Source organism: Flavobacterium sp. GW821-FHT11G01 (genome assembly GCF_058808175.1).
On record NZ_JBXARK010000007.1, the window covers coordinates 115,344 to 173,014 of the forward strand.

Annotated in this window: 42 protein-coding genes (2 of these 42 cut by a window edge); 11 read left to right on the forward strand and 31 right to left on the reverse strand. The window is 34.0% G+C overall.

Translation table 11 applies throughout. The features are described from left to right. Positions 1 to 825 carry the start of a glycoside hydrolase family 3 protein gene (locus AC1RRN_RS13990; RefSeq protein WP_492967878.1) on the reverse strand. It extends 1,329 nt beyond the left edge of the window, so the window shows 825 of its 2,154 coding nt (coding positions 1–825); its start codon is at positions 823 to 825; its stop codon lies beyond the left edge, outside the window. Between the two features lie 457 nt (positions 826 to 1,282). Between AC1RRN_RS13990 and AC1RRN_RS13995 the strand changes: the two genes are divergently transcribed. Together AC1RRN_RS13995 and AC1RRN_RS14000 are read left to right on the forward strand one after the other, a co-directional pair. Then, the gene (locus tag AC1RRN_RS13995) at positions 1,283 to 2,956 is read left to right on the forward strand and encodes a GLPGLI family protein (RefSeq protein WP_492967879.1); all 1,674 of its coding nucleotides are present in this window, start codon (positions 1,283 to 1,285) and stop codon (positions 2,954 to 2,956) included. A 110-nt stretch (positions 2,957 to 3,066) separates the two neighbouring features. Beyond that, positions 3,067 to 4,035 carry a M20/M25/M40 family metallo-hydrolase gene (locus AC1RRN_RS14000; protein ID WP_492967880.1) on the forward strand — a complete coding sequence of 323 codons (969 nt, stop codon included), beginning with the start codon at positions 3,067 to 3,069 and terminating at the stop codon, positions 4,033 to 4,035. 255 nt (positions 4,036 to 4,290) lie between these two features. On the opposite strand, the gene AC1RRN_RS14005 is transcribed toward AC1RRN_RS14000, so the two are convergent. The 8 genes from AC1RRN_RS14005 to AC1RRN_RS14040 all read right to left on the reverse strand — a co-directional run bounded on the left by AC1RRN_RS14005 (position 4,291) and on the right by AC1RRN_RS14040 (position 18,188). Beyond that, entirely contained in the window at positions 4,291 to 5,856 is a 1,566-nt protein-coding gene (locus tag AC1RRN_RS14005) for a SusD/RagB family nutrient-binding outer membrane lipoprotein (RefSeq protein WP_492967881.1), read from the reverse strand. Between the two features lie 31 nt (positions 5,857 to 5,887). Further along, on the reverse strand, positions 5,888 to 9,223 hold the full coding sequence (locus tag AC1RRN_RS14010; RefSeq protein ID WP_492967882.1) for a SusC/RagA family TonB-linked outer membrane protein: 3,336 nt from the start codon (positions 9,221 to 9,223) through the stop codon (positions 5,888 to 5,890). A 278-nt stretch (positions 9,224 to 9,501) separates the two neighbouring features. Next, positions 9,502 to 10,518: a LacI family DNA-binding transcriptional regulator gene (locus AC1RRN_RS14015; protein ID WP_492967883.1), complete on the reverse strand. Its 1,017-nt coding sequence runs from the start codon at positions 10,516 to 10,518 to the stop codon at positions 9,502 to 9,504. Positions 10,519 to 11,021: 503 nt separating this feature from the next. Further along, on the reverse strand, positions 11,022 to 13,691 hold the full coding sequence (locus AC1RRN_RS14020; protein WP_492967884.1) for a glycoside hydrolase family 3 C-terminal domain-containing protein: 2,670 nt from the start codon (positions 13,689 to 13,691) through the stop codon (positions 11,022 to 11,024). A gap of 58 nt (positions 13,692 to 13,749) precedes the next feature. After that, positions 13,750 to 15,087, reverse strand: a complete 1,338-nt coding sequence (locus AC1RRN_RS14025; RefSeq protein ID WP_492967885.1) for an alpha-L-fucosidase — start codon at positions 15,085 to 15,087, stop codon at positions 13,750 to 13,752. 565 nt (positions 15,088 to 15,652) lie between these two features. Next, complete coding sequence (locus AC1RRN_RS14030; RefSeq protein ID WP_492967886.1) at positions 15,653 to 16,432, reverse strand: L-fucose dehydrogenase; 780 nt, start codon at positions 16,430 to 16,432, stop codon at positions 15,653 to 15,655. A 74-nt stretch (positions 16,433 to 16,506) separates the two neighbouring features. Continuing rightward, positions 16,507 to 16,854, reverse strand: coding sequence for an L-rhamnose mutarotase (locus AC1RRN_RS14035; protein WP_492967887.1), 348 nt, complete (start codon positions 16,852 to 16,854; stop codon positions 16,507 to 16,509). A 467-nt stretch (positions 16,855 to 17,321) separates the two neighbouring features. Continuing rightward, on the reverse strand, positions 17,322 to 18,188 hold the full coding sequence (locus AC1RRN_RS14040) for an AraC family transcriptional regulator (RefSeq protein ID WP_492967888.1): 867 nt from the start codon (positions 18,186 to 18,188) through the stop codon (positions 17,322 to 17,324). Positions 18,189 to 18,457: 269 nt separating this feature from the next. Between AC1RRN_RS14040 and AC1RRN_RS14045 the strand changes: the two genes are divergently transcribed. From AC1RRN_RS14045 to AC1RRN_RS14060, 4 genes are all read left to right on the forward strand, one after another. Further along, a complete protein-coding gene (locus tag AC1RRN_RS14045) occupies positions 18,458 to 20,914 on the forward strand; it encodes a prolyl oligopeptidase family serine peptidase (protein WP_492967889.1) in 2,457 nt (818 codons plus the stop codon). A gap of 132 nt (positions 20,915 to 21,046) precedes the next feature. Continuing rightward, positions 21,047 to 22,051, forward strand: coding sequence for an isoaspartyl peptidase/L-asparaginase family protein (locus AC1RRN_RS14050; protein WP_492967890.1), 1,005 nt, complete (start codon positions 21,047 to 21,049; stop codon positions 22,049 to 22,051). Between the two features lie 31 nt (positions 22,052 to 22,082). Further along, positions 22,083 to 23,531: an alpha-L-fucosidase gene (locus AC1RRN_RS14055; protein ID WP_492967891.1), complete on the forward strand. Its 1,449-nt coding sequence runs from the start codon at positions 22,083 to 22,085 to the stop codon at positions 23,529 to 23,531. Positions 23,532 to 23,546: 15 nt separating this feature from the next. Then, on the forward strand, positions 23,547 to 25,670 hold the full coding sequence (locus tag AC1RRN_RS14060) for an alpha-L-fucosidase (RefSeq protein ID WP_492967892.1): 2,124 nt from the start codon (positions 23,547 to 23,549) through the stop codon (positions 25,668 to 25,670). A gap of 122 nt (positions 25,671 to 25,792) precedes the next feature. Here AC1RRN_RS14060 and AC1RRN_RS14065 read toward each other — a convergent pair whose 3' ends face one another. The 8 genes from AC1RRN_RS14065 to AC1RRN_RS14100 all read right to left on the reverse strand — a co-directional run bounded on the left by AC1RRN_RS14065 (position 25,793) and on the right by AC1RRN_RS14100 (position 39,418). Beyond that, entirely contained in the window at positions 25,793 to 26,083 is a 291-nt protein-coding gene (locus AC1RRN_RS14065) for a hypothetical protein (protein WP_492967893.1), read from the reverse strand. A gap of 82 nt (positions 26,084 to 26,165) precedes the next feature. Further along, on the reverse strand, positions 26,166 to 28,400 hold the full coding sequence (locus AC1RRN_RS14070) for a GH92 family glycosyl hydrolase (protein ID WP_492967894.1): 2,235 nt from the start codon (positions 28,398 to 28,400) through the stop codon (positions 26,166 to 26,168). Positions 28,401 to 28,433: 33 nt separating this feature from the next. After that, positions 28,434 to 30,755 carry a beta-N-acetylhexosaminidase gene (locus tag AC1RRN_RS14075; RefSeq protein WP_492967895.1) on the reverse strand — a complete coding sequence of 774 codons (2,322 nt, stop codon included), beginning with the start codon at positions 30,753 to 30,755 and terminating at the stop codon, positions 28,434 to 28,436. Positions 30,756 to 30,759: 4 nt separating this feature from the next. Then, on the reverse strand, positions 30,760 to 33,900 hold the full coding sequence (gene lacZ / locus AC1RRN_RS14080) for a beta-galactosidase, LacZ type (protein WP_492967896.1): 3,141 nt from the start codon (positions 33,898 to 33,900) through the stop codon (positions 30,760 to 30,762). Between the two features lie 216 nt (positions 33,901 to 34,116). Beyond that, positions 34,117 to 35,199: a putative glycoside hydrolase gene (locus AC1RRN_RS14085; RefSeq protein WP_492967897.1), complete on the reverse strand. Its 1,083-nt coding sequence runs from the start codon at positions 35,197 to 35,199 to the stop codon at positions 34,117 to 34,119. A gap of 6 nt (positions 35,200 to 35,205) precedes the next feature. Further along, positions 35,206 to 36,273 carry a carbohydrate-binding family 9-like protein gene (locus tag AC1RRN_RS14090; protein WP_492967898.1) on the reverse strand — a complete coding sequence of 356 codons (1,068 nt, stop codon included), beginning with the start codon at positions 36,271 to 36,273 and terminating at the stop codon, positions 35,206 to 35,208. A gap of 7 nt (positions 36,274 to 36,280) precedes the next feature. Next, the gene (locus tag AC1RRN_RS14095) at positions 36,281 to 37,246 is read right to left on the reverse strand and encodes a glycoside hydrolase family 130 protein (RefSeq protein ID WP_492967899.1); all 966 of its coding nucleotides are present in this window, start codon (positions 37,244 to 37,246) and stop codon (positions 36,281 to 36,283) included. Positions 37,247 to 37,540: 294 nt separating this feature from the next. Then, positions 37,541 to 39,418, reverse strand: a complete 1,878-nt coding sequence (locus AC1RRN_RS14100; protein WP_492967900.1) for a sodium:solute symporter family protein — start codon at positions 39,416 to 39,418, stop codon at positions 37,541 to 37,543. Between the two features lie 418 nt (positions 39,419 to 39,836). Between AC1RRN_RS14100 and AC1RRN_RS14105 the strand changes: the two genes are divergently transcribed. Then, the gene (locus AC1RRN_RS14105) at positions 39,837 to 40,895 is read left to right on the forward strand and encodes a sensor histidine kinase (RefSeq protein WP_492967902.1); all 1,059 of its coding nucleotides are present in this window, start codon (positions 39,837 to 39,839) and stop codon (positions 40,893 to 40,895) included. A 61-nt stretch (positions 40,896 to 40,956) separates the two neighbouring features. Continuing rightward, complete coding sequence (locus tag AC1RRN_RS14110) at positions 40,957 to 41,670, forward strand: LytR/AlgR family response regulator transcription factor (RefSeq protein WP_492967903.1); 714 nt, start codon at positions 40,957 to 40,959, stop codon at positions 41,668 to 41,670. Between the two features lie 199 nt (positions 41,671 to 41,869). Here AC1RRN_RS14110 and nagB read toward each other — a convergent pair whose 3' ends face one another. The 13 genes from nagB to AC1RRN_RS14175 form a co-directional block, all read right to left on the reverse strand. Beyond that, a complete protein-coding gene (gene nagB / locus AC1RRN_RS14115) occupies positions 41,870 to 43,783 on the reverse strand; it encodes a glucosamine-6-phosphate deaminase (protein ID WP_492967904.1) in 1,914 nt (637 codons plus the stop codon). 246 nt (positions 43,784 to 44,029) lie between these two features. After that, the gene (locus tag AC1RRN_RS14120; RefSeq protein ID WP_492967905.1) at positions 44,030 to 46,444 is read right to left on the reverse strand and encodes a TonB-dependent siderophore receptor; all 2,415 of its coding nucleotides are present in this window, start codon (positions 46,442 to 46,444) and stop codon (positions 44,030 to 44,032) included. 305 nt (positions 46,445 to 46,749) lie between these two features. Further along, positions 46,750 to 47,517, reverse strand: coding sequence for a methyltransferase domain-containing protein (locus AC1RRN_RS14125; RefSeq protein ID WP_492967906.1), 768 nt, complete (start codon positions 47,515 to 47,517; stop codon positions 46,750 to 46,752). A 45-nt stretch (positions 47,518 to 47,562) separates the two neighbouring features. Next, the gene (locus AC1RRN_RS14130) at positions 47,563 to 48,765 is read right to left on the reverse strand and encodes an MFS transporter (RefSeq protein ID WP_492967907.1); all 1,203 of its coding nucleotides are present in this window, start codon (positions 48,763 to 48,765) and stop codon (positions 47,563 to 47,565) included. Positions 48,766 to 48,827: 62 nt separating this feature from the next. Next, complete coding sequence (locus AC1RRN_RS14135; protein ID WP_492967908.1) at positions 48,828 to 49,409, reverse strand: TetR/AcrR family transcriptional regulator; 582 nt, start codon at positions 49,407 to 49,409, stop codon at positions 48,828 to 48,830. Positions 49,410 to 49,494: 85 nt separating this feature from the next. Continuing rightward, the gene (locus AC1RRN_RS14140; RefSeq protein ID WP_492967909.1) at positions 49,495 to 50,580 is read right to left on the reverse strand and encodes an NAD(P)H-dependent flavin oxidoreductase; all 1,086 of its coding nucleotides are present in this window, start codon (positions 50,578 to 50,580) and stop codon (positions 49,495 to 49,497) included. A 22-nt stretch (positions 50,581 to 50,602) separates the two neighbouring features. After that, positions 50,603 to 51,085 (reverse strand): nuclear transport factor 2 family protein, encoded by a 483-nt coding sequence (locus AC1RRN_RS14145; RefSeq protein ID WP_492967910.1) that lies wholly within the window; start codon positions 51,083 to 51,085, stop codon positions 50,603 to 50,605. A gap of 79 nt (positions 51,086 to 51,164) precedes the next feature. Continuing rightward, the gene (locus tag AC1RRN_RS14150) at positions 51,165 to 51,623 is read right to left on the reverse strand and encodes a cupin domain-containing protein (protein WP_492967911.1); all 459 of its coding nucleotides are present in this window, start codon (positions 51,621 to 51,623) and stop codon (positions 51,165 to 51,167) included. Positions 51,624 to 51,737: 114 nt separating this feature from the next. Continuing rightward, positions 51,738 to 52,496 (reverse strand): type 1 glutamine amidotransferase domain-containing protein, encoded by a 759-nt coding sequence (locus AC1RRN_RS14155; protein WP_492967912.1) that lies wholly within the window; start codon positions 52,494 to 52,496, stop codon positions 51,738 to 51,740. Positions 52,497 to 52,566: 70 nt separating this feature from the next. Further along, entirely contained in the window at positions 52,567 to 53,301 is a 735-nt protein-coding gene (locus tag AC1RRN_RS14160; protein ID WP_492967913.1) for an SDR family NAD(P)-dependent oxidoreductase, read from the reverse strand. 5 nt (positions 53,302 to 53,306) lie between these two features. Continuing rightward, positions 53,307 to 53,525: a tautomerase family protein gene (locus AC1RRN_RS14165; protein WP_029269944.1), complete on the reverse strand. Its 219-nt coding sequence runs from the start codon at positions 53,523 to 53,525 to the stop codon at positions 53,307 to 53,309. A gap of 4 nt (positions 53,526 to 53,529) precedes the next feature. Then, entirely contained in the window at positions 53,530 to 54,084 is a 555-nt protein-coding gene (locus AC1RRN_RS14170; protein ID WP_492967914.1) for a YceI family protein, read from the reverse strand. A 251-nt stretch (positions 54,085 to 54,335) separates the two neighbouring features. Beyond that, the gene (locus AC1RRN_RS14175; RefSeq protein WP_492967915.1) at positions 54,336 to 54,908 is read right to left on the reverse strand and encodes a Crp/Fnr family transcriptional regulator; all 573 of its coding nucleotides are present in this window, start codon (positions 54,906 to 54,908) and stop codon (positions 54,336 to 54,338) included. Between the two features lie 171 nt (positions 54,909 to 55,079). Between AC1RRN_RS14175 and AC1RRN_RS14180 the strand changes: the two genes are divergently transcribed. From AC1RRN_RS14180 to AC1RRN_RS14190, 3 genes are all read left to right on the forward strand, one after another. Then, a complete protein-coding gene (locus AC1RRN_RS14180) occupies positions 55,080 to 55,475 on the forward strand; it encodes a DoxX family protein (protein ID WP_492967916.1) in 396 nt (131 codons plus the stop codon). 154 nt (positions 55,476 to 55,629) lie between these two features. Then, positions 55,630 to 56,523 (forward strand): oxidoreductase, encoded by an 894-nt coding sequence (locus AC1RRN_RS14185; RefSeq protein WP_492967917.1) that lies wholly within the window; start codon positions 55,630 to 55,632, stop codon positions 56,521 to 56,523. 58 nt (positions 56,524 to 56,581) lie between these two features. Further along, positions 56,582 to 57,394, forward strand: a complete 813-nt coding sequence (locus AC1RRN_RS14190; RefSeq protein ID WP_492967918.1) for a helix-turn-helix domain-containing protein — start codon at positions 56,582 to 56,584, stop codon at positions 57,392 to 57,394. Between the two features lie 159 nt (positions 57,395 to 57,553). Here AC1RRN_RS14190 and AC1RRN_RS14195 read toward each other — a convergent pair whose 3' ends face one another. Beyond that, positions 57,554 to 57,671: the 3' portion of a helix-turn-helix domain-containing protein gene (locus AC1RRN_RS14195; RefSeq protein ID WP_492967919.1), read on the reverse strand. 731 nt of this gene lie beyond the right edge of the window; 118 of the gene's 849 nt are visible here — the last part of the coding sequence; the start codon falls outside the window, past its right edge; it ends in the stop codon at positions 57,554 to 57,556.

Consider the following 57,671-nt stretch of genomic DNA (forward strand, 5'->3'; position numbering starts at 1 on the left):
GTTTGGTAACGTTTTATGCCCTTCATAAATATCTTGTAATGCCCAACAATCGGTTACTACATGTCCGCCGAATTTCCATTCTTTTCTTAAAATATCCTGCAATAATGTTTTACCGGTACAACAAGGTTCAGAATTTACTCGGTTATAAGCACACATTACTGTTTCGACTTTTGCGTCAACCAGTTTTTTGAAAGCGTACAAATACGTTTCTCTCAAATCTTTTTCGTCTACAATTACATTTATTGAATGTCGTGTTTTTTCGGGTCCACTATGCACGGCGAAATGTTTGGCACAAGCCGCTGTTTTCATATATTTAGGATCTGTTCCCTGCAATCCTTTAATGTACGCGGTTCCCATTTTTCCTGTCAGAAAAGGATCTTCACCATAGGTTTCCTGTCCTCTTCCCCAGCGTGGATCCCTGAAAATATTGATATTTGGCGACCAAAAATTCAGTCCCATATATTGTAAACGACGGTCTTTGGCTACAGCCATATTATTCTTGGCTCTGGCCTCAGTCGAAATTGAATTTGCTACTTCATTTAATAATTCATCATTAAAAGAAGCCGCCATACCGATTGCTTGCGGAAAAACCGTTGCCTTACCCGCTCTCGCTACTCCATGCAAAGATTCATTCCACCAATTGTATTGCGGAATATCCAATCTTTTCACTGCTTTGCTTTCAAATCCTAATAAAGAAATTTTCTCTTCGGTTGTCAATTGTTTCAGTAAATCTTCGACTCTTTTATCAATTGACAGATTCTGATTTTTATAAGGAAATGCTTTTTGCTGGCCTTGTAGTATACTCACACCAAAACAAAAAATCATTATTAACCTGTAGTTTTTTAAACAATTCATTATTGTATTTTATTATATTAATACTAAAAGGGCGGTAACATTTTAAAAATAAACACTTTATACAATACATCAAAAAAGTACTCTAATATATTTTCTACTAAATTTATATTCTTTTAGAAATTGAAAGATATAATGGCTTCTGATTATATATTAATTCAATATTATCTTTGTTTAATCAGGATTTACCTTTCGATAAAACAAAACAGCGTTATTTCTTATTACAATTCAAAAATTTTTATCTTAGCTTTTTATAAAAATCAACCCAGACCATAATCTCTATTTTCTAATCCTATATCATTATAACACAATGGAATCAGAATTTTAATATCATTTTATTAAATCGATTTAGTAAAATAACGAAACCTCTTTTAATTTACCAAAATAACCTTCTGTTTTTATTCAAAAAACTGAGAAACAAAACCATAACATGAAGAAAATTTTATTTACATTTTTTACCTTTTGCCTAATCACTTTATCTTTTGCCCAAAAAACGCCTAAAGCAATTAAAGTTACCTATCAAAGAAGTTATAACGGAAAAGTAATTCCTAATCAGGATGCCTTGTTTCTCTATGCTTCAAAAGACTTGAGTTTGATCACAACAGATAAAATCTTACAGCAAAAAGCAGATTTTCCGTTTGAGCAAACTTTCGTTGATTTTAATACTAGGACCATTTCGCAATTAGCACAACTCAAAACCAATAAATTGATTCTTACGCATGACAATGAGGCTTTGGGAAAACAAAAAATTGAATTCACAACTGAAACCAAAAAGATTCTAAATTTCAACTGCAAAAAAGCGATAACGATAGTAAACTCGAATAAAATTGAAATTTGGTACACCAATGACTTGGGAATAAAAGGCGGACCAAGTGTACTGGGACAGGATTTGGGTTTGGTTTTGGAAACGAACAGAAATGGCAATAGTATTGTTACAGCTACCAAAATTGAGAATTTAAAAGCAGTTCCGGCCATTCTTTCCATACCAAAAGTTCAGGAAGCAGACCAATTGACTTACAAAGATTTGTTATGGAAAAGTCGTTTTGTGAATATTCCTGTTTTTAACAAAGAACAAATTCATTTTACAGGCGATGCAAAATCGAATGACAGCATTTTTAGATACGCTAGCGGAACAGTAATTGTGAGAAAAGTAAAATTTCCTGAAATTAAAAAAGGAAGTTCTGTTTATGTTGATGTAACACAGCAATCTAATGGCGATGCATACGACAGAACCGGTTCGGTTTTTATGATTCCAATGGATAAAAAAAGTTCTTTTCTGGACGGATTAAAAAATGGAGTAAATACATTACCAATTTATGAAAACGGAAATGGTAAAAAGTATCAAGGCGTTGTGGCAACTAACGAATATACACCTTTACTGGAAATGATGCGTTTCTTTACTCCTTTTGGGGTGAAGCATTTTAACTATTTGCAATTAAAAAATAAGGTTTGGCAGGATAGTGTTTTTTATCGCCAGGACATTTCACTTTTACAACCTAAATTGAGCAATCAGGAAGTGTATATCGGAATGTTTATTGGGAATTACGATGCGGGCGGACACAAAGCAAGTTTAAACATTACGATTCACCAAGGTGAAGATAATAATCCTAAAGGCGATTTTATTTTACCTCTCTTCAATACAGTCAATGTAATGGAAATGGCAGGGCAGGAATACGCAACTATGTTTGATAATAAAAAAGGACTGGAAATGACTTTTGAAGTACCGGAAGGTTATAAAAATTTCAAATTGAGTTACACCACAACAGGTCACGGAGGTTGGGAAAATGGCGATGAATTTTTACAGAAAAAGAATACTATTCTTATCGACGGAAAAGAAGTGTTTGGATTCACACCCTGGCGCACTGATTGTGGCTCGTACCGCTTGAGCAATCCGGCATCCGGAAATTTTGGCAATGGATTATCATCATCTGACGAAAGTCGTTCTAACTGGTGCCCGGGAACAACTACAAATCCAAATTTGATTGATTTAGGAAATCTTTCGGCAGGAAAACATACGATTTGTGTTTCTATTCCGCTTGGAAAACCGGAAGGAACCAGCAGCAGTGCATGGAATGTTTCCGGGTTTTTGATTGGAGAAAGGTAATTGATAATTAAATTTAGATAATATCGACTTACTAAGTAAACGTAAGTCTTTTTATTTTTAAGTTTCTAAGAAAACGTAATTAGTAAATCTTATAAATTAATGCCCTAAACATGTTTAAAAAAATTCTTTTTCTTTCTGTTGTTGCTTTTATTGCCACCGAAAAAGGAAGTGCCCAATCTACATTTTCAGCTGAAAAATTCCTGAAACACGACACTTATTTGGCTTCTGATAAATTAGAAGGGCGCCTTGCCGGAACCAAAGGCAACAATGAGGCTGCAGCTTACATCAAAAAATATTTTAAAAAATTTGGACTGAAAAAGTTCAATAACGATTATTATCAACCGTTCAAAATATTCATAAAACCCGATATTAATAAAATGAAATCGGATAGTGTATCGACTCAAAATGTTGTCGGATACATAGAAGGTTCTGATGAAAATCTAAAAAAGGAATTCATCGTAATTGGAGCGCATTATGACCATTGGGGTTGGGGCGGAAAAGGTTCAGGCAGCAAGAAAAAAGATACGATTGCAATTCATAACGGAGCCGATGATAATGCTTCAGGTGTTTCGGCTCTTTTATCTATTTTAGAAGAATTACATCATAATAAAATTGCTACCAAAAGAAGTATTATTTTCATTTCTTTCAGTGCTGAAGAAGAAGGTTTATTAGGTTCGAAGTATTTTGTTAATCATCTTCCGGTAGATAAAAATGCTGTAAAGGTGATGATCAACATGGATATGGTTGGTCGCCTTAATGATAAAAAGGAATTATATATGGGAGGTGCCGGTACTTTTCCGGATGGAGTTGAATTGATGAAAAAATTAGGTGAAGGCAGCGGACTAAATCCGATTGTTTTTGCAGGAGATGTTGGCGGTTCTGATCACGTTACTTTTTATAAAAATGACATCTCAGCAGTTGGATTACATACAGGCGGACATCCGCAATACCATACACCAGAAGACGATACTGCTTTGATTAATAGCGAAGGAGCTGTTTTAGTTTGTCGATACATTTACAATGCGTTGACTGCAATTGCTAATTATGATCAACCGTTAACTTTTATTAAGCAAAATTAAATATCACCTTTCTCGAAGATTTAATTAGATCAAAATATATCTTCTAAAAATAAAAATCGGAAAAGTTACAGTAAAATAAACTGCAACTTCTCCGATTTTTTTATGCAATCCAGTAACAAATCAGTATCAACTTTGCGTCCTATAGCTATTGTCATTTGTTATTTTCATTGCTATTTACAAAGAAACCCCATCGTTCGGGATGATCCGGACTCTGGGGTTTCTTACTAAAAAACAAAATATTAATTTAAAAGGAGCTTACTTTACATCCCAGAAAATTTTAGTACTTAAGTTATCTTTATCCTTAACTGTGTTGTAGTTTGTTGTATTATAAACTCTTTCAGAATTTGGATACGTCCAACGTGTTGGAGGCGTTTTTCTGATACTGCTTGTTTCATCTTCCATAAAAGTTAATGCCGGAAGTTTCAATCTTCTTTGTTCAGCCCAAGACTCATCAGCCTGCATTACATTATAATGAATGTATTTTTGAAAAGCAATTAGTTTTAATTGATCGGCAGCTGTTGTAGCACCTGCAAAGTTAATTTTAGCAATGTAAGCATCAATTTCAGCAGCTGTTGGTTCAGTAGTTGGTTTCCAAGTTAAAACATCAGCTTTATCGCCTAATCGTACATAATATTCAACAGATTGTCTGATCGCTTTTTCAAAATGTGTTTTTGCTGTAGTAGCATTTCCATTTCTTGAATAATACTCAGCAAGAATTAAGTTTACTTCGGCAGCATTTATTAATGTTCCCGGTAACCAGTCATTTTTACTAATTACAGATCTATTGTAAATTGCTATTTGAGTATTAGCTATTAATTGATCCTGAACTCCTGATGTTAATAATGGATCAAGTCCTACATATGCAGTTGCACTTGCTCCTTTTTCAAACAACCAAGGCTGACGAGGATCACTGTTTGCATTCATGTGGTCAATCATAGGTTTTGGGGCAATGTTGTTGTTTCCTGTTTCTAAAGCATCAAAGAAACCTGAAGTATCTAAATCAGTATCTTGAGTATACACTTTGAATGCAATATTCTCTGCATTTTCGTCAACAATTTTTGCTTCAGCAATGATTTGAGCCATTTCTGTATTTGCTCTTGCTGACATAGCAGGAACTGCAGAAACTCTGTTTAACAATTTCAAACGCAAAGAATTGCAATAGTTTCTCCACATTACCAGGTCTCCTTTATTGATCAGATCCTGATTTTTGAACTCTACTTCTACCTTAGCAGGTAAAGTAATGGTATTCAATTCCGTAGAAAATGCTTTCAATTCATCTAACATCTTCACATAAAGCTCCGTTTGATTATCGTATTTAGCAGCTGCGGCGTCATAATTACCACCTGTCATACTAATTTTACCCGCTTCAGAGAAAGGAATATCTCCAAAATTATCAATCATTTTTGAAGTATGGTCATACAAATAAATCGTTGAAGTAATTGCATAGATTCTATTTCCCGCTTGCTCAGCAGCAGGTAAAGAAGCCATTACTTTTTCCAGTTCTCTATATTGAGCAATAAACTTATAATATCTCTCCCATCTGTTCGTTACAGCTGCTCCCGGAACATAACGACCTGTCATGTTTGTAAAACCATGAGCCTGAGTATAACTTAAAGAAGTAGTTCTTATAACAGTAAAGTAGTTCCAATAAGATGGAATTACGTCTTCAAAGTTAATTTTCATGAAACCGGCAAATTGTTTAGGCACATTTGTCGATGTTACTGTAGACGGATCTCTGTACGCGTCTTCAAAATCAGCTTGCGAACATGAGCCTAGAAAAATTGCTGCTGTCGCTAGTGATATATATAATAATTTTCTCATGTTGTCTATTTTTTAATTATAATTTATCAAATTAGAAAGATGCTCTCAACATTACACCGTAACTTCTTGTTGATGGCGATAATCCTGCATTATTTACGTTTTTATCCCATCTAGATCCTGAAGTAGTTGCTTCTGCATCCATATCCTTAATTGTTCTGTAGATATAAAATAAATTACGTCCGAAGAAAGAAACACTTAATTTAGTAGCTCCAATTTTAGCAGCATAAGATGATGGCACATTGAAAGCAAGAGATAACTCTCTCAATTTAACATAGTCATTTTTCTGAATGTATAATTCATAACGTGAACTACTGTATTGAGGACCTCCCCAGTTGTAAGTCATGTTATAATAACCAGCCTGAGAGATTACATTTGTATTTGCTGAACCATCTGGAGCAATACCATCCATTAACATACCGTCACGGAATAATTGTTGTCCTGCTGGTCCTGCTGTTGCGCTATTTGGAACCTGAACTCCTTTACCATTATCCATGTAATATGTTAAACCTCCACGATCATTTGTACTATTATTCAATGACTCTTCAGTTAAACCTCTTGATGTCATCCAGTTGATACCTGTAGGCATCAAATAACCTCCATAAGAGTAATCAATACTTACATCTAATGTGAAATTTTTATAAGTAAATGTGTTTAACAAACCTCCTACACCTTTAGCCATAGCAGTTCCGTATTTTTCCCATTTGTCTCCGTCAAGCATATAGTATCCGTCAGAGTCAACCATTTTATTACCACTTGCATCTGTTTTAATAGGATGCGCATAGATACCTCCCATTGGGTCACCTACAACTGATTTTAACTGAGCAGCAGATCCATCATAATCAGCATGCAATAATTCTGTTGCACCGTTAGCTAATTTTAAGATTTTGTTTGTGTTTTTTGCCCAGTTTAAAGTTACATCCCAAGAAAAACTTTCAGATCTAAAAGGAGAACCAGTCAAAGCAATTTCAATCCCCTGATTACTCAACTCCCCTACGTTAGCTAAAATTTTGCTTGCTCCTGTAGTTGGTGCTAATGTCAAATCAAGAATTTGATCTTTAACTTTTGCATTATAATAAGAGAAATCTAATCCTAATCTTCTGTCAAAGAATTTAGTTTCGAAACCAAGTTCATATTCATTTTTCATTTCAGGTTTGATTCCTTCATTTCCATAAACATCCTGAGAATTTGTAATTAAAACAGGGTTAGTAGTTCCCTGAGTTCCTAAAGTTGTTTGTTGGTATGCAACGTTAGCTCTGTAACGATCCGGGTAGTTACCCACAATACCCCAAGAACCACGCATTTTTGCATAGCTAATAAATTCTGGTAATTGTACAGCATCTGACAATACAAAACTTGAATTCACAGAAGGATATGTAAAGGCATTGTTATCTGGGTTCATTGTAGAAGTACGGTCTCTTCTGATAGTTCCTTCAATGAACAAATAATTTTTGTAGCTTCCGCTTAAAGTTCCAAAAACAGCATCTTTAATCGTTTCATATCTTGAAGAAGTACTTGTAGCAAGTCCTATAGATGAATTCATATCATACCATCCTTCAACACTTAAACCACGATTCGTTGAACGTGATAAAGTTCTACCTGTTTCCTGAGTACCTGAATAACCAACAACAGCATTTACACCAAAGTCTTCATTGATTTTTGTATTGTAAGTCAATAATAAATCTCCATAAAGAATATTATAATCCTGAGAGTCCATCATGAAAGAACCTGAAACATCTCCGTCACCTCCAAATTGGTAAAGTAAAGGTATTTCTACAGGGTTTTTATTTTCTGTATTTATTGAAGTTAAATCAGTCGAAATACGACCACGTAAAGATAAGTCTTTAGTAATTGAAAGCGTTTCAGTAACACTTGCAATTAAACGGTTTGTAATTTCGTCTTGTTGTTTAGCGTTTGTATTCCAGAAATAATCTAAAATATCTGTTTTATAACCATTACGGAATATATTTTCGCTAGGCGTTAAACTTTGAGTTCCCTGACCTATAACGTATTTATACCCTAAACTAGTTTTGTATTTCGCTTTGTACCAATCACCATTATCAAATGGGCTAAGCATACCTGTAAAGTTATTAACCAAACGGTCCATAGCAAAGGTACGGTTATGTATGTCCTGATTTAAGTAACTAACAATAACATCTGTTTTTAACTTACCTGTTTTGAATGATGCATTTACGTTAAAATTGTTCTTTTTGTTATTATTACCCATACTTAATCCTTCTGACTCAATATGTGTATAAGAAAAACGAATATTGCTGTTTTCAGTACTGTTTGTAATAGCAAAGTTTGTTGTACCATCCCATGCATTTTGAAACATGTTTTTGTATCCATCTCTCTGAGCAGAATACGGACGGATAACTCCATCCCAAGACATAACCGGTTGTCCGTCGAACCATGGACCAAAGTTATTACTACTAGCAGAAACTCCTCTGGTATCAGCAACTCCGTCTCCATTTGTATCATAGTGAGCAAAACCATCCGGAGCTAAAAATCCTGTAGAATAGTTTGCATTTGTCCATCCCGGACCTCTTTCATATTGAAATCTTGGCAAGTATGCAATTTGATTTCCAGAATAACTAGTACTAAAATCAATACCTAAACCTTTTTTTCCTTTACCTGATTTAGAAGTAATTAATACAACCCCATTTACAGCTTCAGAACCGTATAGTGCGGCTGCAGAAGCACCTTTAAGAATAGAGATATTCTCAATATCTTCAGGGTTAATATCTGCTAAACCATTATTTTTAACACGTGGTGCATTCCAGTAATCATTGTTATTAACCTCACCATCACGAATTGGCACACCATCTAAAATGATAAGTGGCTGATTTCTTCCGGTAATAGAGTTAATTCCACGGATCTGAATATTGATTGCTCCAGCTCCACCTGGAGTAGAACTAATACGTACACCTGGTGCTTTACCGTATAAAGAATTAGCAATAGTAGGCGAAGCCGTTTTTACGATAGCATCCGCTTTAATTATACTTGTAGCATAACCAATTGACTTGTTCTTTTTAGATTGCCCCAATGCAGTAACAGTAACACCATCAAGTTCATTAGTACCACTTGCTAATCTGATTTTTATTCCATCAACAGCTTTTAGTTCTGTTGTTTTGTAACCTATTGAGCTTACTATGATAGTAGCACCTTCTTTTACAGAGATTGTAAATGCTCCGTTCTCGTCAGTAATCGTTTCTACTTTTGTTCCTTTTTCTCTAACAATCGCTGATGGAACGGGTGCATTAGTATTGTCTGTAATTACCCCAGAGATTGTTGTGTTTTGTGCTTTCGCATTTTGAAAGCACAATACCATTAGAAAAACTAACAGCGATTCGTATAACAGTTTTCTCATAATTAATATTAGTTTGGTTTGGTTTTTAAATTTTGTTTAAATTGAAAGATTCCGATTTCTAAAAAATATTGAATACTAAAACCTTTAATTTTAAATCACCTCTTTCTCCTTATCAGAATTTGGCAATAAGATCCTTGATTAATACTCTGTTTCTTTTTACATCATAAGCTTTTGTTTGTTTAATAATTTGTTTTAAGTTTTCTTAGTCATTTTTTGAATTATCTTTTTACCAGTACTATAACGTTTTAGTATTTTGTTTTAAAAAAAAGGCTCTTTAATTATGAAACCGATTCCCTTATAATTAGACTGCCTTTTTTCTTTTCTTTTTCAATTTTATAATTACTTCCGTCATTCATTTGAGCCATTAACAACCTTACTGCTTTTTTTCCCATTTCTTCAATTGGTTGGGATAAAACAGTTATAGAGGGCGAATGCAACCTGAAACTGTCATGATCATCAAAACTAATTACAGCTTTATCTGTTGGAATTTTTAATTTCAATTTCCTAAAAGACTGTAAACCTGCCAGCAACAAATAATTTGCTCCAAACAAAACAGCATCAGTTTCAGGGTTATTGCTTAAAAATTCAGTAATCTTTTCTATTCGTTCCTCTTCAGCAATATGGTATTCCATATCAAGTATTTTAGATTCATCATACAATCCTATTTCTTTCATCGCATGAATGTATCCGTCTTTTCTTAGCTGCATCTGAATTAGTTGTGAGTAATTCGTAACAAATGCAATTTTTTTAAATCCTTTATCCAAAAAATAATTAGTTGCTGTTTTTCCTCCTTCGAAATTATCCAGCACAACATGACTTACTTCTTGTCCTTCAAAATAACGATCCAGCAAAACAACCGGGCATTGAAGGTCCGATAATCGGTCGATAGTCGTTTTCATATTCTCCGTTGGTGTGATAATAAAACCATCAACATTGGCCTGTAACAGACTGTTAACCAATTCAACTGCACGAGCATCGTCTGCACCTGTACTGCAATAAAAAACTCTATAATTCAAATTTATTGCTTCTCTTTCAATCACCCTTGCCAAATCAGCAAAAAACTGATTGGAAATATCTTCTACAATAAGCCCAATAGATCTTGTTTTACCAGTTCTCAGACTACTGGCGATCATATTGAGTTTAAATTTCATTTCTCCGCTAACTTTAAGAACTTTTTCAATTACTTCTTTACTGATCCCCATCTTTTCCCCTTTATCGTTCAGCACAAATGAAACCGTAGTAACCGATACATTTGCCGCTTTCGCGATATCTTTGATAGTGATCTTTTTTTTCATAAAACGTTAACTTTATCTTAAACCTTAGTTAATTATTAGAAGCAAATATATATTTAATAAAACGATTTACAAAAACGTTTTAGTATTTTTTTTATTTCTATTTATTTTTTTTAACATTATTAAAGAATATTCTTAATTAATACTCCCAATAGGCTACAAATAAAACAAATACGGTTTATTCAATGAACGTGTTTTTTTACTAAATAATCTAAAATTCCCAAAAAATCAATAAAAATTAATGCTTTAAAAACAACCTTTCAAAATGCAAAAAATTATGATATTGTTAACATAAACTTTCAATACTTAAAATTCATTTAACTTTTTAAATATGCGAGTTCTTAAATCGTTTTAGTAAAAAATCATTTTCTATTTTTTTGCTTTTTTTTAAATTGATTTGATGCATTATTTTCTTTTCTAATTCCAATACTTCTGCTTCAATTTCAATATTTTAAAAGTGTTAATTTTTTCTTACATTTTTTTTCTATCAACACAAAACCTGACACTTATTCAGTAACATTAAAAATTTCTCTCAATCGAATATCTCTTGAAGAAGCACCGATCATAATTCTGAAATCACCTGGTTCAACCACCCATTTCATTTCCTGATTTAACATTTGTAATGTTTCATTATTAATATCAAATGCTATTTCTTTTGATTCTCCCGCTTTAAGCGAAATTCGCTGAAACCCTTTCAATTGTTTGATAGGCTGCGCAATTGATGACAAAACATCTCTTACATAAAGCTGAACTACTTCATCTCCATCAATATTGCTGGTGTTTTTTATGGTACAATATACTTTTGTTGCTTCAGATTTTCCTATTAGTTTTTTATCAAATCTTAAATTGCTATATTCAAAAGTCGAATAACTTAACCCGTAACCAAAAGGAAATAATGGTGCTCCGTTTAAATTGGTATAATCATCTGAACGGCCAGTTGGTTTGTGATTATACACCAATGGTAATTGTCCTTCAAAAACCGGAAAAGTAATGGGCAAACGTCCAGCTGGATTTTTATCTCCAAACAAAATATTAGCCACTGCATGACCACCATCTTCGCCAGAATACCAAACATCTAAAATCGATGGTACGTTATTAATCCATTTATCCATCGTGATGGCGCTTCCTCCAACTAAAATCACTACAACCGGTTTTCCTGTTGCAGCTACTGCGTTTATTAATTCTTCCTGATGTCCTAACAAACCTAAATAAGCACGGTCATTAAATTCTCCTTCTTCGATTCCGGCAGCAATTACAGCTATCTCAGACTTTTTAGCGGCAGCTACGGCTTCTTCAATTTTATTTTGCCAATCATTGTTTACGCCAATATTCCAAACTAATTTGAACTTAGCATAACCTTGCGATTCAAAAAATTCAACTTTGATATCATATTCTTTGTCTTTTTCAAAATTGAAATCGACCAATTTTGTTGAATACGTCTGGCTTTTCCAGTGGTCAATAATTAGCTTTCCATTCAAATACAAACGATAACCGTCATTGCCTTCAAAACCTATTTTATAAATTCCTGACACAGGAGATTTGATTTTCCCAGTCCATTTAGCCGAATAAAAATCGTAGTTAATTTTTGCCTGATCAGGAGAATATAAAGTCCAGTCAAAATTAATAGCATTATCTAATCTTGTTACAACCGGACTTCCGCTTAATTGTACATTATTGAAATATTCTCCTGTCAATCCGTTCACCGTTTTCCCATTTTCAACACTGACTAAATTAGCCGATGGTACAGCAGTATATTCCTTATTTTTTCTCGCGCAACCTTCAGCAAGATTAATCTGAGTTGATTTTCCTAACTTTGCTTTTATTCCGTCAAGTATATTTACTTTTCCGTTTCCTGGCCCGCTGTAACCTCCCAATCGGGCTTCGGTAATATCATTTCCAATTAAGGCAATTGATTTAATTGATTTTTTAAGAGGCAAAACATTGTTTTCATTTTTCAACAAAACCATTCCTTTTTCGGCTGCTTCTCTTGACAACAACTTATGCAGCGGATTTCCGTTCCATTTATTGGTTTCTTTTTCGTCGGCATACGGATTTTCAAACAATCCCAATTCAAATTTCAATCTCAAAACCCTCGCTACAGATTCGTCGATATTTTTCATATCAATTCGTCCGTCCAGAAAAGGCGGTTGAAATAATTTATAATGATCAAAAGCCGTTTGAAAAATTACGTCTAAACCATTATTAATGGCATTGGCGCTCGATTCAGGATAATCTTTGGCCGTATAATGCAGTACATTTCCACCACCTACGGCATTCGCATCTGAAATAATGAATCCTTTGAAATTCATTTCACCTTTCAGTTTTTTATTCAACAACCAATCATTTGCTGTACACGGACTTCCATTTAAAGAGTTGTACGAAGTCATTACACTTCGACTTCCTCCTTCTGTAAAACAAGCGCGAAATGGAGGCAGCTGATATTCTTCTAAATAACGTTCACTATACTCAATTGGATAACTGTCACGACCTCCATCTCCACTATTGGCAAGGAAATGTTTAGGCGTTGTAATAACACCTCTTTCCTCAAAAGAAGAAACATAAGCTACTCCCATTTTTGAAGAGAGAAATGGATCTTCACCATAGGTTTCCTCTACTCTTCCCCAACGAACATCTGAGGCAAGATTGACAACCGGCGATAAAATTTGACGAATTCCACGGCTTTTTGATTCCATTGCAATAGCTGTTGAAACTCTTTTTACCAAAGCCGGATCAAATGTTGCCGCCAATGAAATGGACTGAGGAAAAGCAGTTGCTCCATCTCTTACTAATCCGTGCAAAGCTTCATCAAAAGCAATAATCGGAATTCCGAGACGTGTTTTTTCAACAAAATACTTTTGAATTTTATTGATGAGTTTTACGGTTTCCTGTGCATTACTTGCTGCACTGTAATCTAAAATCTGGTTGCTTGCATCGGTACTTCCTTTAGCGCTTACCTGAAAACCAAAAATTCCATTTTTATAATTATCTGCTCCATCAGACAAATCACCGGGAATCATGAACATTTGCCAAAATTTTTCCTCAACCGTCATTCGGGACAATAAGTCCTGAACGCGCTCTTCAACGGGTAATTTTGGATTTTTATATTTTGGAGTGTTTTGAGAAAACAATGTTTGAACTCCAAAAAATAAAGTTATTAAAAATGCTTTTTTGTTCATGATCATACTTTTGAAATACCATTAAGGCATGAATTATAATCTGTTATTTTGATTAATATTAGTTCGTCAGGAAACCTCCGTGACCTCTGTATAATTTAATTGGTGCATCTAACGTAACTTTAATGCAAGTCACATATTTATCGATAGCACTCTCTGGCAAATCGATGTAAACCAATCCCGGAACAGCGCTCCATGAAATTTTACCCACCACTTTATGCGTCAATTTTACATTTGAACCTAAAACCGTAATATCCTCAATTTTATTATCAAGCCCTTTCAACATCAATTGTCCCGAAGTTTTTCCGTGAACAAATAAGTAAAGTGTTTTTGAATCTTTAGAAAGTGTAGTCGGTCCATAAAAATGTCCTAATGGAATTCCCGGAATTGTTCCAAAAATACCTTCACCGTTTCTTCTGTTCCAGTCACCCAATTCTTTCAATGTAGAAACAACTGTTTCAGGATATGTTCCGTCAGGTTTTGGCCCGATGTCTAATAATAAATTTCCTCCGTTTGAAACGGCATCGACAAAAATGGTAATAATTTCATAAGGTGTTTTCCAGTTCGTATCGCTCACACGGTAACCCCAGTTTTCATTCATCGTCATACACAATTCCCACCATTTATAAGCTGGTCGAACCACAGGGAAATTTTGTTCCGGAGTGTCGTAATCACCATATCCCTGCAAACGTCCGTTGATAATGGTATTTGGATTTCTGTCTAACATCATTTTACGTGTTTTCTCCGCTTGCCATTCTTCAGCGCTATGTTCCCAGTCACCGTCAAACCACCATAAATCTGGATTGTACCAATCTGAAATTTCTTTGATTTGCCCTTGAAAAAACTTTTGAAAACGTTCCCAACGAGCCGGCTCTTTTTTGATAGCGTAACGTGCTTTCTCTTTCAAAAATCCAGGATAATCGTTGTGTGTCCAATCAATTAAAGAAAAATAAGCACCACATTTAATATCTCTCTTGCGTAACTCTTCAAAAAAAGGTTTCACCATGTCTTTTTTAGCAGGACAAGTTTTTACCGAACTCAACTTACCTAATTTAGTATCGTACATCGCTACACCATCATGATGTTTTGTTGTAATTACAGCATATTTTGCACCAGAGTCTTTAATCATTTCTGCCCATGCAGCAGGATCGTAATTACTCAAAGTATAGCTTTTTTGTTGTTTCATATAATCTTCTACAGAAATATTTCCGTTGTGGAAACTCCAGGATTCAGAAACATCGGCAACGGAATAAATTCCGGCGTGAATGAAGATTCCAAGTTTCGCATCTTCAAACCATTTCATTTTTTGAGCAATATCCTGTGGAGCAATTTTATTCTGCGCTGCTCCGGTAATAGCTGTTCCGACAAGTAAAGCAGTTAAGATTATTTTTTTAATCATTTTATTATTATATTTTTTAAATTCTGATTGTTGTTTTAGAAAATTGTTTTTTTTGATTTCCAAACAGTGTTAAATGCGTTGTTTTAAGAACAATATTTTTACACGGCGTAAGCGTAAATCTTCAGCCAATTCAAGATCCTCAGATTCGACATTGATTATTGTTCCTTTAAATCTTATCGCTTTTTTGCAATCAGTATTGACAGTAAAACAAAAGACAGATTTCTTAAAACAAAAACAATCTTTATTTAACGCTAAATCTAAACAAATTTGATTTTTGGTAAAACTATTTTAGACGGACGACACATAAACGAAGATAAACGCCAAAAAAATCATAAAAAACATTCTTATTATGAATTTCAGTTCTGATAAACTTTATAGTATACGATTACATTATCATTTACTTTTTGGCTTACTTACTTTTTATTTAACACTTTTTAATAGGGAGGCTATTTCGATGATTGGCATTCATTAAAAAGAAACTTAATGAGTCTTCCAATTCACATGACCTTATTATGTTATTTGAATATTTTGATTTTATGAAAAAATAAAATCAAAACAATTATAATTATAACGAACGATCTAAATGTGTATAACCTCCATCGACATAAATTAATTGACCGGTTGTGTGACTTGATTTGTCAGATAATAAGAATACTGCCATATTCGCAATTTCCTCAGCGGTCGTCATTCTGTTTTCAAATGGAATTTTAGCTGTAATTTCTTTTAATTTTTGCTCCGGATTTTCGAGTGTTTTAATCCATGTTTCGTATAATGGCGTATAACATTCTGCCACAATAACGGAATTAACACGAATTCCATATTTCAATAATTCGACAGCCCATTCGCGGGTTAAAGCATTACGCCCGCCGTTTGAAGCCGCATAAGCCGAAGTATTTCCCTGACCGGTATCAGCAGTTTTTGAACCAATATTTACAATGGCTCCTTTTGTCTTTTTTAATTCTGGTAAAGCGTGTTGCGCCATTAAATAGTAGTGAACCAAATTTTTATGAATCGATGCAACAAATTTTTCGTAATCGCCACTTTCTAAACCTACACCATCATTTACACCTGCATTATTGATTAAACCATCAATACGACCACACAACTTTACTACCTGATCAACGGCACTTTTACAAGCTTCAGGATTTGTCAATTCGGCTATAACAGATAAAGCTTTTCCGCCATCAGCTTCAATTTCTTTAACTGCATTTTGATTATCGGCATCAGCTCTTCCAACTATTACCGGGATTGCACCTTCTTCAGCTAAAACTTTGCATATTCCAAGACCTATTCCTTTTGCGCCACCGGTTACGATAATTATTTTATTAGTAAGATTAAGATTCATTTGTTTTATTATTTTGGTTGAATAGTTAGTTTTTATAAGGTCAGGACTAATGATGTTCCTAAAAAGTAATGAGTCTATCGACTCTTATTCAGGTCAAATATTTTCTCCATCAACATCCATTTTTCACCTTCTTTTGCCCAGGGCAACGCTTTTTGATATTTCCACATTAGTTCTTCCCATTTTTGAACCACTGGATTACTTGCGTCCATCTCTCCCTTTTTTTCAAAAGTAAAACTCTCGTTGGCTTCAATAATCATAAACAATCTGTTCCCAACACAATAAATATCAAGATTTTCAATTCCTGAATTAACAATACTTTCTGTAATTTCAGGCCAGATTTTTTCATGATATTTTTTGTATTCCGCTATTAGAACCGCATCATCATTCAAATCTAATGCGAGACAATATTTTTGAGTTACCATATTTTTTTATTTTAAAATTGAAGGTTACAAACCTAAAATCAGAGATTAACAATTAACAAACATTTTTAAGATGAGATGGCTTCTACTTTCTCATTAATAATGAAATACATTATTTTACTAAAACGTTTTATATATTTTGACATAACATTTTAATCCAATCTTAAAAAATAAAATTATTGCATTATTAAGTTTTATTTTAGCTCAAAATTATCATTAATTAAGCAATTATTATCTTAATAACTAATTCCATAAAAAAGACAGAAATAATCACCTGTTTTAAAAATAATTTATGGATTGAAAAAAAATATTCGATTTATAAAATAAAAATGCAAAAGACATCTCTCTAATTTTAGTAAAAACGAAACAGATTTAACAAAAGTAAAGTTGTCCTTATTATTCTTTGTTATCGTAGTTGAAAAACAACAGAAAAAAGTACCACTAAATTAAATGTGAAGGAGTTTAAAATCTTAAACTAAAGCATTTCTTCTATATTCCTTAGGAGTTGTTCCAATTAATTTCTTGAACAGCTTATTGAAGTTTGAAGCTGTTTTATAACCGCATTCATAGGCAATTTCAGAAACTCCTAAATCGGTTTCAATTAAATACTTACAAGCATTTGAAACTCTTATTTCGTTCAGGTATTCTACAAATGGCTTTTTCGTTTTAGCTTTAAACATTCTACAAAAAGACGTAGGTGTCAGGTTGGCGATTTTAGAAATTTCATCCAATGATATTTCTTCCTTATAATTAGATTTTACATATTTAAAAACTGCTGCAAGCCTGTCATTTTTATTTTCATCGTTAACAGAAACATATGAGTCATCATTAATATATCTTAGATCTTTGCTTTTTGACAGAAGAAACAAAATTTCAATCAGTCCCATGACAACTTCAAAACCTTTCTTTTTTAGCAATTTTTCCATCTTTTTAGAAATAATTGCATTCGTTTGTCCGGTTATAGAAACTCCTTTTATAGCCTGAGAGAAAAACTTTTTAACTTCAAGTGCTTCCGGTAATTCATAGAAAGAATCTCCAAAAAGATCCCGGCTAAAATAAATCACAATGGCTTTGGCTTTTAAACTATTTATTCCTTTATAAAAAATTTCATCATTAAGCCAAACATGCGGAATATCATCTCCAAGAAAAACCATATCACCAGCTTCAAATGATTCTACAGAATTTCCAATAATGCGTTTTCCGTGACTTTCTAAAATATAAACCAACTCAAATTCCGGGTGTGAATGAAAAGGCGATTGAAAAAAAGATTCTTCGCGAGAAAACACAGATAGCGACGTATTAGTATAAGAAGCGATATTTGTTTTTACAATTTTCATTTTTTCAGAATAACAATGATAATTAATAACTAAATAAGGATAAAATCGGAGTATTTACTAAATTATTTTAGATATAATTTTATATTTCATAAAAAACAAAAATAACAAAAAATCATTACGACTTTACTAAATCGATTTAATAAATTTAAAAAAACGTAAAATTATCGGAAATAAATTGTTAAATCAGCAATTTTGCCCTTTTTATAGGTAAAACGGTTTAGTAAAAGTCTGAAAAGTTGGAATAAAATAAAAAAAATAAACTTCTAAAAATGAAAAAAGGCCTTTTAATTCTCTCTATTCTGTTGTGCATAAATTCGATTGCGCAGACAAAAACCACCGGAAATGTTGTTGAATACTTTGGTAAAGAAAAAATTGTTACAACTGCTGAAGGAAATGTCTTGTATCATTTTATAAATGGCTATACCCTGCAAACCGAAAATAGAACAGGTACACTTTTTAACGGGCAAGACCTTATAGCCTGGCAATATGCGGTTGGGAAATTTGTAAATCCGAATAAAGAAAAAGGAGATTGGCAGGAAATCAATGTAGATTCTGCCAAGGTTTTCAGCGGAAAACCTATGAAATCTGCGTTTCTTTACACACAATATAATGCTTCAAAAGAGCAAATTGTACTTCTTGAAACTACAGGCGGAACCCGCACTTATATTAATGGTTTGCCACACGAAGGCGATCATTATGATTTTGGTTACACTTTGATTCCATTTAAACTTCGCAAAGGTGTTAACGAATTTATATATACTAAAGGTCGTTTTGGGCGTGTAAAATCAAAAATTATTGTGCCTTCAAAAAGCATTCAGTTTACTAAACGCGATTTGACATTGCCAGATGTTATTAATGGCGAAATTGACGAAAAATGGGCTTCAATCCGAGTAATTAATGCTACTGAAAAAGAATTGAAAAATCTTGTTATCACAGCCACTTTATCAAGCGGAGAAAAAGCGACTTATGCAACAGATGCAATTATGCCTATGTTTGTCAGAAAAGTAAAATTCAAAGTTCCGGCTGCAAAAGCCAGTTTTACAGGCGAATTAAAAATGGAACTAACGCTTGCTGACAAAAGCGGAAAAGTAATCGACAAAACAGAAATTACCATTCAGCAACGCTCTGCAACTGTGCATCATGAACGTACATTTGTAAGCAAAGTTGATAATAGCGTTCAATATTACAGTATAGCTCCTGCTTTGGGAAGTGGTCAAAAAGCATTAGTCCTTTCTGTTCACGGTGCTTCTGTTGAGGCCCGAAATCAGGCAAGAGCTTACAAACAAAAAGATTGGGTACATATTGTTGCTGCTACGAATCGTCGTCCGTTTGGTTTTAACTGGGAAGATTGGGGAAGAATCGACGCGTTGGAAGTTTTGGCTGAAGCTAAAAAAGTATTCAATACTATTCCGGCTCAGACTTATTTAACCGGTCACTCCATGGGAGGCCACGGAACCTGGTTTCTTGGAACAACCTATCCGGGTAAATTTGCTGCCATTGCTCCTTGTGCTTCCTACCCTGACATTTCGATGTATGGATTTGACAAAGGCGATGAAATGCATGATATGTTTAAAGCATTTGAGCCTATCAAACGCTCCGCTAATTCCGGTCGTGTTAAAAGTATGGTACAAAACCTGAAACAAGCAGGAGTTTATATGCTGCATGGTGATGCCGATTCGACTGTTCCAATTTCGCAAGTGAGAGAAATGCGTCAGATTTTAGGCACTTTTCATCCTAACTTTTGTTATTATGAATATCCTGGCGGCGAGCATTGGTATGGCGATCATTCTGTAGATTGGTTTCCGATTTTTGAATTCTTCAAGCGTCAAACAATTCCAACCAATAAAGAGGTTAAAGAAATTGATTTTTATACCGCTACTCCGGCAGTTTCTTCAACTGATTACTGGATAAAATTACAGCAACAAATTCTTCCGTTTGATTTCTCCAATATCAATGCGAAAATTGATAAACAGCAAATTAACATCAAAACAAAAAATGTTGCGATAATGGAACTTGATTTGGCTTCATTAGATTTAAAAGGAGAAATCACACTAAATATTGATGATCAACTAGTAAAAACAACTCCGGATAAAAAAGCTATTCTGAATTTGAAAGAAGGTAAATGGGAATTGATAAACGAAATTAACACAGCAGAAAAATATGCAGAACGTCAGGGCGGATTCAAATTTGCGTTCGATAATAATGTAGTTTTTGTTTATGCAACAGGTGGTTCTGATTCGGATCGTGAATGGTATTTAAACAGAGCCCGTTTTGATGCTGAGACTTTTTATTACAGAGGAAATGGAAGCATCGATGTGATTTCGGACAAAGAATTTTCATTAGAAAAATACAAAGACAGAAATGTGATTCTTTATGGAAATGCATCCAACAATAGTGCGTGGAAATTACTATTGAAAAGTGCCCCGATTCAAGTAGACAATCAACAAATAAAAGTGGGTGACAAAGTAATAAAAGGTGGTGATCTTGCTGCCTATTTTGTTCTGCCAAGAAAAGACAGCAAAATTGCCATGGTAGGAGTTGTTGCAGGTACTTCTGAAAAAGGAATGAAGGCAACCTGGGCAAACAATTATATTTCAGGAATTACCGGTTTTCCTGATGTTATGATTTTTAAAGCCGATTTACTTTTGAATGGATTACCAGATATGGAAGTAAGCGGTTTCTTTGATAATAACTGGTCTACCAAAACATTAGAGTTTTTCAATTAAAAGAAAACAAAGCTAAAATTCACGATTTTAGAGTTAAAGAACAGGGTGTGAAATTTATTTACTAATACGATTTAGTAATTAAATAAAAACACTTAATTTTAACAACAAAAGCAAATAAAAAGACACTAACATATGAACAATCGTAGAAATTTTCTAAAAACAGCAGCAATGGCTTCGGCTGCTGTAGCATTGAGTTCTTTTACTGGAAAACCAGAAGAGAGCGAAGATCATGATAACCTTTCGGATGGAAAAATAAGAAAACCTATTGTACTTTCTACCTGGAATTTTGGTTTGAAAGCCAATGAAGCTGCCTGGGAAGTATTAAAAAAAGGCGGACGCGCCTTAGATGCTGTAGAAGCTGGAGTAAAAATTCCTGAAGGTGATCCAACAGAAAGAAGTGTTGGTTATGGCGGAAGACCGGACAGAGACGGACGCGTAACCTTAGATGCCTGCATCATGGATGAAATGTCAAATATTGGTTCTGTAGGTTGTCTGGAATTTATCAAACATCCTATTTCTGTTGCGCGTGCCGTAATGGAAAAAACACCACACGTTATGTTGGTTGGTGACGGAGCGCTTCAATTTGCTTTAGCACAAGGTTTTCCAAAAGAAAATCTATTGGTTCCTGATTCTGAAAGAGAATGGAAAGAATGGTTGAAAACTTCAGAATACAAACCAATTGCTAATATTGAAAATCACGATACTATCGGAATGATTGCTTTAGATGCTGACGGAAATCTTTCGGGAGCCTGCACCACAAGCGGAATGGCGTTCAAAATGCACGGCCGTTTAGGGGATTCTCCCATTATTGGTGCAGGTTTGTATGTTGATAACGAAATTGGCGCTGCAACTGCAACAGGTCATGGCGAAGAAGTAATAAGAATTTCAGGTAGTCATCTAGTTGTTGAATTAATGCGTCAGGGAAAATCTCCGCAAAAAGCTTGTGAAGAAGCGGTTTTAAGAGTCGTTAAACTGATGAAAAACAGAAAGAAAGATTTAAAAGATATTCAGGTTGGATTTATTGCCCTGAACAAAAAAGGCGATTATGGTTCTTATTGCGTTCAAAGTGGTTTTAACTATGCTGTTTATGATGAAACCGGGAACAAATTGATTAATCCTGAGTTTTACATAAAGTAATCCACAATAACTACTTACCAAAAACCATAAAATGAAAAATAAATTCAAATTATTATATACGACTTTTGTCTGTGCCAGTGCTCTTTCGCTTCATGCACAGGGAGATTTCAGTATGAAAGCGGATAAATCAGAAGAAGCGGGTTATGTTTGGACAAAAGATCCTTTAGTGAAAGCGAATCTGGATAAATGGCAAGGTTACAAATTTGGAGTTTTAATCCATATGGGACTTTATACACAGTTAGGAACTGTAGAATCCTGGGGATTGGCTCCTGAAGATTGGGTAACTAGAGATGGCTACGACGATTATTACAAATATGCTACGGATTACAGAAATACAAAATTCAAATTAAATCCATCGAATTTAAACTCTGAAAAATGGGCTAAAATGTTCAAAAATGCCGGAGCAAAATATATGATTTTCACGTCTAAACATCACGACGGATTTTGTATGTATGATTCAAAATACACCGATTTTAAAATCACCAATCCGGAGTTGCCTTATGCTAAAAATCCAAAAGCCGATGTTTTAAAAGATGTATTGGACGCTTCAAGAAAAGAAGGATTGGCTGTGGGAGTTTATTTCTCAAAACCAGACTGGACTACAGAAAATTTTTGGTGGTCGTATTATCCTCCAAAAGACAGAAATCCTACTTATGACATCAAAAAATTTCCGGAAAGATGGCAAAGTTATGTACAATACACTCAAAATCAACTGAACGAATTAACTACAAACTACGGAAAAGTGGATATTCTTTGGCTGGATGGATGTTGGGTTCGTCCATTATCAACCATCAACAAAAAAGTAGAAGAGTTTTGTAAATATCCGTATGATATGGATATCAATATGAAATTAATCTCAGAAAAAGCCCGTCAAAAACAACCCGGAATGTTGGTTGTAGATCGTTGGGTTCCGAGCGAATATGAGAATTATTTAACGCCTGAACAAAAAACACCTGAAAAACCATTAACTGTGCCTTGGGAAAGTTGTATTACCCTTGGAGGAGCCTGGGGATGGGTGCCAAATGATCATTACAAATCTTCTAAAGAAGTAATTCAGTTGATGACTAGCATTGTGGTAAAAGGCGGAAATCTATTATTAGGCGTCGGTCCGGATGCCAAAGGAGAATTTGACCCTAAAATTGAAACAACTTTAGCTAATGTTGGTAAATGGTTATCTGTAAACGGTGAAGCTATTTACGATACCAAACCTGTTGCACCGTACTTAGATGGAAAAGTGGGTTATACTCAAAAAGGAAATGCAATTTATGGCATTTACATGCCTGCAAAAGACGAAAAAGAACTACCAGCTGAAATTAGCATTAAATCTGACATTAAAGGAAATTTAAAAGCTTCTTTACTGAACAACAAACAAAAATTGACCACTAAAAAAGTGGATGGCGGAATCGTGGTTACAATTCCAAAAGAATTGAGAACTTCGTTAGCCAATCAGGAAGCGGTGGTAATTAAAGTAACGCAATAATTGATATAAGATCAAATGAAAAAACTACTATTAACTTTCTTAGGATGTTTTGTCTTTTTGTCGATGACGGCACAGAAAATTGGCCCACCCGCTCCTTATGGAGCTTTGCCAACTGAACCGCAATTACGCTGGCAGGAATTGGAACAATATGTTTTAGTGCATTTTACTCCAACGACTTTTCAAAATAAAGAATGGGGATATGGTGATGCAGATCCTAAAATTTTTAATCCTGCAAAATTTGATGCGAGTCAAATTGTGAACGCTGCGAAAGATGGCGGTTTTAAAGGCGTTATTTTTGTTGCCAAACATCACGATGGATTTTGTTTATGGCCTACAAAAACAACAACTTACAACATTAGTGCGAGCCCTTTTCGTGATGGAAAAGGTGATATGGTAAAAGAATTTGAAGTGGCAGCACGTAAAGCCGGAATGAAATTCGGACTCTATTGCTCGCCTTGGGATCGAAATAATGAAGATTATGGAAAACCTGAATATGTAGAAAAATACCGTAATCAATTGAGAGAATTGTACACCAATTATGGTGACTTATTCATTACCTGGTTTGATGGTGCAAATGGTGGTGATGGTTATTATGGCGGTAAAAATGAAAAAAGAAACATCGATCGATCTACGTATTACGGCTGGGATAAAACCTGGGGAATATCTCGAGAATTGCAGCCCGGAGCCGCTATTTTTGCTGATAATGGTGATGTACGCTGGGTTGGAAATGAAAGAGGTTTTGCGAATGAAACTTCCTGGGCCACTTTTACACCAGAACCAATAGCAGGTAAAACCATAGCCGTTCCCGGAGAAACCGATTCGGATAAAGCGCAGGGCGGAACACGAAACGGTAAGTTCTGGAAACCAGCAGAATGTGATGTTCCACTTAGAAATGGCTGGTTCTATCATGCAAATGAAGACAATAGTGTAAAATCCGTTTCGGAGTTATTCGAAATTTACTTAAAATCTGTGGGAAGAGGTGCTGCAATGGATATTGGAATTGCACCCAATACAGACGGTATATTACATAAAAATGATGTAAAAGCTTTGAAATATTTTGGTGATTTTTTGAAGAAATTATTTGCTGATAATCTTGCACAATCTGCTATAATTACGGCTTCAGAAGTTCGAGGTGAAAATCAAATATTTTTCGGAACCAAAAACCTGACTGATAACGATCGTTATTCCTACTGGGCTACCAACGATGATGTAAAAAAAGCCTGGATACTTTTAGAATGGAAAAAAGAGCAAACTTTTAATATTATCCGTTTAAGAGAAAATATCAAATTGGGGCAACGCATTGAAAAAATTGAAATTGATGCTTTTATCAATGGACTTTGGAAAAAAGTTGGCGAAGCTACCAGTATTGGCGGCAACCGATTGATACGTTTATCCAATTATATCACAACTTCAAAATTGAGAATTCTTATTAAAGAATCTCCCGTTTGTATTGCTTTAAGCGATATTGGTGTTTTTAATGAACCAGAACTATTACCTCTTCCAAAAATTAAAAGAGACAAAGACGGAAAGGTTTTTATAACTACTGAAACAACAGTAAATCAAATTCGTTACACAATTGACGGAACAGAACCTACTCTACAATCTCCAATTTATGTAAATCCATTTCCATTTTTGATCTCAGGTGAAATCAAAGCCAAATCCTTTGGAACAGATATGAAATCTGGCGAAACTGCAATTCAATCTTTCAATGTTTACAAAAAAGACTGGAAAATAGTTACCTCTAGTTTTGAACATGAAGAAAAAGAAAAAGCATCAAACGCTATTGATGAAAATAGCGAAACCGTTTGGAGTACAGCTGAAAATACATCATTAACACCTTTACCACAATTTGTGGTTATTGATATGGGGCAAGAAATGGAAATCACAACTTTATCTTATTTGCCACGTCATAATGGAACAGGTGGAATTGTAAAAAATTACCAATGGGAAATAAGTACAGACGGTACAAACTGGACAACGGTTGCTGAAGGCGAATTTGCCAATATCAAGAGTAATCCGGTTGAGCAAAACATTATTTTAAAAGCATCGGCGAAAGCCAGATATATCAAGTTTGTTGGAAAAACTAGTGTAGATGGAAGATATATTTCTGTTGCTGAAATAGGTGTAAAAACGAAATAATTTTGTTTTTACATAGTTTAATTATACAAAAAAGTCCATTCGCTGCGGCGAATGGACTTTTTTATTATATAAGAAAGAGACTTTTATTACACCACTAGGAATGAATGAAGTAGTTAGAGTTATTAATCCATAAGTCCTTCAGTATACTTTCTTGCAAGCATCTCAAATGTCGGTTTCATAAAATCCTGAAAAGCATTTGCTTCTTCGAGGCTATTAAAAGATATTAAATATTCATCAAGTCTGGCAATTATTCGAAAATTAAGATGGCTAATATAGCCTTGAAATTCTTCCAGATATTGATACTTTGCACCGTCCAATTCGATACCTGATAATTTTTCGAATGGTTGTCGCTTTGCGTTTATGTATTCTTCCGCATCTTTAATAAATTCTTCTCTGACTTTTTCGTAGCTCATAACTTGATAATTAATATATTATTATAAATCTTTTTCACTGCTAACGCGAGTAAAAAACAGCCTATTTTAAAATATTGATATATTATTCCTGAATCACTTTCAGCGTTGTTCCGTTTACAAAATCATCATGCGAAATAAAGAAACTATTTAAGGCTTTTCCATTTAACTGAATTTCTTTAATTTTTCCTTCCGTATTCTTTTCTCTCTCAATTACAATATTTTCTTTCTTATAATATTTTGAATCCAACTGAATCGTTATTTTATCAAACATTGGCGTTGTAATAGTATAAATTGGATCTCCCGGTGATATTGGGTAGAATCCCATCATAGAATATACCAGCCACGCCGACATCGTTCCTGTATCGTCATTTCCAGGTAACCCTTTTGGTTCATTTTTGAAATATTCTCTCACTAATTTCTGTACCATTTCCTGACTCTTCCACTCCTCGCCTTTTATGTAATTGAACAAATAAGGATAAGCAATATCCGGCTCGTTTGCCATATCAAATTGTTTGATATCAAAAACTTTTTGTAATTGATCCGAGAAAGGTTTATCACCGCCCATTAATTTTATCAAACCTCTTATATCATGTGGCACCATAAAAGCATATTGCCACGCATTGCCTTCAATAAAGCCAACATTGGCCTGAAAATTTGCTCCGGCTACAGGATCAAAAGGTTCGTACCAATTGTCAGTAGCAGTTCTTGGTCGAAGTAATTTTAAATTCTTGTCATACAATTTTTGATACGATAAGGAACGTTTGGTAAAACGCTTATAATCTTCTTTTTCACCTAAAGCTTTCGCTAAAAGTGAAATCGCATAATCTGAAGTATTATATTCAAGCGTTGTAGAAACAGGCCCAGGGTAATTGGTTGATAAATATCCTTTGTCAAGATATTCTTTAAGCCCGGGACGCAACGGATTTTCTTCAATTTGGTCGGCACCTTTTAACATGGCATGGTAGGCTTTGTAAATATCAAAATCCTGAATTCCTTTTAAGCAGGCATCTACAATAACAATACTGGCCGGATCGCCAACCATTGTAAATGTTTCTGTTGAATTTAATTCCCATTTTGGCAACCAGCCGTTTTCATCATACATTTCCAACATGCTTTTTATCATATCAGATTGTTGTTTCGGATAAACTAAAGACGTTAACGGATACATATTTCGATAAGTATCCCACAAAGAAAATACGGTATAGCGCGTGTCTGTGGTTTTTCCAATCTTGGTTCTTTTTATTTGGGGATATTCTCCATTAACATCATTTAGAGTATTTGGATGAATTAAAGTGTGATACAATGCGGTATAAAAAATAACTTTATCCTGATACGAGCCACCTTCGACTAAAATTTTAGAAAGCTCCTTGTTCCATTCCTCATATGTTTCTTTATAAACAGCATCAAATGATTTATTCCCGGTTTCTTTTTCTAAATTTTCACGGGCATTTTCGATACTTACATAAGAAACTCCGATTTTAACTTCAACTGTTTCTTTTTTATCAAATTCATAAGTAAAATAAGTTCCAATGCTATCTCCAACAACCGTTTTAACGGTATTTTTCATCATTCGGGTTTTACCATTGTAACCCATCCATTGTGCTTCAACACCTTCGTATTTTGGTGTTTTTTTCCAAACTCCGAAGTGATTTGCAGGTTTTGAAAATTTGGCCACAAAATAAACTGGATAAGCATCTTCAGGACTATTATAACAAAACGAACCTACAGAACGCATTCCTTCAATTTCTGTTGATGAAACCACTTTTACCATAGCACCTTCTTCGTTTGTCAATCCTAAACCAAGATTCAGTAAAATATTAGATTGTCCTTTAGGGAAAGTGAATTTGCTGACTCCGACTCTTTTCGAAGCCGTAAATTCTCCTTTAATCTTGTATTTGTCAATGTTTACACTATAATAAGCCGTTTTAGCAACTTCATTAGAGTAAGTCGAGCCATATTTCAAATGATTGGTTTCAATCGCGCCAGTTGTTGGCATTAGCAAAAGCACACCTAAGTCAGGACAGCCTACGCCACTTAAATTTACCTGACTAAATCCTGTCAAAAATGTATTTTCATTTACATAAGGATTAGACAACCATTGACTGTCTTTTTCTAAAGGTCGATTTTGAGGTCCCGCTACATTAAACGGACTAATGCTTGCCATTCCTCTTGGTGCAATTGGTCCCGGAAAAGCAGCGCCATAATTTGAGGTTCCGATCAACGGATTCACAAAATCTGCCGGCTGTTGCCCAAAAATGCTTATGCTAAAAAACAGCATGCAAAAAATACATGCTGTTTGGATTGTTCTATTTCTCATTTCTATTTTAGCTTTTATTTCTATTAGCCGTTTTTAATTCACCAGTATTTCATCAACAAATAACCATGAACTATCTCCTTTCGGACTCTTTCTTAAATTAACTGCTATTATTTTTACAAATCTCGCATTTTGTTTTTGAAAATCAATTTTAAAATCTTTTAATTCTGAAATTGGATTTGCTGCATAAGTTCTGTTCACTTTTCCAACTTCTTTATATTTGATACTGTCGTTCGAAACCAAAACTTTAATTTGTATCGGAAAATTGATTCCGGCGCCCTGACTTTCCAAAGTTCCAACCGTTACCTGCTGTATGCTTTCTTGTTTTTCAAGATCAATTACAATTTCCATATCATTAACTAACCATGCCTGCCATTGACCATCATGAAAGTTTTTAGAACCGCGAATTGTATTTACCATTCCAAAAGGCCCATCTCCTTTGTAGTTGCTGTTGTATGGTGTCAGGTAACTAACTTTATGTGCCACCGCTTTATGAAAAACGATGGTATCGGTAAAAGTTTTTCCGACTGGTTTATCGTTTTGAAATAAAGAAGCTTTTAAAATCGTTGATTCGTTAAACGGAATTGGATTTGTATATTTTAAAGCCTGTTGATCTAAAGGTTTATTACCGATGACATAGCGAATATCCGGATTTGGAAATTCATTTTTAAGTGTAACATTAATCTTTTTTTGAGCTAAATCTGCACTTGAAGAAGCGGTTACCAAATAAGCGCTTTTTGCGTAATTAATACCTAAATAATTATAATGCTGTAATAATGAGGTTAATCTTGTGGTGAAATCATTCCAATTGCGACTTTCTTTTGGGCTCCATAAAGTCTCAGATAAGGCAGCCAATCTTGGAAAAATCATGTATTCAGAAGCACTTGGACTCGAAAGAAATTCTGCCCATAAATTGGCTTGTCCACCTAAAACATGTTTTGCCTGCTCTGGTGTCATACCAGAAACAACAGGATCAAATTCGTAAACTTTATTTAATGGATTATAGGCATCGAAAGCCAATGGTTCTTCATTTTGAGGTCCCTGATAAAAATTAAAATAACAAGGTGATTCCGGTGTCATAATAACATCATGACCTTGTTGCGCTGCTTCAATACCGCCTTTGGTACCTCTCCAGCTCATTACAGTTGCTTCGGGAGCCAAACCTCCTTCTAATATTTCATCCCAGCCAATTATCTTTTTGCCTTTTGAATTGATGTATTTCTCCATTCTTTTTACAAAATAACTTTGTAATTCATGGGTGTTTTTCAAACCATTTTCCTGCATTCTTTTTTGACAATGCGGACATTTTTCCCAATTGGTTTTAGTGGCTTCATCGCCACCAATATGAATGTATTTTGAAGGGAAAATGGTAATCACTTCATCTATTACATTCTGTAAAAACTCAAATGTTGTTTCTTTTCCTGCGCAATAAATATCGGTAATAGGCCAGACTCCTCCTGATGGCACTCCAATACGCTGATCAAAACAAGATAATTCGGGATACGCTGCAATAGCACTGCTTACGTGTGCCGGCATTTCGATTTCAGGAATAATTTCAACGTTTTTTGCAGCAGCATATTTTACAATTTCTTTTAATTCTTCCTGAGTTAAAAATCCACCGTAAGTTCCTTTTTCATCCGGATTTGTGGCAAGTCTCGCGTTCCATGATAAATTTTCCTGATTGACTCTCCACGCTCCAACTTCGGTTAATTTTGGATATTTTTTAATTTCAATTCTCCATCCCTGATCGTCAACTAAATGCAAATGCAAAACGTTCATTTTATGCATGGCTAAACGATCTATCGTAGTCAGAATATAATTTTTATCAAAGAAATGACGCGACAAATCTAACATTAAACCTCTCCATTGAAAACGAGGTTTATCATTTATGACCAAATTCGGAATTTGCCATTTTTGCTTCAGAATGACATTTTTACTTTCAATAACAACCGGAAGCAATTGTCGAATACTTTCTAATCCGTAAATAAAACCGGCTTGTCCTTTGGCTGTAATGGTGATGGATTTTGAATTTACCTCTAATATATATGCTTCTTTATCTAAAGTTTCGTCCACTTTAAATTGTACATAATTGTTATTTGGAATAGCGGTCGATAATTCAGGACGAAATCCGCCCGCTTTTTCAAACTTGCTTATAAGAGCATTGGAGATTTCTTTTTGAAAATCAGTTACCGCAATAAACTTTGTGCTTTTAGAAAATTCAAATGTGCCTTTGTTGATTACAATCTGCGTTGGTTTCGGAATAATTTTAATGTCTTTTTCCGTGTACCCTTTTTGGCTATAACCCGCAGTTAAAACGGCTAAGAAGATTAAGACAAATACTGCTTTTAATGTTCTCATATTATTATTTTAATGATGGTGTAATTTTAAATTGATACTGATAGTTTTTATCTCTCAAAAGATATTTTTCCATTGGCCAGGCTTGCCAGCTGTCGATACCTCCTACTCCCATTTGTTTGTAATCAATTTTTAAACTGGTTAAATCTCTTTCTTTTAATTCGGCTGCGTGTCTTTGATCTTTTTTCAATCCATCATCTAAATCTTCATTCAAATAGTGCAAAGCTGTAACTGCTAATAAATTATCTGATACTACGGTTAATTTCAATTTATCGTTTGATAATTCAAGCCAACGCACATCTGTTTTATTTCCGGTTTCCTGCGGGCGAATATACGGATAATACTGTTCTGAAACCGTCTGCGTGTAAAGTCCCACTTGCGAACTGTAATTACGATCGGTGTAATTTTCGTGTGGCCCTCTTCCATAATAACTCATCTGGCTAAAATCTTTCGGAACAATTATTTCCATACCAAATCTTGGCAGCATTGGTTGTTCTTTTGTTTTATCAATGTTTAGCTGTTCTTTCACGCCTAATTCTCCGTTGGCGCTAAGTTCGTAATTCAAAACTAATTTTGAAAGGACCTGAGGTAAATCATACGTTACCGTAACTAAAATTTTATTGTCTTTGGTTATAATATAAGACCAATTTACAAGTGTCGGGTTTTCTGTTGCTTCTTTCCATGCCTTCAGTTTTTCCTGCAGATAGGCTCCAAAATCATTATCGTTTGGCGCTCTCCACAAATTAGGACGCAATTGATAGCCTTCTTTTATAATGGGTTGATTTTGGAATGAATAACCATTTATAAATCCAGTTTTCTTATCAAAAGCAATTTCCATTTTATCACTTTTAAATATGGTACTATTTTCCTTTTTTTCTACCAATACTTTTGAAGTTCCTTCAATTTTAATATCATTTTTCCAGCTTCCTTTAAATGTCAATTGGTCTGTTGCAATTTGAAACCCTTTTGGTAAAAACGGTTCGTCTTCTTTGATATGATACGTCACATTTATAAAAGCTTCCTGAAACTGTTTTCCGCTTAAATTGACCGGTATTTGATACGATTTATATTCGTTGGGTTTTATTTCTAAATTATCAATAACACCATTTTCAGCTTCTTTTCCGTCCAAAATTAATTTCCAATGTAAACTCACATTACTTAAATCTTTAAATGAAAATTCATTGTAAACTTTTATTGTTGCTGACTCTTTATTTTCCCATGAAGTCAGGATGTTTTGATAGACATTTCGCACTTCAAATGCATGCGGATTTGGCTCTCTTTCGACAGTAAAAACACCGTTGTTTACAAAGTTATTGTCGTTTTTCATGTCTTTGGGACCAAAATCTCCACCATAAGCTAAAATTCGCGTTCCGTCTGCCGTTGTTTTGTAAACCGATTGATCAATCATATCCCAAATGAAACCTCCTTGTAAATTTGGATATTTTCGGATAATATCCCAATAATCTTTAAAATTTCCCATTGAATTCCCCATGGCATGTGCATATTCACACAAAATATACGGTCTTGACGGATTTGGATTGGCCAGAATGTATTCTTCCATTTTATCCGGAGAACTGTACATTGGATCAATGATATCCGAATTCCATTCGTATTTTAAATCTTTTCCGTCCCAGGCGCCCGCGGTAGCTCTTTCGTACTGAATGGGTCTTGATTTATCGCGGTTTTTAATCCACAAATAACCTCGATAAAAATTATAACCGTTACCCGCTTCGTTACCCATACTCCAGATAATTATTGAAGTGTGATTTTTGTCTCTTTCCACCATACGTTGCATACGCTGTAAATGTGCCAATTCCCAATTGGGTTTATTTCCCAACGTTTTGGTAATATCATACCCCATTCCGTGCGACTCTATGTTGGCTTCATCGACTACATAAATTCCGTATTTATCACATAATTCATAGAAATATTCGTCGTTTGGATAATGCGACATTCTCACGGCATTGATATTAAATTCTTTCATGATTTTAATATCCTGTTCCATGCGTTCTCTCGAAATTGTTTGTCCCGTTACCGGATCCGTTTCATGACGATTCACTCCTTTTATGTAAATGGCTTTTCCGTTAACCAAAAGCTGTCCGTCTTTGATTTCTACTTTTCTGAAGCCTATATTTTGACGAATAACTTCAATAATATTTCCTTTTTTATCTTTCAGAAGAAAATTAACCTGATATAAATTCGGAATTTCAGCGCTCCATTTCTTCGGGTTATTTACAGCAAAATCGAAGGTTTGTTTTTCGCTTAAAGCGGAACTATTTTTTGAGGTAATGATTTTATCTCCGTCTTTCAATTGAACCTCTAAAGTATAATTGTCTTTTTGATTTAAATTGGAAAATTCAGTTGAAATTTTCAAGCTTCCGTTTACATAAGAAGCATCTAAATCCGGAACAATTTCATAATCTTTTAAATGGGTTTTATTTCGGGCAACCAAATAAGAATCACGTGTAATTCCGCTCATTCTCCAGAAATCCTGACATTCTAAATACGAACCGTCATTCCATTTCATAACCTGCAAAACAATCGTGTTTTTACCGGTTTTTACATATTTATTTAGGTTGAATTCAGACGGCAACTTTCCATCTTCACCATAACCCACATAAACACCATTAACCCAAACTGTAAGATTTGATTTTGCTGTACCAACATGCAGAAAAATATCTTTTCCTTCCCATGATTTATCGATTATAACTTCTCTTCTGTAAACTCCGGTCGGATTAAATTTTGTTGGAACAAATGGCGGGTTTGGAGCCATTAAATAATCAAAATCGTAAGTGGTATTTACGTAAACTGGAAATCCGTAACCGTTTACATCCCAACTTGCCGGAATTTTAAAATTATCCCAAGATTGATCGTTAAAATTGCTTTTTTCAAATTCCTTTGGAAGAGCTGCCGGACTGTCTACATATTTAAATTTCCAGGCTCCGTTAATATCTAAATAGTTTTTTGATGATCTCCAGTCATTATTAGCTGCTAATTTTTCATTTTCAAAAACATAATAAGCCGCGTGCATAGGCTCTCTGTTCTCTTCATTTATTTTTTCATTTTGCCAAAAAGGAATACTTTCCTGCGCCTGAACAGAAAATATAGAAACTATTGTGAGTGCGGCTATGAATACAGTTTTTTTCATTCTTTGATTTTTACTCTTGTAAATTCTTAAATTTTATTCCGTTAGAAAAATAATAAAGCATTCTTTCTTATGAAATAAAAACTCATACTATATTAAAACAAACAGAACCACAATTGTTATTATGGTTCAGAATACAAAAAATATAAAGTTCTTTAGATCAAAATCCGAATATCTGCATTAACCAACACTACAGACATCCGGATTTGATAAAAGTTACTAATTATTTAAACTTGCTTTTGTTTCCTTAATTGTTTTTAGATTGCTCTCAGATAAAGCACCGCCATCAAAAAAAGAAACTCCAACGGCACCATTTTCTTTTGCTAATAAAATGGCTTCTTTTAATTCCTTATCCGATTTTAATCCTGGAATGTAAATTCCGGTATTAACTTTCGTTTGTTTGCCTTGTAAATCGGCTACGCCTTGTTTTGTTGCATAACCAACCCAGTCAATTTCTTCATCATAAAAACTATGATAAATCATTGGATACACTTCATCGATATCCCATTTATCCCAACGTTGACGCACCATATGATCGGCCATTTCAGGATAAGGAAAAACTGCTGCCGTTAGTTTTTTATTGTGTTTGTGTACAATTTTATACGCATCATTTACCACAGCTTGTATCGCATTAAGTCTGAAGTTTTTCCACTCCATATCGATAGAAGTATTGTGACTCGTTTTTGGATTTTTATGATGTATTTTTTCAAATGCTTTTACACATTCGTCGCAATAGCAAAAATCAAATTGAGGTAATTCTACGTCCTGAACTAAGTTGTATTTTGGTAATAAACTAATTGGTAAAAAGATGTCCGGGAAACGAATGTAATCTAAGTGAACGCTTTCAATACCTTCAACTTTTGCCAGTTCTTCAACTAGATGTAAAACGTGTTCTCTTGATTCTTTTCTTGTTGGACATAACCATTGATAATAATCTACATACGGGCGGTTATCGAAACAAGATTTTCCTTCTTTACTTACCTGATACCAGTCCGGATGCTGTAAAGCAATTGAATCTCCGGGTCTGTTCATAGCCATAATCCAGGCATGCACTTTTAGACCTTCTTTTGCTGCTAAAGGCGCTATTCTTGTTAGTAGTTTTGGATCAGTTCCGGTATTTATTAATACTTCATCAATTCCTCCCTCTTTGTATTTTTTGAATTCTTTTGTATAATCTGCATCCGATTTTTTAGCGTCTGCGGTTGTCCAGACACCAAATTTAAAAGTGGTTTGTTCTTCTTTTTTAGTACAGGAAAAAATACTAAGTGCTAATAAAAAAAGTAATAGTTTTGGTAGTTTCATAGTGGTTTATTTTGATATTATTTTGCCGTCTTCTTCTATAATTAAGGTTTTATTCGAAAATGGACTTTTTACAACTATATTAAATCCAGATGCGTGATTTTCAAGTACTGGTTTTAATATTTTTCCATCAACAGTAATTGTTTTATTAGTAAGATCTGCTATCGATTTTGCCCATGTTTTATTTTTGTTCTGATATTCTTTTTGAGCTCTGTAAAGCGTGAATAATTCCCATTTGACTTTTTCATCCTGCGGAATTTCGAAACTATCTTTTCCTTCTTTGGAAGAAAAATAAACATAACCCCATTTTTCAGGTTCATGCATATTGATTACGCCCATAGGCGACCAAACCCAATTGTACTCCGGAAGAAATTTTCCTTCAGCATCTTTCTTGCGTTCATAACTGCCATTTTTAATATCATGCTGCCAATTAACTCTCGAAAAATTTACTCTCCAGAATTTATCTACAGGAACATTTTGATCAAAATAAGATGTTTTGTAAGACGCCCACGGAATTGCCATTTCTAAAACCCAGCCTTCATCAGTATCTTTTGGATTGTTTAATGTTCCGTTGATTTTTACTGCGGATTTTAAACCCGGAATATTCCAGTCATTAACAACAACTTTATCATCTTCTCTGTACGGTTTTGTTAAAAATAGATCCCAAGCTGTATTTAAAGCATTAATTTCTAATTCATAATAGTTAAAAGTGTCGCTATCGGGATCTATAAAAACTTCAAAATCATTGTTATAAAAAATAATGGTATCACGTTGTTTTAAATTGGCCCAAACATGCGGTTCCTCCATTTTTGCCAGTATATAAAAGTTGGTTTCGTCCCAAAGCATTTTTACTTTGGTTGCATATTTTGGTTTTATATCATTTGAGATATCTTCAAAAAGAGCAGTCCATTCTACTTTATTCCACGAAGCATCAGTTTCCTCTCCGTCAATTGTAATTGGAGTTGAAGTTTTAGCAGCTACATATGTTTTTGGCACAAGAGCTTTTTTCGATTGTGAATAGCCATTTATCGAAAGAATTCCTAAAGCAACCGCTAAACATTTAGATTTTAAAAGCATATTTTTTCTATAAACTGTTATCTTTTGTAAACTGCACCACTTCGCTTAATTTACCAAATGCTATAGCCACAACTGTATCAGCAGCACCATAATAAACAGCCAATTTATCTTCTTCTGTATCGTGCAAAGCAGCGCAAGGAAATACTACATTTGGTACATCTCCTACCATTTCATAAAGTTCTGCTGGTCCTAATAAATAAGGTTGTGTTCTGTATTTTACTTTATCCGGAGAATTGACATCTAAAAGTGCTGAACCCATTGCATAACGGAAACCGTTGCAGGTATTGATAACACCGTGATAAATCATTAACCAGCCTTCGTTGGTTAGAATTGGAATTGGTCCCGCTCCTACTTTTGTACACTGCCACGCGCTGTCTTCAAACGGAGTTGGTTTCATTACCAAACGGTGTTCTCCCCAATATTTCATATCCGGGCTGTAGCTGATCCAAATATCTCCAAAAGGCGTATGACCGTTATCACTCGGACGGCTTAACATCGCGTATTTTCCGTTAATTTTCTGTGGAAACAAAACTCCATTTCTGTTGAACGGTAAAAAGGCATTTTCACATTGAAAAAACTCCTTAAAGTCAAAAGTATAGCCAATTCCGATTGTTGGTCCGTTGTATCCATTACACCACGTAATCCAGTAACGATCTTCGATAAAAACAACACGAGGATCGTATTTGTATGCCGATTCGATCATTTCAGTATTTCCTGACTGCATTACAATTGGTTCATGATTAATGTCCCAATCGATTCCGTTTTTACTGAAACCAGCAAAAATATTCATTTGAACTGCTTTATTATCGCATCTGAAAACACCTGCAAAGCCATCTTCAAAAGGAACAACTGCACTGTTAAAAATACTGTTTGACGATGGTATAGCATATCTCTCTATAATAGGATTTTCAGAATATCTCCACATTACATCGTTGCTGTTTTCGGGTCTGTCTTGCCAAGGAATAGTGCTCATCTTTTTATATATTGTTTTGTTGTTTTTTATTTATTCTTTTCTTTAAAAACACATAGAAACATAGATGCTGAAAAAAACATAGCTATGTGTGGAAAACTAGTTTTTCACAATTGAAGTTCTATGTCCTATGCGTTTAATATTTTTTTATATTCTATAATGCTTTGTTCTCAATCTTGTCGTCCTGAGGAACGAAGGATCACACTAGAAGCTCCGCAATCTATATCGCCAATCTTTGTCGAGTTTCGTGTGTGATCCTTCGTTCCTCAGGATGACAAACTGTGAGTACTATCTTATCTAATCTTCAATTCTTCTCACCTTATCCAGCCACGTAAATTTCAAAATTGTTGTCGTCACTAAAAATACTACAAGTGCCATAATCGCTTTTGGATAATCTCTTATAACGAAGTATATCGGAAGTAAAATCATACTCGACTGCCATACAATTCCGATAACACAATTGAGCATATCTTTCCAGAAATCATTATTCTTTTCGAAACTCTGATCTTCTAATTTTAATGTTTTATAAACCGGGCTCCACCATCCCCACGGCCTAACATTGGCATAGAAAGATCTTAACACATCCATATCAGTTGGTTTGCTTAAGAAAGTTCCCAAAAGACAACCTAAAATAGAGAAACCAAATATTACCGGAAATAAGTAAATAGCCTGTACTTCTGACAAATCATATAAAAATGATCCTTGTGTAAAAGTTCCTTTATACTGTCCTAAAACGAACTGTAAAGAAGCGACAATTAAACCCGCAAACATTCCCCAGAAATAACCCCAGCCGTTAAAGCGCCACCAAATCCATTTTAGAAAATTGGCTGCTACATAACCTCCATACAAAGCGCTGGTAATCCATAAGGTTAAGGAATTGATAGAATCTGCAAAGAATCCCATGAAAACTCCTAAACCAACCACCACGAAAGAAGAAATCTGGCTCACCTTAATATAATGTGCATTGGTTGCAACCGGTTTGAAGTATTTTTTATAAATATCATTTACAATATACGCTGGTCCTGCATTTACAAAAGCCGAGAATCCGGACATAAACGCCGCCAATAAACCCGCAAGTAAAAGTCCTTTTATTCCGACTGGTAAATATAAATTAACCACTTTAGGCATTAATAATTCTAAATCGGCTCCGGTTAAACCTGTATTCGCATTTAATTCCGGTGCAAGATTGATCAAAGCAATTACCACAATTCCTGTGATTAATAAATATCTTGGAATGAACAAAATCAAGTTGGTGAAACCGCTCATATAAGCTGCTTCTTTTACTGATTTTGTAGAGAGAATTCTTTGTAAATCATAACTCGGCGTTGGTCCGGCAACACTGGCAAAGAAGCCTTTAAACAATGTCATGCCGATAAAAGCTCCAAACATTTTATAACCTTCAGAATCAATTAAATTATTGAAGGTCTGAAACTTTTCACTCCATTGGGTTTCAAACTGCCATCCGAAGAAAACATTTTTCCATTCTTCCGTAATAACTGAATTAATCTGAATATCTGTATAATTCACAAAAGCATAACCGGCGATCAAAACACTGGCAATAATCATAATTAAATATTGCACTACTTCTGTTGCAACAACAGAAAACATTCCGCCTTTAACCGTGTAAATTGTAGTTAAAAATATAATTATCAAAGCATAAGATCGCTCTGATGTCAATAGAATTAAATCTCCATATTGAAGCGTTAAATCCCAGGGAAGAATAATAGTGATGAATTTCCCGATTCCTTCAAAGAAATAAGCGATAAAACCAATTGTAGAAATGATGGCAAAAATAGCCACAATAATATGCGATGCTTTTCCGGCTCTGTCGTTTCCAAAACGGGTTAAAATCCATTCAGAACCTGTCATTACTTTTGATCTTCGAATCCAGACTGCGAGGAACATCATTACAAAAATCTGATTCCAAATTGGCCAAAGCCACATAAACATGAAACTTTTTACACCATATAAAAACAGAACGCCAATCATCCAGGAAGTTCCTGAAACATCAAACATTCCGGAACCGTTACTTAAACCTAAAAAATACCATTTGATTGTTTTTCCGCCAAGGAAATAATCATCTAATCCTTTTGATGCTTTTCTTGAAATCCAAATTCCTATTCCTACTGAAAGCAGAATATAGGCTACGATGATCGATACGTCAATGATATCCATTAATTTTTATTGTTATTTATTGGTTAGTTAATTTATTTTAGGTTTTTGCGTACTGGTTATTTTTTGGTGAATCGCTATATGGAACTCATTTTACATTGATTTCAGAATCCTGAGGAAAAATTTGTTGATGATGCGATATTGTTTCTTCGTTAACATGATTTCATTATTTTATACCTAGATTGATTTAGTGAAGAAAACGGGATTTAAAAAAATCTTACCGACTTTTATTTTTGTACACTTTTATTTTACAACTTGCAATCAGAATTGGCAATAAAATAAAAGACCGATTTCTTCAGATAAAAACAATCTTAATTTAACTCTAAATCTAAACAAATTTGATTTTTAGGAAAACTATTTTAGACGGACGACATATAAACGAAGATAAACATCAAAAAAAGTCACAAAAAACACTCTTATTATGAATTTCAGTTCTGGCAAACTTTATCGTATACCGCTGCGTTATCATGTCCTTTTTTGGCTTACTTACTTTTTATTTAACACTTTTCGATGGGGAAGTTATTTTGACGATTACTGGTATTCCTTAAAAACAAATTTGCTTGGTTTTCCTATTCATATGACGTTATGTTATTTGAATATTTTGGTTTTTATGCCTTTTCTGGTTTATAGAAAAAAGTACATCTTGTATGTACTCGCAATTCTGTCTTCTATTTTCCTGATGGTTATAATTAAATACAATCTTACCTATTTATTAATAGCACATAATGTTTGGCCCGAAGGACCAGAAGTTATAACCAAACTGACACTCAATTATACCATTGAAATGATGATGGGAGAATTATATGTTATCACTTTTGTGGCAGCAATTAAAATAACCTTCGATTTTTTGAAAGAACAAAAAAGAGTTACCGATCTTGAAAAATCACAATTAGAAACAGAATTACTTTTTTTGAAGTCTCAAATTTCTCCGCATTTCTTCTTTAATACGTTGAATAACATTTATTCTTTATCTGTAGAAAAATCAAACAAAACACCAAAAGTCGTTATAAAACTTTCTGAATTAATGCGTTACATGCTTTATGATACCAAAAGCAAAAGACAAACATTAGAAAATGAAATACTCTGTATTCAAAATTATCTGGATCTGGAGCGCATTAGAAATGATGACCGATTAGAAGTAAATATGTCTATTTCAGGAGATATTCATGATAAGGAAATTGCTCCCATAATTTTATTGACTTTTATTGAAAACGCTTTTAAACATGGTGTAAACAGAAACACAGGAAAAGTAATAATTAATATTGATTTTAAGGTAAAAGACGATTATCTGCATTTTACGATTTCTAACCCAATGCCAGAAATTACGCAACATACAGACAATTTTAACCAGTCAAGTGGTATAGGAATTGAAAATGTAAAAAAAAGACTTGAATTAGGTTATAATAAAAAGGAATACAAACTTTCTTTTAAAAATAAAAAGAATATTTTTGTCGTGAAGCTTAAAATTAAAGTCGCTTAATACAGCTTAGTTTAAAAAATACCACTAAAATTATTTCGCTCAAAAAATAATATTTATAAAGATGAAAATAAATTGTTTAATCATAGATGATGAACCATTGGCAATTAATGTCATTAAAAATTATTTAGAGCCAATTGAAAATTTTGAGGTAATAAACACTTTTAGTAATCCAATAGAAGGTTTAAATTTTTTGAAAAATAATACTGTTGATGTGATTTTTCTGGATATTAATATGCCTGTTCTTGATGGTATCAATTTTATAAAAAGCCTCGAAAATCCACCTTTACTTATTATTACCAGCGCTTATAGCCAATTTGCAATCGAAACTTACGAATTAGATGTTTTAGATTATCTGGTTAAACCGATTGAATTTCCGAGATTGATGAAAGCTTTAAACAAAGTAAGTAAAAGACTTGAAAATAAAAACAATAGTCCGCAGGAAATCAATCCAGAAAGTCCATTTATTTTTGTGAAAATTGATAAAAAGAGAATGAAGAAGATTTTCTTTAATGAAATTTTAGTCATTGAAAGCTTAAAAGATTATCTGAAAATAAATACCCTAACTGGCAAGTACATTATTCACAGCACCTTATCAGATTTCACCGATTTACTTCCCGAAAGAAATTTTTTAAGAATCCACAGATCGTACACCATTGCCATTGACAAAATCGACGCCGTTGAAGGAAACAGTATTGAAATTGAAGGCCTTAGGTATGTAATTGGCAGATCGTATATGGAGCATGTAAAACAAAGAATTTTGAATTCTTCTATTTAAAACAAAGTCGCCAATCTTTGTCGAGCCACTAGTGTGATCCTTCCTTCGTCAGGATGACAAGATCGCGCAAAACTTCTAACATTTCACGTATAACATTTAACAAATAAAAAAATGCAGCCTTACCAGGGCTGCATTTTCAAGTTGGTAACTAACCACCAAATAAACCACATGAAAATAGTTTATTATATTTTTAATCAATCTAGAAATAATAACGTTTAAAAGCTTCGATAGCCGAGTAATCTGCTAATCCTAAAGCGTGATATTTTTCAGCTGTTAATCTGTTTCTGTCTTCTACTCTTACCCAGAATTCTCTACTGTCATCTCCCTGAAACATAACGCCGTCTTTTTGTGACTGGTGATAGAAAATAGCATGACGTTTTTTAAGCACCTGATCCGGACTCATTGGAACCGCCATTTCAATTTGGTACGATTCCCATTCATGCCACGCTCCTCTGTACAACCAAACCCAGCAGTCATCCATATAACTTTTGTTTTTTAATCGTTTTAAAGCTTCAAATAAACTGTCCAGACATACTTTATGCGTTCCGTGTGGATCTGCTAAATCTCCGGCGGCATAAATTTGGTGTGGTTTAATTCTTTCGATTATATCACACATAATTTCGATATCTGCTTCGCCAAGATTATTTTTCTTAACTGTTCCGGTTTCATAAAAAGGAAGATCCAGAAAATTTACATTTGAATCCGGTAATCCTAAATAACGTGTAGCGGCGAGAGATTCACTTCTTCTGATCAAACCTTTTAGCTTTCTCACTTCTAATGAATCAATATCATTGCTTTTTTTGTTTTTCAAGAAGTTGATAATATTTTCAGATTCCACTGAATTGCTATTCAACGCTTTTGAAATCTCAGCAAATTTTAATGCTTCTTCATTTGAAACTGCAATATTTCCTGAGGTTTGATACGCAATATGAACATCATGCCCTTGCTCTACCAATCGGTCAAAAGTTCCTCCCATCGAAATAACATCATCATCCGGATGTGGACTAAAAATGATAATTCTTTTTCTTTCCGGAGTTGCACGTTCTGGTCTGTACGTATCGTCTGCATTTGGTTTTCCTCCCGGCCAGCCTGTAATAGTTTGCTGCATTTTATTAAACATCTTAATGTTTAAATGATAAGCAGTACCTTCTTCAGTCAAAACGCTCGACATTCCGTTATCGTTATAATCTTTGTCAGTCAGTTTAAGGAAAGGCTTTTGAGTCAGTTCGCTTAACCAAGCCACAGCTTTTAATTTTAATTCTTCTGTCCAGATTACCGATTTTACTAACCAGGGCGTTTTTACTCTCGTTAATTCTGACGAAGCTTCTGTATCTAAAACAAATGTAGTATTGTTGTGCTGTTGCAGATAAGTTGCCGGTACTCTTGAAGAAATTTCGCCTTCAATTGTCTTTTTAATGATTTCAGCTTTACTGATTCCCCATCCTAACAATACAATTCTTTTGGCATTTTTTACAGTGCCAATTCCCATTGTAATGGCTTTTCTGGGTACATTATCAATACCTAAAAACGAAGATGCAGCATCAACACGGGTAAGGTGATCCAATGTAATACTTCTGGTTCCTGAATTTACGTGAGATCCAGGTTCATTAAATCCAATATGACCAGTTCTACCAATTCCTAAAAGTTGAAAATCAAGTCCGCCGTAATCTTTAATTTTCATTTCATAGTCAATACAATATTGCTGAAGATCTTCGGCACTCACATTTCCGTCAGGAATATTAACATTTTGAGGAAGAATATCAACATGATTAAAAAGATGTTCATGCATAAAGTGCCAGTAACTCTGAATATTGTTTTTATCCATTGGATAATATTCATCTAAATTAAAGGTCACCACATTTGCGAAACTCAAACCTTCTTCTTTATGAAGTCGTACTAATTCTTCGTATACTTTTATAGGTGAAGATCCTGTTGCTAACCCTAAAACACAAGGTTCGTTCAGCTCTTCTTTTCTCTGAATAATGTTAGCAATTTCCTGAGCTACTAATATCGAAGCTTCCTGAGATGATTCAAAAATTACATTATGAATCTTCTCAAAACGGGTTTCTTCAAACTTTCCTGCTTCTTTAAAATTGATGGTTTCTTTAATCATTTGTGTGTTGTCATTTAATTAATCAGGATAAAATTATGTATTACATATTCTAAACAATTAAAAATTCGACAGATGACTTGTAACCTTCGGCAAAAAGCATAAATAGAAACTTAAAGAAATACGCAACAACAATAAAATCTAAAAATCAGCTTGTTATTATTGATAAAAATAAAAAGGGATTAATTCATTTGTGATGAATTAATCCCTTTTATGTATTCTTAGATAATCTTAACAGCAATAAAAAACCTAAAATTTAAATGTCACATTTGCGGTAACACGCGTTGGATTTTGGGCTGCAAGCCTGTAAGACCAATATTTTTCATTTGTTAAGTTGTCAATTTTAAGACCAATTCTATATTTTGGCTGATCATAAAAAAGAGAAGCATCTAAAACCGTATAAGACGGAATTGAGAATTTAAAAGTCGTTGTGTTGGTCTGATAATATTCACTTCCGTAAATACCTCCAAAACCAATTCCTAAACCTTGCGCGCGACCCGTTACCAGTCTGTAACTTGCCCATAAATTAGCTGTTCTCGGAGATCCTGCGGTAGCTGGTCGTAAACCCTGAACACTTGCATTGCTCTTTTCGTATTTACTATCATTATAGGTATAACCTGCCACAATATTTAATCCTGAAATTGGATTGGCAATCAATTCGGCTTCAAAACCTTTACTAACCTGCGTTCCATCCTGAATTGAATAGTTAACATGATCCGGATCATCACGTGTTATGTTAGTCACGGCAATGTCATAATAACTTAGCGTAGCTGATATTTTATTAAGATCAAATTTAAAACCACCTTCCCATTGATTCGCCTGATTTGGTTTGAAAGTATTACCATTGAAATCAGAACCAGAAACATTACTAAATCCATTCATATAATTACCAAAAGCTGCTACTTTATCTTTTACAATTTGGTACACTACTCCAAATTTTGGAGAAACCGCAGTCTGATTATAATTTCCAGCAATAGAGTCCTTGCTAGGATAATAGGTACCGTGATTCTCATATTTATCAATACGAACACCACCCATTACTAATAATTTGTCGGTTACATTTAAAACATCAGAAACATAAGCGCTATAAGTATCTTCATCGTTAGATACAAAATTGGTAAAAGTAGCATTGGCAAACATTGGTTCTACTTTTTGGATATTAAAATTATCATAAGCTGCACCTGGCTTCTTATAATCCATTGCCGGCATATTAACTATCGCATCGTTTCTTGTAGCACGTAAACTGTAAAAATCCAGACCGGCTACTACTCTGTTTTTCAGCTTGCCAATATTAAATTTTCCAATAAAATTTTGCTGAATATCTGTTCCATAAAACGGTGATTCCTGATAGGTTACCTGTTGTCTTAAAGTTGTAGCAGACCTCATTTGCAAAGCGACTACATAACCATCAGATGACGATCTTGTTCTTGATAAAATAGTTTGAGAAGTCCATTCATCAGACATTTTATACATTAACTGTGCAAAAATATTGTATTGCTGACTTGTATAATTGATGGTGTTATTGGCAAAAGATAATTTATAAGGAATATTAAGTTCCTCAATACTGCTTTGTGTATTTGCTACCACAAACGGAGCCAATCTGGTTGGCGAAGTTGCTTTGTACATACTAAATTCTGCATCGATTAAAAGTGTTAACATGTCATTGATTGCGTATGAGAAACTTGGTGCAATTGAAAAATTTTTGTTGAATCCGGCATCCTGAAAACTTCTTTCGCTATGCAAAGCCGTGTTGATTCTGAACAAAGCTGTTTTATCCTCATTTAGTGGCGTATTAACATCAAAAGTTAATCGGTTTAAATCCCAACTTGCTGCAGAATAGGAAACTTCACCTTTAAAAGTATCAAAAGGCTTTTTCGTAACACGATTAAATAAACCTCCAAATGATGATAATGTACTTCCAAAAAGTGTTGCAGATGGTCCTTTGATAACCTCAATACGCTCTAAATTGGAAGGATCAATTGTAGTGTAAGTAAAACTTCCAACACCGTTTCTAACTACTTGCGGAGTTGGAAAACCTCTTGACATAGAAGTCGTACGACCCTGATTTCTCACTTCGGCGATACCGGCTCCGGGAACATTTTTAAAAGCACTATTGTAATCTGTTACAACCTGCTCTTTCATTAATTCCTTACTTACGACGATATAAACTTGTGAATTTTCAATGTTTTTTAAAGGCATTTTGGCAACATCAAAACTCTCTTTTTTGGCAAAACGATTTCCTCCTGTACGAATTACTACATCTTCCAGATTTTGAACAGATGAATTTACTTTGATATCAACTGAAACCGATGGAGTTTGTTCTGTGATTTCAACAGTTTCTGTAGAAGATTCATAACCAGACATGGTAACTTCTAAAGTATATTTTCCGAATGGTACTTTTTTAAACTCAAAATTACCTGCCGAATTCGTTACTGCGTTCTTGTTTAATTCGATTAGTTTCACAATTACACCCTGACTCGCATTTCCGTCATTTGTAATTACGCTACCCGAAATTGAGCCTGCAGCTGATGTCTGAGCCATAACAGATCCAGAAGTAAATAATAGAGACATCAGTAGCAAAAGTGCTGATGCCGTTTGTAAACCTGCTATTTTTTTATTTGAAAATTTTATAAAATCGGAAATTAATAGTAATGGTATTTTCATGCTTTATATTTATTTAAACTGATTCTAAATTAAAGCGCAAAAGAACAATATATTTTGAAATATATCAAGAGGGAATTGTTATTTTTTAAAATAAATTCAGCTTAAAATTATATACAAACACTTATTTATAGTTTTCCTTACAGACATTTTTGATCAGCTTAATTTCATCGAGTTGAGCAATAATTGAATTTATTATTGCTTGAAAAAGAAGAAAAAATATTTTCAATTTAAGTTACTATTTATTTGACCCAACCATAAAAAAAAAAGAGCTCCAATGAAATTTGAAACTCTTTTTTTAATTTTTTTTAATCTTTTCTTCCGTAAAGCAATACTCTTTTAAAAGAATAAATTGCTGGAAGTTTCGGAAAATGTATTGCTATTCTTTCTTTAAATATTTTTATAAAAAGTGCTGCCTGATCTGCTTCAAGCTTTTCTATATAAGGTATCAGGGCAGAACCTGAAATAAAATTATAAAGAGTTTCATGATCATTGGCAATTATGGGATATACTTTTTGCTGAAGCTGAAGATCCTGAAGTCCGCCGTCAAAAAGAATTTGCGCGTAGGCATCAATACTTAAAACCGGTGAATCTCTTTTATATCCATTTAAATAAGATTTAAAAGGTTCTTCATCAACTAATTCAGAAAGAATTATATTGAGTTTGTTTCCTGGCTGAAAAGGCATTTGTACTGCAAACTGTCCTTTCGGATTAATCAATTCGATCAATTTAGGAAACAATATTTCATGATCATCCGACCATTGCAAAGCAGCGTTGCTAAAAATCAAATCCCATTTTTCGCCAGAATTTATTGTTTCTTCTGTAGTTGCTTTACGAAAATGCAGATTATTGGTTTCTAACGATTTTGATTTTTCTAACATTTCTGCAGAAGAATCAACACCAAGAAAATTGGCATCTGAAAATCGATCTGCCAAAATAGCTGTTTGTTCACCAGTACCGCATCCTAAATCAATTGCTTTCATTTCATCCATCGGTTGAATAAAATCAATTAAATCATAAAAAGGCTGATAGCGAATATTTTTGAACTTATTATATATTTCGGGATCCCAAGGCATCTGTGTGTGTTTTAATAAAATTGTGTTAGTAGCTAATGTACAAAATTATTCAGTTGCAACATGGAGTGCTCTATATCTATTGAAAGCCATAAAAATTAAAGCGATAATTAAGATCAAAGATATGTTTGCAAATCCAAGCAATAATTGACTTTTAACGGCATATAAATTAACGAATCCATAGCTAAAAACAGAACTTACCATGTATGTAGCACCACCTGTAAGTCCGCTTGCTATACCTGCATTTTTTGAAAAGCGGCTTAGGCAATAACCGTAAATAATATTAAATATAAAACCTCCACAAACATTTAGTCCCATTGTAAAACCAATAACAGTATAAATATTACTCACAAATTGTGATGTAAAAATCATTAATAATACTAAAGTAAGCTGCAGAGAAACGGCGATTGTTACTTTTTTTACTAAAGGTTTATGGATAAGAGATTTGGCAATAATTCCACCAGTCATAACAGATAAACCAGACAATAATGAACTATAACCTGTTGTAATTGCAGAATAACCAAATACACGTTCAATTATAAAAGGACTAACTAAATTGTATATCACGACTAATCCAAAACAAATACCAAGAACTACAATTCCTAATGTAAAATCTGCTGTTTTTAGCATACCTGAATAGGTTTGTGCAATAGATTTAAATTTAAATGGATGAAAATATTTTATAGTTTCTCCACTATATAGAAGTTCCAAAATCAAAAAAAGTAATGATAGTCCGCCAAGAAAGTAAAAGTTAGATCTCCAGCCGAATAAACTTTGCAGATAACCTCCTAAAAATGGAGCCATGATAGGCGCACAAGCCCAAATGATAGAAAACAAACTGATATAACTTTTTAATTTGTCACCAGAATACAGATCTACAAAATAAGCACGTTTCGAGACTACAATAAAGGCAATTGCAATTCCCTGAATTACACGCATGGCATATATAACATAGATACTTGGTACAAAAGCAATAACAAAACTTGTTACTGAAAAGACAGCCAATGAAGCAATACTGATTTTAAAACGTCCAAAACTATCCAATATACTGCCTATAAAAATCTGGCTTACACCCAAACTGAACATAAAAAAAACTAATGAAAGCTGAATGGCGCCTGCCGAAACATTTAAATCTTTTGCCATGGCAGGAAGTGATGGCAAATAAATATCTGTTGCAAATCCGGATAACGGTATAAGTGCCAGAGCTAGTAACGTGCTGAAACCTTTATGGTTTTCTTGTAAATTTTTCATTTTGTAAAATTAATTATTAATAAAATAGACCGATTGGTCTAAAATTGTTTAAAAAAAATATGTTATAAAACATATCTTTCAAATTCATTTTTGATGCTATCTACTACGATATTCATTTGATCATTATTCCCTAATACTTTTCGACACAAAATACCGCCTTCTATCATAGCAAAAGCTTTAATACTAAAATGTCCGGGGTTTATTTCTGCGGATAATTCTTTATTCTGAATCCCCCCTTCAATTATAGTATAAAACCTTTTCTGAGCTGAAAGAATTGCTTTTTTTACCTGTTCTTTCATCATCGGATTTGTATCATCGGCTTCTACTCCAAAATTTAGAATTGGACAACCTTCTAACATGTTTTTGCCATTGCCATAAACATCCAGTAAATTAAAAAGTTTTTCTTTTGCAGATTTCCCTTTAGAAACAGCTAAATCTAATTTGGAGGCTAACTGTGTTCTTAGATATATAAAAGATTCCATACAGATTTCCTCTTTATTCTCAAAATTACCGTAGATACCGCCTTTAGCCAATTTTGTAGCCTGCATAATATCACTCAATGAAGTCCCTGCCATGCCTTTCTTATTAATAAGAGGCGCCGACGTTTCAATTATAAATTGTCTAGTTCGTTCTGCTTTACTCATGATTTCCAAATTCTACACTGCAAATATAGACCGAACGGTCTTTATTTTGCAACTATTTTAACTTTTATTTAAAAAATGCTTATTATCAACCCTTTAAATCATCAAAATAAGATGTTGTTTCAGTGATTAACGCCTGCATTAATTCGGTGGCTTTAGTATGTTTTAAAATGGGTGCAATTTGTCCTCCCCAAAATAAAATCATATCCCATTTTTCCTGATCTAATGCTGCTTTACGCAATGGTGACATAAAAGTTGTTTGCAATGGAAATGGTAAAATATTTGCTTCTTTACCAATAAGTTCTTTAGCAATTCTACTGGTTATTCCACGGCCTAATCTTCCGGTATAAGCTCGTGACAAAGTCGAATATTTAGCTGCATCTGAGAACAACATTTCTTTATGAATGGGTAACGCATTCGATTCATCAACGGCTAAAAAAGCAGTTCCGATTTGGGCTGCACTTGCTCCCAAAGCTAACGCCGCCGCAACTCCTTTTCCGTTTGCAATTCCACCCGCTGCAATTACCGGAATTTTTACTTTTTCACGAATTAATTGCAATAAAACAAAAGTTCCGTTTAAAGAGCTTTCTGCCGAAGCTAAAAAAGAAGGTCTGTGTCCACCAGCTTCAAAACCGGATGCGATAATCATATCGACACCTGAGTTTTCTAAAAAAATAGCTTCGTCTAAAGTGGTTGCTGCTCCAACAGTTACAATTCCTAATTTTCTACATTGCTCTAAAACATCAGCAGGCAACGCTCCAAACATAAAACTGAAAACTTTTGGGCGAATATCTAAAATTACTTCCAATTGATTTTCGAATCTGGATTGAAAGGAAGCTGGTTTTTCTGGTAACGGGATTCCGACTTCATCAAAATAAGGTTTGAATAACGCTGCAGCTTTATTGAATTGTTCGTCTGATAAACCCGATTCCGCAATATCATGATCTGAAACCCACAGATTAATGTTATAAGGTTTATCAGTTGCGGCTCTTATTTGCTTATCGATCTCAAAAATTTCCTGAGGTGTCATTGTATACGCTCCGTAACCTCCAAGTCCGCCAGCATTTGAAACGGCAGCTGTTAATGCCACAGAGGATAGATTACCTCCAAATGGTCCTTGCAATATTGGATATTGAATTCCAAGTAATTCTGTTGCTTTTGTATTGTACCACATCACTTTAAATTTAAGTTTAAATTTATTCCGTTACGTTAGTCAGCATTTTATTGACAATATACCATTTGCCATTAATCTTATGGAAAGATAAAAAATCCCGATAATTAAACTCGTACATTTTTACATTAATCTCCGCCATCGCAATTGAATTTACGATTTTTATATTCAGAATTTCACCCTTAAAAGGTTTACCCGAATCTTTCGGACTTTGTCTGTTTTTCACACCATTTAAATAAAGGTCTGCTGTTTTAAAATACGGCTGTCCGTTTACATCTCCATATACTAATGTTCCAGGATAAAAAATAGTTTCTAACAGTATGGCATCTCCTTCATAAATGCCTTTAAAATAATAATTTTCTATTGCATCTGTAATAGCTTCTGTATCTGAATTATGAGTTTTCATTGTGTTATTGTTTTGTGCTTTCATGGCCTGTGTATTATAGAACATAAAAGCGATTAATAAAATTACTTTTAATACCAACAATTTTGATTTTTGTAGTTTCATGATTTTAAAGTTTATAATTACACTACAAATTTCAAAAGAAACAGCGAGAAGACTACGTGATCTACATCACTTTAAATACTTATTTAGATTTTACTCTCGGATCAAATTGCTTATCCAGATATTCTAAACCAAGTGGGCCTATGGCATATACCTGAGTAATATAATCTCCTGATTTAGCAAGATGAAAATGAGGAGTGTTTCCCGGTAATATTATTACTGAACCAGGAGGATAGGCTTGTAATTTATTTTCATCGTACTTGTCTCCTATTCCAATATAAAAAACGCCTGAAATTACCGTATAAATCCTGTCTTCCGGATGTACATGTGGCATTATTTTTTCGCCATTGGGCACCTTTACCCTAACAATAAAGGGTTCCGCTTTAGTTGGATTACCTACTAAAATGGCCAGTTTTACTTTTTCAGGAAAAACAGGAAATGATTTCCAGACTATATTCTCCGAATTGATAAAATTAAATTCTTTAGAACTTAGTCCCTGTGCAGAACTCAGGTTAGTACCAATAAAAATAAAGGATAGCATTAAGATGCTGTTAAAAAACATATTAGATCTCATAATGAACCTATTTAAATTATTAAAAAAGATTTGGTACAGCTGCTTTTAAAACCATACCAAATCATTAAATCTGAAGATTTATTAGTTTATTTTTGATAATAACTTAGTAGCTACTTCTTCTGAAGATTGCGGATTTTGACCTGTTAATAATAAGCCATCTTCTACTATATAAGAACTCCAATCAGAACCTTGAGAATATTTACCTCCGCGTTCTTTTAATTTATCTTCTAATAAAAACGGCACCACTTTGGTTAATCCAACGGCTCCTTCTTCAGTGTTAGTAAAACCTGTTACTTTTTTTCCCGCAATCAGATATTTTCCGTTTTTGTCTTTAACATTTACCAAAGCTGCCGGTGCATGACATACAAAAGCAATTGGTTTGCTATTATTGTAAAAATCCTGAATAAGTTTTATCGAATTTTTATCAGTAGCCAAATCCCACATTGGACCATGGCCTCCAGGATAGAAAACTGCTTTGAAATCCTTTTGTTTAACACTTGTAATTTTTACTGTACCAGCCAATGCATTTTGTGCTTTTTTATCTGCATAAAAGCGCTTAGTTGCCGGAGTTTGAAATGATGGATCGTTACTTTTTGGGTCGATTGGAGCCTGTCCGCCATTTGGAGTAGCAATTACTACTTCAATTCCTTTGTCTAAAAAGAAATAATAAGGTGTCGCAAATTCTTCAATCCATGAACCGGTTAATTCCCCGGTATCACCTAATTTATTGTGTGAAGTCAAAACAAATAATACTTTTGTTTTTTTGTTTTCCTGCGCAATAGTCGCAAAGCTATTTATTGCAAAAAGAGCAATAAATAATGATTTAATTATATTTTTCATTTTTCTTATTATTATACTTCAATGCTTTATGTTGCTACAAAGCATTGAAGCAATTATTATTCTTTTCAAATTAATTTAAATTATGACCAGCTGCTTTACCACCATCAACATTGATAATTGATCCGGTAATAAAAGTGCTTTTTGCAACAACGTATACCATTTCGGCAACATCATCGATTTCTCCTACTCTGTTTAGTAAATGTAAACCTGCACTTTGATCGGCTTTATCGCCATGCATCGGTGTTCTGATAACTCCCGGAGCAACAGTATTAAAACGAATATTTTGTTTCCCGAATTCTGCTGCCAACTGAATTGTTAAAGCATGAATGGCACCTTTACTTGAAACAGGAGCCGAAGCTGGCCATCCGCCTAATCCATGATTTACTAAAGGTGTTCCGATATTAATTACAACACCATCTTTTTGTTTTAACATTTGAGGAACAACAGCTTGCGTAGTAAAATAAGTTCCTTTTAAATTTGTAGTTAAAAACTTGTCTAAGTAAGCTTCATCAACTTCCAAAAATGGTTTGCTGTCAAAAATTCCGGCATTGTTTACCAATACATCTACAGAACCAAATTTTTCAAGTGCGATTTTTACCAGTTGTTCACCTGTATTTTTATCGCTGATATCTCCTGCGTACATCGCCAAATTATCTCCTGCACCAAATTCATTATAGGCAATCTCCAATGAAGCTGGAGTCACTGAATTAATTACTACATTATCGCCTCTGTCTAAAAAATATTTAGCGATTCCTTTTCCTATACCAGATGCTGCACCTGTTACGATTATTGTTTGTTTTTTCATGATACTTATTTTTTATCGGCAGTTATGCCTTTTTCTCTTAATACTGATACTTGTTCTCCTGCGTAACCCCAATCGTCTAAATCAATTTCCTGAATCACGATATGAGTTAAGTGCGGATCTTTGTTTAATACTTCTGTAATCAAATTGGTTATACCACTGATTAATTCCTGTTTTTGCTCGCGGGTTACTCCTTCGCGGGTCAATTCGATTTTTACGTAAGGCATGTCTTTAGTTTTTAGATTGTTCTGTAAAGATGGCTTCGGCAGTAATATTAAAATCAAGTTCGAAGTCATTATAAATTAAGGTATCTCCTAAATCTTTAAAGAAATTTCCTGAACGGAATTTGATATCATATTTAGTACGATCAATTACCAGTTTACCTGAAAGTGAAATGGTATTTCTATTGTTTTCAACTGTTGCTTCAAAACCAACAAGGTGTGTAATATCTTTTATAGTAAGATTACCTTCAAGATAATAAGTGCTGTCTGATACTTCTCTAACAGTAAGAATATCAAAAGAGGCAGTAGGAAATTTTTCGATTGAGAAGAAATCATCAGAGGCAAGATGACCCGCGAATTGTGCGTTTGTTGCCGGATCTGTTACATCCAGAATTTTAATTGAAGAAGTGTTGATGATAACATAACCTTCTTTTATTTTTCCACCAACAAGGGTGAAAAGACCATCTTTGATACCAATTGTACCATTATGTGCACCAGTAACTTTTCTACCAGTCCATTCTACGTTGCTATTTGAGCTTACGATTTTAAAATTTGTTGTTTCCATTTTTATTGTATTTAAAAGTACAATACAAAGGAACGGCGACTATCAAAATTGGTTACGTGACCTAGATCACATTCTGATTTGGGGTTAATCAGGGAATTATATTGGCTTATTTCACGCAGATTTAAGTTTTATATATGTTGCCTTTTTAATCTCGCAAAGGCGCAAAGCCGCGAAGTTTTTTATTTCACGCAGATTTATATTAATCTGCGAGGAAAATTTTTATTTACAGCTCCAAAAAATTACAGCTTCTTTTACGAGCTATGCAATCGGCTTAAAGTTTCTCTTGAAACTCCTAAATAGGCAGCAATCAAATGTTTTGGGACAAGATTGTATAATTGGGGATACAATGCCAAAAGTTCTTCATATCTTTTTTTGACATTATTATTCATAAAGGACAAAAGCCTTTTTTGAGAAGCTATATAGCCTCTGTTAGTTCGCCAGCGGAAAAAATGTTCAAGCTGATGAAATTCCCTGCACAATTTTTCACGGTCACTATTAGAAAGGCAGACTACTTCTGCATCTGTAATACAATCAATGCTTATTGTTGCAGGCGTCTGATTGTATAAAGCGGCAAAATCAGAGGCCCACCAGGTTGGCATGGCAAACTGTAATATATACATTTTGATTTCATCATTTATATAAAAAGCCTTCAGACAACCCGAAATCACAAAATATTCGCAATCTACTTTATCTCCTTCACTAATGATAACCTGGCCTTTTTTAAAAGACTGCGGTTTAAAGTGAGAAAAGATATAACCAAATTCTTCCTCCGTTAATGAAGCGGTTTTCGCAATATGTTGTTGTAATAGTTCTTTGGCTTCCATTATAAATTTTAAATAAATACCGATTTAATTTCAAATTGTAAAGTTATAAACAAATCAACTTATTGATTGTCTGTTTAAACATCTAAATTGTCCACTTCAATAAATTATGCCTATTTAATGAGCGTATTCTGACGCAAATTTGTCCTGTTTAACAACTTAAAATTTAAAATCATGAATGCAAAAACAACAAAAATTATTTATTGGACAGGTGTTATTTTAACTTCTTTATGGTTTGGCGCCAGCGGTTTTTTCGAACTTACAACAAACCCTGTGGTTTGGAAAATTACACAACAATTAGGTTATCCCGAACATTTCATTTATTTACTTGGCGTATTTAAAGTAGCTGGAGTTATAGTATTATTAATTCCAAATAAATTATTACGATTGAAAGAATGGGTATTTGCAGGTGTTTTCTTCGACATCACTTTCGCGTTCTTTTCAAAAGTAGCTGTATTAGGTTTTTCTGCAACGACCGATGCCATTATTGCTTTTATAATGGTAAGCGTAACCTATTTAATGTTTAGAAAATTATATAGTGTTCAGTATATTGCCACTACTGCAGCATAAATTTAAATAAGAAGTATTATAGAAGCCTGAGATTTATCTCAGGCTTTTTTGTATTATTTGCTGAGCTTTTAAACAAATAAATTTGAGCTTTTCAACAAAATAACTAACTGCCCTTCTGATCTAATTTTGTAATGAACAATTAAATACAATTACAATGAACAAAATATGGTTTATTACAGGAAGCTCAAGAGGATTAGGACGTAATCTTACAGAAGCAGTTTTAGAAAGTGGCGATAAAGTTATAGCAACAGCTCGCGATATCAATCAGTTAAACGATTTGAAAGACCGTTTTAAAGATCAAATTTTTCCATTAGCATTAGATGTTACCAACTACGAACAAGTGTATAATGCTGTTAAAACGGCAGTGGAACATTTTGGAAGAATAGATGTATTGGTAAACAATGCCGGATTTGGAATCATTGGCGCTGCAGAAGCCTATACGGGTGAACAAGTTAGAAGTCAGTTGGAAACCAATTTATATGCTCCAATTGAAATTACACGTGCCGTATTGCCTTATATGCGCAAACAGGGTTCAGGAAGGATTTTACAAATTAGTTCAATTGGCGGACGTGTTGGTAATCCGGGTTTAACAATGTATCAGGCCGCAAAATTTGGTTTAAGCGGATTTACCGAAGCTCTCGCAAAAGAAGTTGCACCATTAGGAATATTCGTAACCAGCGTTGAACCTGGAGGTTTCCGTACCGATTGGGCAGGCGCATCTATGTCGTATGCAGCTGAAATAGAAGGCTACGAAATGGTAAAACAACGTACTGATTTTTTCAAGGGAGGAAAATTTGTTGCTGTTGGAGATCCAGAAAAAGCAGCAAAAGCGATGGTAAATTTAGCTTCTCATCCAAACCCACCAGTACATTTAGTATTAGGTAGCGAAGCAATTGGTATTTTAAAAAATGCTGATCAAAGCCGAACAGAAGAAATGGAAAATTGGATAAATGTTAGTTTTTCTACAGATCATGATGAGGCCGGAAGTTTTTTTGATACAGCGCAAGGAAAATGGTATACCGATAAAGCTAAAAAAACAATAATTTAAAGACATTTTGCAATGGGCAGTAATCCGTTTTACTGCCCATTTTTTATAAATTTGTAATATGAACGATTCAAAAATAAATCAAAAGACATCGCCAATTGCTTATTCTTGTTACTATACCCAAAATCGGGAAGGCGAGCAATTTGCAGCAGAACATGTTTTAAGTTTTCAGATTTCGGGAATACTTACTTTAAACAACGGTACTAAAGAGTATATTTTCAAACCTGGTGATTTTAGATTTATCAAAAGGAATCAGCTTATAAAATTCATTAAGCAACCGGATCCTAATACTGCATTTCAATCCATTTCAATTTATCTGAATCAGGAAGCGCTGCGTGATTTCTCTATAAAACACAATCAGAAAACCAGTTTAATTAAAACTCCGGAAACGGAAACTGTTTTTCAGTTAAAAGAAGTTCCGTTGCTTAAAAGTTTAATGGATTCGTTGATTCCTTATATCAACCAAGATCAATTAATTACCGAAGAACTTCAAACTTTAAAAGTAAATGAAGCCATTAATATTCTATTACAGTGCAAACCAGAACTCAAAGACATACTTTTTGATTTTAATGAACCCGGAAAAATAGATTTGGAAGCTTTTATGAAAAAGAATTTTCATTTTAATGTACAACTAGATCGGTTTGCCTATCTCACAGGGCGAAGTCTGGCTACTTTTAAGCGTGACTTCCAACGCATTTTTGCTATTTCGCCGAGCCGATGGCTACTACAAAAAAGATTACAACAAGCTTATTATCTAATAAAAGAAAAAGGAAAAGCTCCATCTGAAGTTTATCTTGAAGTGGGTTTTGAAGATCTCTCGCATTTCTCCTTTGCTTTTAAAAAACAATATGGATTGTCTCCTTCAAAGCTTTAAAAAATTTAACCGCAGTCGCAAAGAATTATGCGAAGGTCACAAAGTTAACATTTAGCTTTGCGGCCTTTGCGTTTTTAAAAGCACTCTACTTCCAAAAAACTTTGTGTCCTTTGCGGTTAAATACTACGCATAGTTAAATGAGAACTTGAAACCCTTTTTTCAAACTAAAGATGGCGCTACACCAAACAATTTCTTAAACGAAATAGAAAAATGAGAGTAATCCTTGAAACCAACATCTACATACACATCGGTCGCTTTCATTTTCTTTTTATCTAGT

Coding starts and splice junctions, on each gene's coding strand:
- AC1RRN_RS13995 (WP_492967879.1), top strand. CDS start 1,283: ATGAAGAAAATTTTATTTACATTTTTTACCTTTTGCCTAATCACTTTA.
- AC1RRN_RS14000 (WP_492967880.1), top strand. CDS start 3,067: ATGTTTAAAAAAATTCTTTTTCTTTCTGTTGTTGCTTTTATTGCCACC.
- AC1RRN_RS14005 (WP_492967881.1), bottom strand. CDS start 5,856: ATGAGAAAATTATTATATATATCACTAGCGACAGCAGCAATTTTTCTA.
- AC1RRN_RS14010 (WP_492967882.1), bottom strand. CDS start 9,223: ATGAGAAAACTGTTATACGAATCGCTGTTAGTTTTTCTAATGGTATTG.
- AC1RRN_RS14015 (WP_492967883.1), bottom strand. CDS start 10,518: ATGAAAAAAAAGATCACTATCAAAGATATCGCGAAAGCGGCAAATGTA.
- AC1RRN_RS14020 (WP_492967884.1), bottom strand. CDS start 13,691: ATGAACAAAAAAGCATTTTTAATAACTTTATTTTTTGGAGTTCAAACA.
- AC1RRN_RS14025 (WP_492967885.1), bottom strand. CDS start 15,087: ATGATTAAAAAAATAATCTTAACTGCTTTACTTGTCGGAACAGCTATT.
- AC1RRN_RS14030 (WP_492967886.1), bottom strand. CDS start 16,432: ATGAATCTTAATCTTACTAATAAAATAATTATCGTAACCGGTGGCGCA.
- AC1RRN_RS14035 (WP_492967887.1), bottom strand. CDS start 16,854: ATGGTAACTCAAAAATATTGTCTCGCATTAGATTTGAATGATGATGCG.
- AC1RRN_RS14040 (WP_492967888.1), bottom strand. CDS start 18,188: ATGAAAATTGTAAAAACAAATATCGCTTCTTATACTAATACGTCGCTA.
- AC1RRN_RS14045 (WP_492967889.1), top strand. CDS start 18,458: ATGAAAAAAGGCCTTTTAATTCTCTCTATTCTGTTGTGCATAAATTCG.
- AC1RRN_RS14050 (WP_492967890.1), top strand. CDS start 21,047: ATGAACAATCGTAGAAATTTTCTAAAAACAGCAGCAATGGCTTCGGCT.
- AC1RRN_RS14055 (WP_492967891.1), top strand. CDS start 22,083: ATGAAAAATAAATTCAAATTATTATATACGACTTTTGTCTGTGCCAGT.
- AC1RRN_RS14060 (WP_492967892.1), top strand. CDS start 23,547: ATGAAAAAACTACTATTAACTTTCTTAGGATGTTTTGTCTTTTTGTCG.
- AC1RRN_RS14065 (WP_492967893.1), bottom strand. CDS start 26,083: ATGAGCTACGAAAAAGTCAGAGAAGAATTTATTAAAGATGCGGAAGAA.
- AC1RRN_RS14070 (WP_492967894.1), bottom strand. CDS start 28,400: ATGAGAAATAGAACAATCCAAACAGCATGTATTTTTTGCATGCTGTTT.
- AC1RRN_RS14075 (WP_492967895.1), bottom strand. CDS start 30,755: ATGAGAACATTAAAAGCAGTATTTGTCTTAATCTTCTTAGCCGTTTTA.
- lacZ (WP_492967896.1), bottom strand. CDS start 33,900: ATGAAAAAAACTGTATTCATAGCCGCACTCACAATAGTTTCTATATTT.
- AC1RRN_RS14085 (WP_492967897.1), bottom strand. CDS start 35,199: ATGAAACTACCAAAACTATTACTTTTTTTATTAGCACTTAGTATTTTT.
- AC1RRN_RS14090 (WP_492967898.1), bottom strand. CDS start 36,273: ATGCTTTTAAAATCTAAATGTTTAGCGGTTGCTTTAGGAATTCTTTCG.
- AC1RRN_RS14095 (WP_492967899.1), bottom strand. CDS start 37,246: ATGAGCACTATTCCTTGGCAAGACAGACCCGAAAACAGCAACGATGTA.
- AC1RRN_RS14100 (WP_492967900.1), bottom strand. CDS start 39,418: ATGGATATCATTGACGTATCGATCATCGTAGCCTATATTCTGCTTTCA.
- AC1RRN_RS14105 (WP_492967902.1), top strand. CDS start 39,837: ATGAATTTCAGTTCTGGCAAACTTTATCGTATACCGCTGCGTTATCAT.
- AC1RRN_RS14110 (WP_492967903.1), top strand. CDS start 40,957: ATGAAAATAAATTGTTTAATCATAGATGATGAACCATTGGCAATTAAT.
- nagB (WP_492967904.1), bottom strand. CDS start 43,783: ATGATTAAAGAAACCATCAATTTTAAAGAAGCAGGAAAGTTTGAAGAA.
- AC1RRN_RS14120 (WP_492967905.1), bottom strand. CDS start 46,444: ATGAAAATACCATTACTATTAATTTCCGATTTTATAAAATTTTCAAAT.
- AC1RRN_RS14125 (WP_492967906.1), bottom strand. CDS start 47,517: ATGCCTTGGGATCCCGAAATATATAATAAGTTCAAAAATATTCGCTAT.
- AC1RRN_RS14130 (WP_492967907.1), bottom strand. CDS start 48,765: ATGAAAAATTTACAAGAAAACCATAAAGGTTTCAGCACGTTACTAGCT.
- AC1RRN_RS14135 (WP_492967908.1), bottom strand. CDS start 49,409: ATGAGTAAAGCAGAACGAACTAGACAATTTATAATTGAAACGTCGGCG.
- AC1RRN_RS14140 (WP_492967909.1), bottom strand. CDS start 50,580: ATGTGGTACAATACAAAAGCAACAGAATTACTTGGAATTCAATATCCA.
- AC1RRN_RS14145 (WP_492967910.1), bottom strand. CDS start 51,085: ATGAAACTACAAAAATCAAAATTGTTGGTATTAAAAGTAATTTTATTA.
- AC1RRN_RS14150 (WP_492967911.1), bottom strand. CDS start 51,623: ATGCTATCCTTTATTTTTATTGGTACTAACCTGAGTTCTGCACAGGGA.
- AC1RRN_RS14155 (WP_492967912.1), bottom strand. CDS start 52,496: ATGAAAAATATAATTAAATCATTATTTATTGCTCTTTTTGCAATAAAT.
- AC1RRN_RS14160 (WP_492967913.1), bottom strand. CDS start 53,301: ATGAAAAAACAAACAATAATCGTAACAGGTGCAGCATCTGGTATAGGA.
- AC1RRN_RS14165 (WP_029269944.1), bottom strand. CDS start 53,525: ATGCCTTACGTAAAAATCGAATTGACCCGCGAAGGAGTAACCCGCGAG.
- AC1RRN_RS14170 (WP_492967914.1), bottom strand. CDS start 54,084: ATGGAAACAACAAATTTTAAAATCGTAAGCTCAAATAGCAACGTAGAA.
- AC1RRN_RS14175 (WP_492967915.1), bottom strand. CDS start 54,908: ATGGAAGCCAAAGAACTATTACAACAACATATTGCGAAAACCGCTTCA.
- AC1RRN_RS14180 (WP_492967916.1), top strand. CDS start 55,080: ATGAATGCAAAAACAACAAAAATTATTTATTGGACAGGTGTTATTTTA.
- AC1RRN_RS14185 (WP_492967917.1), top strand. CDS start 55,630: ATGAACAAAATATGGTTTATTACAGGAAGCTCAAGAGGATTAGGACGT.
- AC1RRN_RS14190 (WP_492967918.1), top strand. CDS start 56,582: ATGAACGATTCAAAAATAAATCAAAAGACATCGCCAATTGCTTATTCT.